Here is a 57671-nt window from a genome sequence, read left to right on the forward strand (position 1 = left end):
CGGCGAGCCGCTGGGCGGCCGAGAGCTCGGCGCGCGCTCCGGCGATCTCGTCGGCGTGTGCCTGCGCCTCCGCGATCTCCGCGGGCGTGGCGGCGGCCGGCGACCGCGGAGTCGTACGGCGGGCGACCCCCACGGCGGCGGTGGCCTGATCCATCGCCGTGTCGATCCGCGTCTGCTGGTCACGCAGCGCCCGGGCATACGTCCGGTACGCCTGCGCCGCCGCGTCGAACGAGTCGACCGTCTGCTGCAGCTTTCGCGGCAGCTTGTCGAGCATGTCGCGGAGCTTCTCCATGGACTCGCCACGTGCCTGCGACAGCGAACCGCCCCGGCCCAGGACCCGTACACCGGTCTGGGCGTCGTCCCGGATCTCCTCGTAGAGGCGCGCCAGTTGGTCGATCTGATCCGGATCTCCCGGGGTGGGGTCCCCGCTCATGCCCAGGATGGCGAACCCGGAGGTGTGCCGTCTGCTCACGCGAGGTCCCCCGCACGGCTCGACGGTGCGGACGGGGACCCCGCCAGCAGGGGTGCCAGTTCGGCGCGCAGCGCCCGGATCGCGTAGTGGGCGCGCGACTTGACGGTTCCGGGCGGGATGCCGATGGACCTGGCCGCCTCGGTCACCGTGCTGCGGCGGTAGTAGAGCTCGAAGATCACATCTCGGTGTTCGGCGGTGAGGCGGCGCAGCGCGGGCATCAGGTAGGCGGTGGCCACGACCGCGTCGGCGTGGTCCCGCACCGGGCTCTGCAGGGCGGCCCACGTCTCGTCGGCCACCGGGTACGCCCGTCGTCCCCGCAGCACGTCGACGGCGACGTTGTGCGCGACCGTGTACAACCAGCCGCGCACCGAGCCCTCCCGCCCGAACAGAACCCGCCGATGCCGCCACGCCCGCAGCAGCGTCTCCTGGTACACGTCGTCGGCGATGCTCCGGTTCCCGGTCAGCCGCGCGACGTACGCCCGGACCGGCTCGCCGTGGCTGGCCACCATGTCCGCATAGTTCTGTTCGGCGGTCCGCGCCGGCTCCGGGACAGGCACTGGCTCCAGGGTCCGGATCTGCCGGTGGGCGCGGGCCGTCGCCGCCGCACGCGGCGAACCGCCGCTACCGTTCCTGACGGACGTCCGGGCACCCTGCGTCAGGGCGCGCGGGAACTGTCCCTGTTGTCCGCCGCCGGGGTCGGTGGCGATGGCCTGGCCCGTAGTCACTGCGGCTGCTTCTCCCTCGGCACGCGGGTCCGCCCGTCCGGACCCGGGCAAAGCCTGCGGGAATCGCCGCGCCGACACTTGGCGGATGTCTGAGGGATTTCTGAGGACGGACGCGCTCACACCATGGCCCGCGCGCGCGGCGTCGAGCGGCAACCGGCCGAACGGGTGTGCGGCGTGGGACGAACCCCGGTTCGTCCCACGCCCTTCGGCGAGGGCGTCCTCCCGGCCGGCGTCGCGCACGCCGGCCGGGAGACCGCCTCAGAAGCCGGTCAGCCCGGCGCCGTACGGGTAGAGCGGGTTGCCGTAGGTGGTCGCCGGTGGCTGGTCGGCGTCGATCGCGGCCCGGATCTGCGACCGTTCGGCCGCGGTCGCGCCCAGGTCGTACGGCAGGTCCCACGCCTCGACGGCGTCGGCCGGGGTGTCGGTGCCGCCCGGGCGCAGCACGTCGGACAGGTTGCGGGGCAACTGCCAGGGCAGCTTGCCGCGCGGCTGGTAGTCCCCGAAGAGCAGGCCGGCCAGGGCCGGACCCATCTCCTCACCGCCCCGGTAGGTGACCACGATCGCGCTTGCCAGGTCCCGCCACTCGGTGATGACGTAGGGCCGCGGCAGGACCAGCGCCACCACCACCGGGATGCCCCGGGCGCGGAACTTCTGGATCACCGCGAGCTGGTCCGGCGGCAGGTAGGGCTGTTCCTTCGCCCAGTTCGTCGCGTGGGTGTAGGACGCTTCGCCGACCGCGACGACCGCCAGCTTGGGGTTCGGGCTGTCGTCCTGGTGAACGGTCACCCCGGCCTGCGCGGCCCGGGCGCGGACCGCGTCCAGGATCGTCTGCGACCCGTACTCGGCGTGGAAGAAGCTCGTCCACACGCAGCAGGAGCCGCCGTCGGCCGCGCGGGGACCGGCTACCACGATGTCATCACCGGCGGTGAGCCGCACCGGTAGCGTGCCGGCGTCGTTCTTCAGCAGCGTCATCGACTCCCGCGCGGCCTGGTTGGCCAGCGCCGCGTACGCCGGCTGGTGGAAGCGGTACGGACCGTTGACCGGATCGCCGTACGGTGCCTCGAAGATGCCGAGTTGGAACTTCACCCGCAGCACCCGCCGGACCGCGTCGTCGATCCGCGACGCCGGCACGTTCGCCACGAAGTCGGCGATCGAGAAGCCGGCCGCGCCCGGGTCGGCGCCACCCATCACGTCGGAGCCGGCCTTCGCCGCGCCGATCCAGGATCCCGAGGGCAGCCAGTCGGTGGTGATCAGGCCCTGGTAGCCGAGATTCTGCCGCAGGTAGGCGAGGATCTTGGCGCTGTCCCCGGCGCCGGGACCGCCCGGGTCGAGCAGCGAGCTGCCCGCGTAACCGGGCATGATGTTGACCGCGCCCGCCTCCATCGCCGCCCGGAACGGGATCATGTGGTATTTGATCGTCACGCTGTCGTAGACGATCAGCGCCTCGCCGCCCGCGCCCTCGCCCGGCCAGTGCTTGACCGTCGCCAGCACGGAGTGCGGGTTCAGCTCCGGGCCGCCCTGCAGGCCGGCCACCAGGGCGCGAACCTGGGCCGCGGCGACCTGCGCGTTCTCACCGTTGCCCTCCTGGATACGCGGGTAGATCACCTTGGTGCCGACCTCGGCCAGCGGACCGAGCACGCCGCGGGTGCCGACCTCCAACTGTTCCCGCCGCTGCACGTCGCCGAGCTGGTAGTCGAGCGGGTAGTTCTTCGCGGCGGCGAGTGCGCTCTGCATCGGGTAGGTCGTCTGGTAGCCGTGGATGGTGTCGCCCGCGGAGACGAACGGGATGCCCAGCCGGGTGCCGGCCGAGGCGAGCAGTTGCTGGTGCAGGTCCGCCGCCTGCGCGGGGCCGAAGTGCCACCCCGACCGGGGGTACGCCTGGGCGTTGTAGAAGAGCTGGTACGCCTTCTCCTCGGGCGTCATCCGCGCCAGCAGGTCGTCCACCCGGGTCTGGACCGGCAGCCGCCAGTTCTCGTACGGCTCGATGGACCCGTTCCGGTTGAGGTCGCGGGCGCCGGCGACGACGCCGATCCCGTCGGCGACGCTTTCCAGGGTGGGCAGGTAGACGCTGAAGCGGCGGATGTTCGAGGTGACCGGGGTGCCGCCGACCGTGGTGACGTACCACTGGTAGGTCCAGCGGTCCGGCAGGTCCCAGGTGGGCGTGTAGGACGTGCCGGTCGGCTCGGCGACCTTCGTGTAGAGGTCGAGCAGGTTGCCGGTGGCGGTGAAGTCGTAGTCGGTGCGGCTGATGTTGATCCACACCTGGTAGCGGGTCGCGCCGGTGACCGCCGTCCAGCTCAGCGTGGGTCGGCGGGTGGTGGTGACCATCGCCGCGTCGGCCGGCGCGGTCAGGGTGAACTGGTTGCGGGTCGCCGGCGGGCGGGTGGGGCCGGAGAGCAGCGGCGCGGTGGTGGCGGTGTCGTCGACGCTGCCGTACGCCTGTAGCTCCCACAACGAGTACCCGTAGCCGGTGGCCCGGGCCGCGCCGTACAGGCGCAGGTAGCGGCCGGTGCCGCTGACGGTGAGTTGTTCGGTGCCACCGCGGCCGGTGGTGGTGGCGTAGATCGTCGTCCAGGTCGACCCGTCGGTCGACGTCTCCAGCCGGTAGCCGGTGGCGTAGGCGGCCTCCCAGGCGAGCACCACCCGGTTGATCGTGGCGACGCCGCCGAAGTCGACGCGGAGCCACTGCGGGTCGCTGCCGAACTGGCTCGACCAGCGGGTGGTGCTGCGGCCGTCGAGCGCGGCGGCGGGGGCGTTGCCGCCCTCCCACGAGGACGCGGCGACCGTCCGGAACTCGGAGATCGGCCGGCCGGTGGGCGGCGGAGTGGTGCCGATGCTGCCGAACACCTTGAACTCCCAGAGCGAGTAGCCGTAGCCGGTGGCCCGGCCCGTGCCGTACATCCGCACGTACCGGCCGGAGCCGGTCACCGCGAGGGTCTGCGTGCCGCCGGCCCCGGCGGTGGTCGAGTAGACGGAGGTCCACGGCCCGGACGGCGCGGGGGCCACCTGGATCTGGAACGCGGTCGCGTAGGCCGCCTCCCAGACGAGCTGCACCTGGTCGACGGTGGCGGTCGCGCCGAGGTCGATCTGGAGCCACTGCGGGTCGGCGAAGGCGCTCGACCACCGGGTGCCGGCGTCACCGTCGGTGGCGGCGGCGGCCGGCGTCGCCGCGCCCTCGGTCGACGAGGCGGTGGTCGGGCGCCCCTGCGAGATCAGCGGCCCGGCCGCGCCGGCGGCCGGGCCGGGCACGACGAGGTAGGTGGCGAGGAGGGCGAGCAGCGCCAGCGCCACGGCGGCCGGGCGGTGCCGGCGGCGCGCGGGTACGGGCAGCGGTGGTGTCGTGGGCATGTGCGGCTCCCGGATGGTGGTGGCGGGATGGTGCGGAGAGAGCGCCCTCGAATCCAGCGTCATCGACGTTCTTCGTTCAAGTCAACGAAGTGGGGAAGGTCCGGAAAAGATCATGGAAAGGGATGTCTCCTTGACAGCGACCGCGATACGGGTCCACCCTCGGTGACCGAGAGAGCGCCCTCCGTCGGATCCACCGAAGGAGGCGTTCATGTCCCCCACCCCACCCGTCCCGCACCGGCTCGCGCCGGGCCGTCCCGTCCACCACCGCCGCCGTCCCGGGCGTCGGTGGCTCGCCGCCGCCGCGACCGCCCTCACCCTGCTCGCCGGCGGCATGCTCGCCGACGCCGCCTCGGCCGGCGCCGACCCGGGGGTCGCCGCCTGCGGCGGCAACGTGGCAGCCGGCCGACAGGCGGTCGCCTCGTCGGTCGAGAGCGCCGCCTTCCCGGCGTCGGCCGCCGTCGACGGCAACACCGGCACCCGCTGGTCGAGCGCCTTCGCCGACCCACAGTGGCTGCGGATCGACCTCGGCGCCACCCAGGACATCTGCCAGGTCACCCTCCGCTGGGAGGCCGCCTACGCCGTCGCCTTCCAACTCCAGACGGCCGCCGCGCCGGACGGGCCGTGGACCACCGTCCACTCCACCACCACCGGCGCCGGCGGCACGCAGACCATCGCGGTCACCGGCACCGGGCGGTACGTGCGGATGTACGGCACCGGACGGGCCACGCCCTACGGCTACTCGCTCTGGGAGGTGGCGGTCGCCACCACCGGCGGCTCGACGCCACCACCGACCACCCCGCCGCCGGCCGGCGGTTTCTGGGGCGACACCACAGGCATCCCGCCGGCCCGCAACGTGCTCACCGTCAAGGTGCTCAACCGGACCAACGGCCGCTACCCCGACAGCCAGGTCTACTGGAGCTTCAACGGTCAGACGCGCTCCATCGCCGAGCAGCCCTACCTGGACATGCCGGTGAACTCGGCGGGCCGGATGTACTTCCGCCTCGGCTCGCCGACCAGCCAGTACAGCGACTTCATCGAGTTCACGGTCGGCGCGAACCAGTTCAACGGCAACACCACCCGGGTCGACGCGTTCGCCCTCAAACTGGCGATGCGGCTGCACGCCCGCGACGGCTACGACGTCGCGGTCGGCGAGAACGAGACGACCTTCGCCGAGGACCGCTCGGCGACCTTCCAGCGTTTCGCCGACGCGGTGCCGGCGGAGTTCAAGCACCTGGCCAGCATCGAGGCGCCCTACCGGATCCCGGCGCCGGGAAGCTCCCCGCAGTTCCGGGCCGGCGGCCAGTACGCCGGCTACTTCACCGCGTACGCCAACTCCGTCGGGCTGCCCGCGGCCACGTCGGACATCTTCGGCTGCGCCGGGCGGTTCGCCGGTGACCCGACCGGCTGCGCGGCGCTGAACCGGCACACCGCGCAGTTGCCCCGGGCACAGTGGGAGGACCCGGCCCGCTTCTACCAGCAGTCGCCGGCCAACTGGTACGCGAAGTTCTGGCACGATCGCGCCCTCGGCGGTCGCGCCTACGGCTTCCCGTACGACGACGTCGCCGACCAGTCGTCGTTCGTCTCCCACGGCGACCCGCAGTGGTTGCTCGTCGCCGTCGGCTGGTGAGCCGGTGACGGTTCCGGAACCGCCCGGCCGGTTCCGGAACCGTCCACGGTCAGGCCGACATCCTGCCTGCCGGCGGCGGGTTTGCCGGGCCGGCGGGGTGGTCCACCCACCCGAGTCCGACCGTTCCGGTGGCGGAAAAACGTCCGCCGCTCGTCCGCGGAACGATCACATCAGGCGGATGACACATTGTTGCCTGTCGTTGCATAATGTGCGCTGCACGCGCGTGATCACACCGTCGGACTCCGACGCCGCGCCGACCGGAGGGAATCAATTCCGTGAAGCAGGACCACTCACCTGTGCTGCCTGGTGACGGCGCCACGGACTATGCGCGCTACATGCGACTGGACACGCTGCTCGACCTGCAACGGCGTCCGGCCGAGATGATCCACCGCGACGAGTTGCTCTTCCAGGTGGTGCACCAGTCCACCGAGTTGTGGCTGAAGCTCGCCGCCGCCGAGTTGACCGAGGCGGTCACCCGGCTGCGTGCCGGCGAACTGGCGGCGACCGAGTCGCTGCTGGCCCGGGCGACGCTCGGAATCCGGCTGGTCACCGACCAGCTGGACATGTTCCGGCACCTGTCCCCGGCCGACTTCCAGGCCATGCAACCGGCTCTGGGCAAGGGATCCGGGGCGGAGTCACCCGGCTGGCGGCAGGTCCAGGCCGCCAGCCGGCAGCTCGGTCGGGTCTTCGCCGAGCACCTCGAAGCCCAGGGCGTCGAGCCGGCCACGCTGGGCCGGCCAGATCCCGCCGACCCCGTCCAGCGGCTCGCCGAGGCGCTCATCGAGTGGGACGAACGGGTGTCGCTGTGGCGGACGCGGCACTATCGGGTCGCCCTGCGCGTCGGGGGCCACGATCCCGGCGGCGCCGAGGCGACGATGCTCGCCAAGCTCGTCGGACACCGCTTCTTCCCGGAACTGTGGCGAGCCCGCCTGAAGCCCGCCGCCGGACCCGAATCACCGGCCGGCCACGGTTGACAATCCTCGTTCACCAGTAATTGTCAATTCCTCCTCGCCCACCTGCGTGGCGACCGAAATGTCGAGGTGCGGCTTCGTGCGTGAACTGACGAGTTGGCTGTCCGGCGGCGGTGCCACCGGCAGTTTTCCGTACTCAGCGGTGCTCGCGGAGTTTCACCGAGCCGGTAAACACTTCGTCGAAAAGGAAGTGCTCGCCCTGCTCGACCAGGCCCGTACCCGGTTCACCGCGCGGGAGCCGCACGCCCGCCTGCTGGGTGACTTCCTCGACGTCGCGCTCGACAAGTGGGACGGCCGGTACGACTACCGCAGCTACCTGGCGCTGCGACTGCTCCGGCTGCCCGGCGGGGACGACGTCACCGGTGGGGCCGACGCCGGCCGGTCCACCGCCCGCCGGGACACCGACCGGCTCCTCGTCCGCCTGGTCGCCGACGCGCTGGCCTTCGAGCTGACCGCCGCCGCCGGCGCCACCGACCTGCTGCCCGAACGGCGCCCGAGCCGGGACGTGGTGGCCAAGCGCTACCGGCTCGGCGTACGGGCCGTCTCGCCCGCCCTCGCCCGGCTGGGCATCGCCGCGACGGTCCCCGGAGGTGCGACGGCGGCGACCCCGGACGAGCTGCGGGCCGTCGCCGCCGACGCCGAACCGGAGGCGGAGCTGATCCTGCGGCTGAGCATGCTGCCGGTGCACGTGTCGCACGACGAATACCTGTTCATCCGGGTGCTCCAGTCGTACGAGTGCCTCTTCGCTCAGATCGCCGAGGAGCTGCGCGCCACCGTCGCCGCCCTGGCCACCGGCCACGCGGGGCGGGCGGCCGATCGGCTGGCGTACGCCCGGGAGTCGCTCACCGCCGCCGGACCGCTCTTCTCGCTGCTGGCCACGATGCAGCCGGAGGCGTTCCGGACGTTCCGGGAATACACCGCCGGAGCCAGCGCCATCCAGTCCCGCTCCTACAAGCTGATGGAGTCGCTGTGCCGCACACCGGAGGGGTCGCGGTTGGACTCGGCCGCGTACCGCCAGGTGCCGGAGGTACGCGACCTGGTGCACGCCGGGCAACCGTCGATCGACGACGCGTACCGCACGGCGGTGCGGAACGGCCTGCTCGCCGCGCCCGACGGCGAACGGGTCGAGCGGGAGATGCGGTCCTTCGCCGCCGCGGTGCTCCAGTGGCGGCGCACGCACCACCGGCTCGCCACCCGGATGCTCGGCCCCCGGCCCGGCACCGGCTACACGGAGGGTACGCCCTATCTGGCCGCCGCCCGGTCCATCCCGGTCTTCACCTCCGTCGCCGGCGAAACCCGAACCCCGTCCCCACACCGAGCCGACCGGAGGCAGCCCCGAGTGAGTGCACCGCACCGGAACCTCGACCCCGACACGCCCGAGTGCCTCGACACCAGCGCGCACGCCGCGCTGCGCGCCGAGTTCCCCCTGCTGAGTACCGGCGTCTACCTGAACAACAACTCGACCGGCGCGGTGCCACGGGGCGCGGAGCGGGTGCTCACCGGCTACTGGCGGACGCTGCGGAGTTGGCGGGACGAGGTATGGCAGGACTGGCACGTCGGCCTCGACCGGTACGCCGACTCCGTCGCCGCGTTCATCGGCGCGCCCGCGGGCAGCGTTGTCACCGACGCGAATCTCAGCACGCTGCTCGCCCGGGTCGCGTCCTGTTTCGACTACCGCCCGCCGCGGAACCGGATCGTCACCACCGACCTGGAGTATCCGACGGTGCCGTTCATCTGGAACGCGTTCCGCCGGTACGGCGCCCGGCTCGACGTGGTCGGCTCCGGCGGCCCGCGGTTCGACGAGGACGCCGTCGAGGCACGGATCGACGAACGGACGCTGCTGGTGTGCGTCCCGCACGCCAGCTTCTCCTCGGGCGCCACCATCGACCTGCCCCGGCTGGTGCGGCGCGCCCACGACGTCGGCGCGCTTGTGGTCGTCGACGCCTTCCAGAGCATCGGGGTCATGCCGCTGGACGTGACCACGCTCGGCGTCGACGTGGTCCTCGGCGGCGCGCACAAGTGGCTCTGCGGCGTCGGCACCGCCTTCTGCTACGTACGCCCGGATCTGGTGCCGGAACTGGAGCCGGCGGCGACCGGCTGGCAGGCCGGGGACCGGGCCTTCACGTTCCAACCGTCGACCGGCTGGGCCGACCGGGCCCGACGGTTCGCCGGTGGGACGCCGTTCCCGCTGACCTCGCTGATCTCCCAGGTCGGCCTGGACCTGCTGGCGAGGGTGGGCGCCGGCGCGATCCGGCGGCACTCGCTCGCCTGCACCGGTCGGATCCTGGAGCGGGCCGCGGCGGCCGGCATAGACGTGGTCAGCCCGACCGAGCCGCACCGGCGCGGCGGCGTCGTGTGCCTGGACGTCGCCGACGGCGAAGCCGTCAAACGACGGCTGGTGGCGCGCGACATGGTCTGTAGCTGGCGGGGCTACCTGCGGGTCGGCCCGCACGTCTACAACACCCTCGACGAGATCGACACGTTCATGGACGCCCTGGAAGAGGAGCTGAAAAGGTGACTGTCACGCTGTCCCCCCGGGCGCTGATGAGTCTGCTCGCCAACGGGCCGAAGGCCATGGACGTGCTGGAGACCGCGCTCGGCACCGGCCTGCTCGACGCCCTCGATCCCGGGCCGGCGCGCCTCGGTGAGCTGGCCGACCGGTTCGCACTGCGCCCCCTGCGGCTCTACAAGTTCCTCGACTGCCTGGAGAGCCTCGGCGTCGTCGAACGCAGTGAGCCGGACGACGACATCACGACGGCCACGTACCGCGCGGTGCCCGGTCTCCGGGACGCCGTCACGGCGGTCGTCGGCCCCGGCGCCGTCGAACGGGACCGGGACCGTTACCCCTGGCGGCTGCTGCACGGGCGGCTGGCCGAGAGCCTGCGCGGCGACGTGAGCATGAGCGACGACGACTTCGCCTGGCCTCCGAAGACCGACGCGCAGACCGCCGACTTCGAGCGCAGCATGGCCGTCGGTCTCGGCCCGGTGATCGAGACGACGCACCGCCACGCCGGCCGGCTGTGGTCGGACCGGTGCCGTCTGCTGGACGTCGGCGGCGGTGACGGCACGCTCGCCGCGCACATCCTCGACGACGCGCCGGGGCTGCGGGTCGACGTGTTCAACCTGCCGGCGGTGGCGCCGCTGGTGCAGGCCACCGGGACCCGCACCGGGCACGACGCCCGGCTGGGCTTCGTCGGCGGTGACTTCCTCGCCGAGCCGCTGCCCACCGGCTACGACGCCATGGCGTTCGTCCGGGTGCTGCACGACTGGCCGAACGACGTCGCCCGCCGGCTGGTCGAGAAGGCGTACGCGGCCCTCGACCCGGGCGGGCTGCTGGTGATCTGCGAGGAGTTCCGCACCCCGGACCGCCTGGCGATGCAGTTCTTCTGGAGCTACTTCCTGATCGGTGTCGACAGTTGCGTCAGCCGACTGCGGGAGGTCGAGTTCTACACCAGCCTGCTCAAGGAGGTCGGCTTCGACCGGGTGGCCGTGCTGCCCGGCGGCTGGGAGCTGGCCTGCGGATACAAGCCGGTGGCCGGAGCGCCGGAGCTACGATGCGCCACCGCACCCTGACCGGCCTGGCCGCGGCTCTCCTGCTCATCTCCGCGTCCGCCGCGGCGCCCGCGCTCGCGGCCGGTCCGGTGCTGACCGCCCGGATCGTGCAGACCTCCGTCTGGAACACCGGATACGGTGCCGAGGTCGTCGTCGCTGCGGGTGGGCAGCAGAGCTTCGGCTTCAACGCCGGTGGCTCCGGGCTGCCGTCCGGCTGCACCGTCGACGGACTGCCGTGTGCCGGCGGTCCCGCGCCCACAAGCCCCATCCCGTCGAGCCCGACGCCGTCGCCCAGCCGGTCGCCCGGTCCGAGCCCTTCACCCACCGAGCCGACCGGGACCGTGGTGGACGTCTCGACCGCCGACCAGCTCGACGCCGCCCTGGTGGAAGCCCTGCCCGGGCAGACGATCCGGCTCGCCGCGGGCGAATACCACGGCCCGTTCCTCATCCGACGCCCCGGCACCGCCGGCAGGCCGATCACGCTGACCGGGCCGCGGACGGCGGTGCTCGTCAACGACGGACCGTCCGGCGCCGCACCCCCGTGCCCCGTGCCGACGACCGGCTGGGACCCGGGGTACGGCCTGTGGGTGTTCGCCGCGCCCTACTGGAACCTGACCGGCTTCACCGTCCGGGACGCCAAGAAGGGCGTCGTGATCGACGGCTCCCCGCACGTCGTCGTCGACGGTCTGCACGTGCACCACACCGACGAGGAGGGCGTGCACTTCCGCCGTTCCTCGGCCGACGGGGTCATCCGTGACTCGATCGTCGAACACACCGGCCTGACGCAACCCGGATACGGCGAAGGTGTCTACATCGGCTCCGCCGGATCGAACTGGGGATGTCACGGCAACTCCGACGGCGTCGACCGCTCCGACCGGGTCCAGGTCATCGGCAACCGGATCGGCCCGTACGTCAGCGCCGAGCACATCGACGTCAAGGAGGGCACGTTCGACGGCGTCATCCGCGCCAACACGTTCGACGGGCGCGGCATCTCCGGCCGGAACTCCGCCGACTCCTGGGTCGACGTCAAGGGCATCGGCTACACCATCGACGACAACACCGGCACGTTCGCCACCCCGGGCACGTTCGCCAACGGGTACGAGACACACAACCCGACCAGCACGCCCGCGTTCGCGAACGGGTGCGGCAACGTGTGGCGGGCCAACACCGCCGACCTCGGTGGAGTGGGCGCCTACGCGATCCGCGTCACGTCGACGTCGAAGTGCGCCGGCAACCCCAACGTCGTGTACGCCTCGAACTCGGTCCGCAACGCCACCGCGGGGTTGACCAACATCGCCGTGACTCCCTGACGCGGGGCGCAGCCAAGGGATCATGACCGGCAGTGAACTCCGACCGAGCGCGCAGGCACTGTCGGTGGTCGATCAGCACGTTGCCCGGACGGGGTTTACCGCACCGCGCACGGCGAGGCGCCGGACACCATCTCGCATGTGCCGGTGGTGGTCACGTCGCTGTTGCCACAGCAACTGAACTACTTGTTGAAGCCGAACACGTCCGGCCCCGCTCCGTCAGTAGGAATGACCAGCACGGACGCATGAATCGGCAGGCACAAGGCCGACCCGATCCGGGGCGGGCCGGCCGCGCGCCGCGAGGTCAGTTGCTGTTCAGGGCGATGGCGTGAACGGAGCCGCCGCTGGCCAGCGGTGGCCGCACCCCGCCCAACCGGTGCCTGCGTGTGATCCTTACCAGGGCGGATTCCGACGTTTGCACGCCGGCAATCGTTGCTGTGACAGTGACCCGCGCATGCCCGGTCCTGGTTGCGGTCAGGACTCCCGCCGAGGTGACGCTCGCCTCGGCGGTGTTGGTGTCCATCGGGGCGATCTGGTAGCTGTACGTCGCTGTCGGGTTCGGCGGGAACACACTCGCGGACAGCTGCGTCCCCAAGCGGGCCTGGTCGAGCTTGACTGCCCGGTCACCGAAGTCGACCAGCGACGTGTAAGCGTTCGGGAACGCCGAGCCGGTGGCGTCCGGTGCGCCGGACGTCACCACGACCGGGAACGTGGTCGACTTGCTCTCCCCGTTGGCGGTGGCCTTGGCCGTGATCAGGACGGTGCCGGTGGACACGGGCGTGACCGAGCCGCGGGCGTCGACCGTCGCGATCGACGGGTCGGAGGAGGTGTACTTCACCTTGAGCGCCCGATCGGACAGATTCCAGAACGTCATGTCGTGCTTGGTGACCGACAGTTGGGCGTTGATCCGGTTGTCGGGAGTGTCCAGGCTCAACTCGGTGGCGTCCGGCTGCGCCGAGACCACCTCGACACCGGCCGTGCGGTGTCCGACCACCCGCACCGTCACCGACTTCAGGTCCGCGTCGGCCGAGCTCGGACCGGCCAGGATGGTCCAGTCGCCCGTGGGGAACACCTTCTTGTGCTTCACGTTGTCCCAGAACCACAGGTCACCGGCGTCAATGGTGACCTGTACCGTCTCGGGGGTCCCGGTGATCAGGCCGCTCTTGACGAAACCCTTCAGCTGCTTGAGCGGACGCTGGTTCCCGTCGGCGCCCTTCGGAGCCTTGGCGTAGACCTCCACGACAGCCTTGCCCGGGCAGTTGGCGACCTGGTTCGACACGGGCACCGAGACCGTCACCGGATCGTCGGGAGTGATCTTCGAGGAGGACAGTCTCGGAGTGCCGTAGACGAACGGCGAGTACGACAGACCTTGACCGAACACGTAGTGGGGCGCCGCGCAACCGGGGCCGACCTGGTAGTAGAGGTACGTCCGGCCGCACCTGGCGCCCTCCGCCCTGGTCATCCGGTAGTCCTCGATCCCGCGGTCCGGCGCGGCCGCCGGTCCAAGTTGTGCGTCGATGTCGGAGTACCAGGTCAGCGGCAGCTTGCCGGAGAAGTTGGCCACCGCGGTACGCCCGTCCTCCAGCGCCACCGCGTCGTTGAACAGCAGCTCGGCCATCGCCCTGCCCTGATACATGCCGTTGAAGGACGACCAGACGATCGCCCCCACGCTCGGCAGGTCCTTGACCGCGCTGACGTCGACCATGGTCTTGGCCTGGATCCACACCGCGATCTTCTTGCCGTACTTCTGGGCGAGCGGGGCGATCGAGTCCCGGATCAGCTCGGCCTGCATGCGCGGCATGACGACCGTTGCGCGATCCGTACCCTCTCCGCCGTCGTTGTTCCGGTGACCGACGACGACCACGACATTGTCGGCCTGTGAGATCTGGTATTCGGCGGTCGCCGCATCCGCGACGGGATCGCAGGGGCTGCTGGCACACAGAGAGGTGGTGATCGCGGTGCCGCTGGCGTCGAGGACGTCGGGGAACACCGCGAGGTGGCTGGACAGGAACGGCGTGCTGGAGCCCGCGGTCACGGCCGAGGTGGCCGACCCCGTCCGTCCGGCCAACGCCTGGGCAAAGGTGGTGTTGACAGCCGTGGGCCCGGAGTAGGAACCCGACTGGAACCTGTTGAGGGCGTCCACATGCCCCAGGGCGACTGTCTTGCCGCTCACAGCGCCCGCGAACGGGAGCGTTCTGGCGTCGTTCTTGAGCAGCACGGGCGCCTCGAGGGCGGACTCGTGCGCGATCGCACGGTGCGCCGGCGAAGCCAGCTTGACGTCGGGATCGCCGGCCTCCGACAGCGAGTAGGACTCGCTGTTCCACGGTACCGAGGCGACGGGATCGAACTCGCCCAACTGGAACCGCGCGGTGAAGGCGCGGACGAGCGCGATGTCGATGTCGGCCTCGCCGACAAAGCCTTGGCTCTGAGCCGCCGGGAGTCCGCTCGCCGTCGGGTAGTCACCGCCCGAGCAGTCAAGGTCCGTGCCGGCCTTGAGCGCCCAGGCGTTACCGAGGGTCTTGCTGATCTGCGTCGCCCCGCCGAGCTGCACGGGCCGCCACGAGTGGCCCGACGTTCCGGTTCCGTGCACGCGGGTGATCGCGTCGCAGTCGGAGACGATGAAGCCGTCGAAGCCGTACGACCTGCGCAGCATGGTCTCGATGGCGTACCGGCTCGCCGCAGCCGGCGTACCGGGAGTACCGCCGGGGGTGGCATCGTCGCGCGGGCTCCACAGGGTCGGGTAGCTCGATGCGGACGGGTAGTCCGTGGTGTAGTCCTCCACCACGGAGAAGGCGTTGTAAGCGGCCATCAGCGACCGCGCGCCCGCCTCGCCGGCCGAGGCCGCGAAGGGCGGCAGGAAATACTCGTGCATCGAACGCTCGGTGATGTTCGACGTGCCGAAGTCACGGTTCGCCTCGGAGTTGTTCGCCAGATAGTGCTTCGGCGTGGCGACCGCCTGAATGTAGTCGGCCGCCCCGGTGGGTACCGTGTCGGGCCGCGATGCGGTGTCGCCCTGCAGACCGGTCACAAAGGCGCCGGCCACCTGGCCTGCCAGGAACGGATCCTCGGTGTAGGACTCGTCCGCCCGCCCCCAGCGGGGATCGCGGTTGAGGTTCTGGTTCGGCGACCAATAGGTCAAGCCGTGACAGGCACCACCGGCGGGGTTGGGGTTCGCCACACCCGGCGGGCAGGACGTGTTGTAGGTCACGCGGGCCTCGTCAGCGATACCGCCGGCGATCTCCTGGGTGATATCTGAATTCCACGTCGATGCGATCGAGGTGCTCTGCGGATATTGGGTGTAGTTGCCGTTGCCGGGGACGGTCGGGAAGTAGATCCCGTGGTTCGCCTCTCCCCAGTACCCGTACGACCTCACGCCGAGCCGGTCGATCGCCTTCGGCTTCGCACGCCAGGTGGCATGCGGCTGCATCGCTATGAGCTGGTCGTACTTCTCTTCCAGCGTCATGCGCGAAACCAAGTCCGCCGCACGGACGCTGAATGGCAGCGAGGTGTTCCGGTACGCCGGCGTGTCCTCGGCGGAGGCCGACGTCGGCCGCGCGAACGCGGCGAGCCCGCTCGCTGCCACAGCCCACGCCAGCCCGAGCGCCAAGGACCTACGTCCTGGACTCCTGGCGCCTCCGCCGTGCCCCCTTGCTCGCGGGGGCGCGAAACCGGTCTTCACCATTGACGGTCTCCTTCTCCTCTTCACGCTGCAGAGCTCTCGATGGTGCTGCCTTTCGCTGCACGGCGAGCCGAAGCTCGTCATCCTCGAACTGCCTTCCGTGCCGGTCGACACGGACGGTCGGATTAGGCTGCAGCACGGCGCGATCCGGCTGCTCAACCGTCATGGTGGGGGTGACGGGATCCGAACCTCTCAGCGTCGGGCTGCCGGTCCGACGACGAGCAGAGCGATACCGGCGCCCGCAGCGACGACCGTGCCAGGAATTCCCACGTTGTTGGTGGGCGTTCCTGGTTGGGTGGATCCCGGTGAGCCGGGCAGCCCTCGATCTACCGGCAGGTCCATCGTACACCGGTATAGATGACGGTCAATGCAATTCCGGCGATTGCGCAAAACGGTGTGGCACCGGCCTCAGCGCAGCGTCGACTGCCTCTGGATCAGCTCGAAGTCGACGACCATCCTCCGGGGCGCCGGCTGTTCCTCTCGCGGCACACCGTCCAATTGGAGCTGGATCCGCTCTTCCAACAGGGCGACCGCCTGGTGTGCGATCACGTCGCGTCCGGGGTCGATGGTGCTCAGCGGAGGCCGGGAGTAGTTCGCTTCGTCGATGTTGTCGAAACCGATCAGCAGGATGTCCTCGGGAACCCGGAGGCCGCGGTCCTGAAAGGCGGCGAGCGCACCCAGCGCGAGTGTGTCGGCGAACGCCACCACCGCGTCGGGCTTGACGCCGCTGTCAAGGATGCGAGCGATCGTCGTGGCGCCGGTGGAGTGGAAATAGTCGGGTACCCCGATGATCGCGCGTGGGTCGACGGCGAACCCTCGTGACCGCAGGGCGTCCCGGAAGCCCTGGAACCGCAGGGTTCCGCTGCTCGGCGTTGGATCGTCCTTGACTCCCAGGGGAACGACCGTGGTCGCGCCCCGGCCGAGGACGTGCTCGGTCGCCGCACGTGCTCCCTCGACGTTGCTCATCGTGACGTGGTCGAGGCCGCCATCGAACACCCGCTCGCCCAGGAGCACGAGGGGGAAGTCGACGTCGAACAGCGGGAGGTCCTGCTGGCCCAGCGCGAGCGGAGAGTACAGCACGCCGTCGAAGCGTGACCGGTAGCTGCCGTCAAGTACCCGCAGCTCGCGGTCGCGCTCAGCGTTGGTCTGCTCGATGAAGACGGTCAGGCCGCGCCTGGATGCCTCTCGCATGACGGCGTCCGCAAGTTCGGCGAAGTACACGACGCGCAGCGACGGCAGCACCAGGGCGATCGCCCCGGTCCGGCCCCGGCTCAGGTTCCGGGCCGACACATTCACGTGGTAGCCCAGCTCACGGATCGCGTCGTCCACCCGCTCGCGGGTTTCCGGACGCACGTACTGATAGCCGTTGAGGATGTTGGACACCGTCTTGATCGACACCCCGGCGAGTCGGGCGACGTCGCGCATCGTCGCCGACCTGTTGGTCTTGCGTGCCACGGGCCCCTCCCGCCGCTCCTCGATTCGTCGGCCAGCGTATAAGACCGCACCATTCACCACCCCAGGACGCAGCGGCCGGCCCGCCCGATCCAGGGCGGGCCGGCCGCGTGACGCGAGGTCAGTTGATGGTCAGGGCGACGGTGTGAACGGGGCCGCGGACCGGGTCGATCTGCAACTCGTAGGCGCCCGGGGCGAGCCCGGTGGTGTCCCAGTGGAAGATGTACTGCTTTCGTGCGGCGCTGTAGCGTGCGGTGTTGTCCGCCCGCTTCTGGACAGGTGCGGCCGGAACGCGGTGGCCGGCCACACCGTCGGTCTTCTTCACGAGATAGAGGCGCGGTCGCGCGTCGGTGACCGGCTCGCCGTCCGCGTCGGTCACGGTGAACCTGACCGGCACGGGGCGTCCGGCGTTGACGATGTCGGAGCCGTCGCCGGCCAGCGGTGGCCGCACCGCGCCGAGCCGGTACTCGGGCGCGAAGATCCGCGGCACGAAGTCGATCAGATCCGCCATCCAGGTGTCGAAGCCATGCGGTCCGACCCAGGTGCCGGCGTACTCGTATTCGATGCCCTGGGCGGCCAGCCACTGCATCGCGTTCTGGGTCAACGTGTACGTGAAGTCGACGTCACCGGAGTACAACCGTGCCAGCTTGGTGCTTTCGTTGACCGCCTGGACGTCGACGGCGGTGGGGTAGGAGAGCAGGCCCCCCGAGAAGGCGCCGATGTAGGCGAACTCGCCCGGGTGGCCGAGCCAGGTGCCGAGGGTGTTCATGGCTCCCCACGACAGACCGGCGAGCGCCTGCTCGTTCGGATCAGTCGAGATGTGGTACTTCTCCGCCGCGGTTGGCATCACGTGCTGGCTGAGGTCGGTCCAGAAGTCGACGCCGTTCTGGTCGGGCATGACCACCACCATCGGCACCATGGTCCCGTTGCGGTAGCTGTTATCGAGGATCTGCTTGGCACGCCCGGTTTCGAGCCAGCTACCGTAGTTCTGGCCCCCGCCGTGGTACAGGTACAGCACGGGATAGGCCGCTGCGCGGTCGGCATCGTAGCCCGGCGGCGTCCAGACGTACGCGTAGCGCTCCGCGCCCTGGCCTCCGTCGTAGGTCATCAGCGAGACCGTGCCGCCCCTGCCTTCGGGGACATCGGCGAGCATCGCGTCGGACGTGCCCGGCACGAAGAGCTGCGACTCCATCACGTGGGTGTTGACGGTGTCGGCCGGGTCCTTCATGTCGACGCCGTCGACCACGTACCGGTAGTAGTAGTAGCCGTCGAGCGGTCCGATCGTCGTTCGCCAGCGGCCGTCGGGCTGCTTGTTCATCGGGATCCGGAACCATTGGCCGTTCGGCGCCCAGTTGCCCCAGATCGTGACGTCCTTGGCACCGGCCCACTGGGTGCCGGTCTCGAAGGTGACGATGCCGTGCGGGTCGATGTGCGGGGTCGTGATCGACCCGGCCGCAGGGGGCGCGTACGGCCGGGTCAGCGCGCGGTGTCCCGTGCTGGCGCCGTGGCGGACGACCTTCTGTCCGAAGAGCCGAGCGGCGAAGTCCCGCAGGTTCTCCCGCCACGCGTCCCAGGTGGCGCCGTCGTCCGGATTGACGCCGTCGAACTCGACCTTCACGCCGGACTTCTTCAGGTCCACCAGCATGTCGTAGTTGTCGTTGTAGGACGGATCGAGCGTGTTGCCGACGTATACCCGGAGCAGTTCGGTGCCCTTGTTGATCGCCTTGGCCTCCGCCCTAGTGATCGGGCCGTCGACGGAGCCGGAGAAGGAGCCGACGTAGGCGAATGCGCCGGGATCGCTGCGGAGGATGCTCATCGCCTGCTCGGCACCCGTGGCGACACCGGCCAGCGCCTGGTTCTTGGGCCGAGACGAGATGTGGTAGCCGGCCCGTGCTGCGGGGACGATGGCGTTGAGCAGCTCGGCGCGGGGGTCGGCGGAAGTGGCGTCAGCCATGACGACCACCATCGGCTTGGCGTCCCCGCCGGCGACCAGGTTGTCGAGGATCTGCTTCGCCCGGCCGAGTTCCAGCCACTCACGAGCGGTCTGCCCCTCGCTGCTCAGCAGGTACAGGACCGGGTACGCCTCGGCCCGGGCGGAGTCGTAGCCGGGCGGCGTCCACACCAGGGCCGTGCGGTCCTCCGCCGCCGCTGCGCTCGGGTAGGACAGTTCCTCCACCGTCCCGCCCGCAGCGACGTCGTCCATCCACGCGACCGACTCACCCGGCACGAAGAAGGTGTTCCAGTTCGGCTTCGACGTCACCGCCACCGGGCTGCCGGGCTGGCGGAAGGACACCTTCGACCTGTCCGGCATGGTCGCGGTGTACTGGTAGTAGTACAGCCCGGGATCGAGCGGACCGACGTTCGCGGCGTAGTCCGAGCCGCTCGGGTCGAGCGCGAGCGCCGACCAGGTGCCGCTCGGGCCGATGTTCGCCTCCAGTTCGAGCGTTGCCGGCGTTCCGCCGACGATGCTGCTGGCCTGCGACTGCGGCACCTTGAAGTAGTGATAGACGTCGTCGTTCGAATGCCACGTGTCGGTCGCGGCAGCCGCCGGGGCCGCGGCGATGACCGACACCACCGCCAAAGCCGCGGCGGCGACAAGGCTGGTCCTTCGGGGGCCACTGGTGTGTGACATCGCGTTGCTGCTCCTCTCAGAGCGTCAAGGCCTTCCGCGTCGAAGGCACTCGCCTCGCCATCGAGATCGGCCACCAAAACGTTCCGGCAGCCGCGACAGCCCACATTCACGCCAGCGCACTTCATTTCCTACACCGGTGTAGAGCGAATGACAAGGGCTCCAGGTCAGCATTTATCTATTGAGGAGCGTTGATGCCAATTCGGCGCCACGCCTGCAATTCCCACCGGACCGGCGGGCGGTGGTCAGTCGGGCGGGGTCATCCGGCGACGCAGTTCCCGCTTGAGCACCTTGTGGCTCGGCCCAAGCGGCAGGTCGTCGACGTACCGGACCTGCCGCGGGTACTTGTGCCGGCCCAGACGCTCCCGCGACCAGTCGATCATCTCCTGCTCGTCGGGCAGACCCGGGCCGGCCGGGTCCGCCACCACCACCGCGCAGACCTCCTCGCCGTGGCGCGGGTCGGGCACCCCGATCACCGCCACCTGGCCGACCGCCGGGTGCCCGGCAAGAACCTCCTCCACCTCGCGTGGGTAGACGTTGAACCCACCCCGGATGATCATGTCCTTCTTCCGGTCGATGATGGTGATGAACCCGTCGGCGTCCTTGCGTCCCAGGTCACCGCTACGGAACCAGCCGTCCACCACCGCCTCCGCGGTCGCCTCGGGCCGCCCCAGGTAACCGGCGAAGACGTTGTGCCCCCGGATGACGATCTCGCCGAGCTCTCCGGTCGGCAGCAGCTCGACCCGCTCGTCCACCTCCGCGCGGGCGATCTCCACCTCCACGCCCCAGACCGGGTGCCCGATGGTCCCGGCGCGGTTGCCGAAGTGCGGCTGGTTGGTGGTGGCGGTGGGTGAGGTCTCGGAGAGCCCGTACCCTTCGAAGACCGTCGTCCGGAAGGCGGCGTGGAACCGTTCCAGCACGGCCACCGGCAGCGACGCCCCGCCGGAGACGCAGAGCCGCAGCCGCGGCAGGTCGTCCCGGTCCCCGGCGGCGTCGAGCAGCGCCACGTACATGGTGGGCACGCCGTGGAAGACGTCCACCCCCTCGCGCAGCATCAGGTCGATGGCGGCCGGCCCGGTGAACCGGCTCAGCAGCACCAGCGTCGCGCCGATCCGGAAGGTGCCGTTCATCGCCACCGTCTGGCCGAAGCTGTGGAACAGCGGCAGGCAGCCGAGCACGACGTCCGTGCTGCGCACGTCGTTGGCGTCGAAGACGTTCACGGTGGCGTTCAGGACCAGGTTGAGGTGGGTGAGCAGGGCGCCCTTGGGCACCCCGGTGGTGCCGCTGGTGTAGAGCACCACCGCCGGATCCTCCGCCGACCGGGTGACGTACGACGGCAGCGGTGGCAGCGGGTGGCTCAGGTCCTCCAGGCGGGGCGCGACCGCGCCGGCGCCCGCCGGCCCGACGGTCACCAGCGGCACGCCGGCCGCCGCCGCGGCGGCGGCGCCCAGGGCGAGCTGGGAGCTGTGGCACACCAGCAGCTTCGTGCCGCTGTCGGTAAGCACGTGCGTCGCCTCGTCCACGGTCAGCAGCAGGTGCACCGGGACGAGCACCGCGCCGGCGGCGAGGCCCCCGTAGTAGACCCGGGGGAAGTCCACCACGTTCGGGGCCAGCAGGGCCACCTTGTCGCCGGGGCCGACCCCCAGCTCCCGCAGCCCGGCGGCGTAGCTGCGCGCCTCCAGCCACAGCTCGGCGTACGTCACCCGGGTGTCGCCGTCGACCACGGCGACGGTGTCGGCGTGCCGGCGGGCGGACTCGGCCAGCACCATGGCCAGCGACAGCGCGGTCATCGGGCCACGTCCCGCACCAGGCGGCTGACCGTCTCGGCGACGCAGACCGGCTGGCCGCCGGCGTCGCGCTCCACGGTGACCGCGGTGACCACCTGCACGCCGTCGTCCACGGGTGACACGTCGGCCAACTCCTCGATGGACGCGAAGACCCTCATGCCAGGTGCCCTCCCAGCTTCGTGTAGCCGCGCAGCAGATCGCGGGAGATGATCAGTCGCTGCATCTCGTCGGTGCCCTCGAAGATCCGGTACAGCCGGACCTGCCGGTACCAGCGCTCGATCGGCAGCTCGCGGGTGTAGCCCATGCCGCCGTGGATCTGCAGGACGCGGTCGACCACCCGGTTGACCATGCCCGCGCCGTAGAGCTTCGCCATCGAGGAGGCGTGCCGCGGGTCCATGCCCTGGTCGACGGCCCAGGCGGCGCGCAGGATGAGCCAGCGGGCCGCCTCCAGCTCGGTCTCCGAGTCGGCGATCATCCACTGGATGGCCTGGTTGGTGCCGATCTTCGCGCCGAAGGTCTCCCGGGTGTTGGCGTAGTCGATGGCCATCGACAACGCCCGCTCGGCGATGCCGACGGCGTGCGACGGGATGGTGTAGCGACCCTTGCCGATCCACTCCATGCCGAGGCTGAAGCCCTGCCCGGGCTCGCCGAGGATGTTGCGCCCGGGCACCCGGACGTCGTCGAAGACCAGCGAGGCGGGGCCACCCTCGCCCATCGTCTGGATGAACTCCGAGCGCCAGCCCATCGACCGGTCCACCAGGAACGCGGTGGCGCCGCCGTGGCGGGCGCCCTTCTCCCGGTCGGTCACCGCGATCACGATGGCGAAGTCGGCATCGTGACCGCCGGTGATGAAGGTCTTCTCGCCGTTGAGGATCCAGTCGTCGCCGTCGCGGCGGGCACTGAGCTTGATGTTGGCCGCGTCGGAGCCGGCGCCGGGCTCGGTGATCGCGAAGCAGCTCCGCCGCTCCCCCTCGATGGTCGGGACCAGGTACTCGCGCTTCTGCTCGTCGTTGGCGTGGAACAGGATGTTGTCGGCCTCACCGCCGAACCGGAACGGCACGAACGAGCGGCCGAGTTCGGTCCAGATCAGGGACTGGGTGACGGCCGGCAGGTCCATGCCGCCGTACTCCTCCGGGGTGGCCAGCCCCCAGAAGCCGAACTTGCGCGCCTTGAGCTGCAACTCGCGCAGCTCGCTGTGCTCCAGTCCGGGCCGGTGCGCCCGCTCCCGCCGCAGCAGTTCCTGCTCCAGCGGCATGACCTCCCTGGCGATGAAGTCGCGGGCGGTCTCGCGGATCGCCCGCTCGGTGTCGGAAAGCGCGAAGTCCATGTTTCCTCCGGGTGCTGGTCCGCCGGCGCGCCTCAGCGCGCGCCGCCATTGACGTACAGGGTCTGGCCGCTGACGTACGACGCGTCGTCGCTGGACAGGAAGGCGATCACCGAAGCGATCTCGGTCGGCTGGGCGACCCGGCGCAGCGGGGTGTGCTCGGCGACCATTGCCTGATGCTCCTCCGGGCTGCTGCCGACCCGCTGCGCGGTGGCGGCGGTCATCGCGGTGGCCACGTAGCCCGGGGCGACGGCGTTGACCGTGATGTTGTACGGGCCGAGCTCGATGGCGAGGGTGGCCGTCAGGCCCTGCACCCCCGCCTTCGCCGCGGCGTAGTTGACCTGGCCCCGGTTACCGAGGGCAGAGCGGCTGCTGAGGTTGACGATCCGGCCGTAGCGGGCCGCGACCATGTGCTGTTGGGCAGCCTGGCAGCAGAGGAACATGCTTGTCAGGTTGGTGGTCAGCACCGCCTCCCAGTGTGGCAGGGGCATCTTGAACAGCAGGTCGTCACGGGTGATGCCGGCATTGTTCACCAGCACGTGCAACCCGCCGTACGCCTGCGCCACCCGATCGGTCATCGCGGCCACCGCCGCGGGATCGGTCACGTCGCAGCCGATGCCGACGGCCCGGCCGCCGGCAGCGGCGATCTCGTCGGCGACCGCCCGGCTGCGCTCCTCGTCGAGGTCGACCACGGCGACGGCGGCGCCCTCGGCGGCCAGCCGGTGCGCGGTCGCCGCGCCGATGCCCTGCCCGGCACCGGTGACGACGGCCACCCGGTCGGCGAATCTGGTCACGGGTTCTCCCCTTTGCTAGAAGGCGTTGACGCCGGTGAGCGCGCGCCCGATGAGCAGTTGCTGGATCTGGCTGGTGCCCTCGTAGAGGGTGGCGACCCGGGCATCGCGCAGGTACTTGCCGACCGGGTACTCGTCGATGTAGCCGTACCCGCCGAAGACCTGGACGGCGTTGTTGGCCGCCCGGACCGCGGCCTCGCTGGCGAAGAGCTTGGCCATCGAGGCCTCGGTGGCGAACGCCTCGCCCCGGTCCACGAGGTCGGCCACCCGCCACACCAGCAGCCGAGCGGCGGCGGTGTCCACGGCGATGGCGGCGAGCAACTGCTGCACCAGTTGGTGCCCGGCGATCGGCTTGCCGAACTGGGTGCGCTGCCCGGCGTAGCCGACCGCCGCGTCGAGGCAACCCTGGGCGATGCCGACGCAGCCGGCGGCCACCGACATCCGGCCCTTGGCCAGGGTGGCCAGGGCCAGCCGGAACCCGCCGCCGGCCGGGCCGAGGCGCGCCGAGTCGGGCACCCGGACGGCGTCGAAGCGCAGCTCACCGGTGGCCTGCCCGCGCAGCCCGAGCTTGCCGCGGATCTCTTTCCGGGTGAGCCCGGCGACGTTTGTGGGCACCAGGAACGCGGTGATGCCCCGGTGTCCGGGCCCGCCGGTGCGGGCGAAGAGCAGGACCACGTCGGCCGACGTGCCGTTGGTGATGAACGTCTTCGCGCCGGTGATCAGCCAGTCGCCGCCGTCGCGGGTCGCCCGGGTGGTCAGCGCCGCCGCGTCCGAGCCGCTGTCCGGTTCGGTCAGGGCGAAGCAGCCGAGCGCGGTGCCGGCGCAGAGCCGGGGCAGCCACTCGGCCCGCTGCGCGGCGGACCCGTGCGCGGCGACGGCCTTGGCGACCAGCCCGAGCGACACCGAGACGATGCCCCGGACGGCGGAGTCGCCCCGGCCCAGCTCCTCCAGCACCAGGCAGTAGGAGAGGTGGTCGCCGCCGGACCCGCCGTCCTCCTCGGGGATGGTCAGCCCGAGGAAGCCCAGCCGGCCGAGCTTGTCCACGATCTCCGGGTCGACGGACTCGCGCCGGTCCCAGGCCGTGGCGTGCGGGACCACCTCGCGGTCGACGAACTCGGCGGCGAGCTGACGAACCGCCGCCTGCTCCGCGGAGAGCTGAAGGTCCATGAGGCATAAACTAGCGCTGCAAGTTTAATTCCGTCCAGACCCCGTTGTGGCAGAGTTGCGGCGAACCCACGGGCGAACGAGGGAGGCGCGGATGCCCCGGCCGAGGCAGGCGCTGCTCAGCCGGCAGCGGATCGTCGATGCCGCAGCGGCGCTGATCGACGCGGACGGCCTGGAGGGGTTCTCCACCCGCCGGCTCGCGGCCGAACTCGGGGTGCGCGGGCCCTCGCTCTACAATCACTTCGCCACCAAGGACGAGATCCTCGACGCGGTGGCCGACAGCGTCACGGCGCAGGTCGACGTCTCCTTCTTCGGGAAGATCGACTGGCGCGAGGCGCTGCGCCGGTGGGGCCACTCGTACCGGGCGGCACTGGCCGCGCACCCGAACATCGTGCCGTACCTCGCCCGTGGGCCGGGTCGGCGGCCGGCGGCGCTGGCGATGGCCGACGCGGTCTACGGCGGACTCGTCGCCGCCGGCTGGCCGCCCGCGCGCGCGACGCACATCGGCGCGCTGATGCGCTACTTCGTGGCGGGCTCCGCGCTCGGGTCGTTCGCCCGTGGCTTCGTCGAGGACCCGGGGTTGTACGGCGAGCGGTATCCGCACCTGACCCAGGCGCACCGGCTCGCCGAGCATCAGCAGCAGGTGGACGAGGGTGCCTTCGCGCTCGGCCTCGACGCGCTCATCCACGGGCTCTCCCGCACCTACCAGGAGCACGTCGGGCCGCTACCACCCCTCCCACCGGCCGACCCGGGGAGCTAGAGTCAAAACTTCCGGCGCTAGTTTTCGACCACGGTGAGGGGCGCGATGGATCTCGCACGAACCGACATCTATCTCGACGGAGCCTGGGTCGCCCCCTCCTCCGGGCACACCATCGCGGTGCACAACCCGGCGACCGAGGAGCTCCTGGCCCGGGTGCCGGCTGGCACGGCCGCCGACGTCGACCGGGCCGTCGCGGCTGCCCGGGCCGCCTTCCCCGGCTGGGCCGCCGCCACCCCGGCGCAGCGGTCCGCCGCCCTGGACCGCCTGCACGCGGCGCTGGCCAACCGGGCCGCGATCGCCGCCGAGACGATCGCGCTGGAGCTGGGCACCCCGCTCCGGGTCGCCACCCGGGTACAGGTCGGCCTGCCGCTGACCGTCCTGCGCAGCTACGTCGACCTGGCCGCCCGGCCGCCCGCCGAGGAGACCGTCGGCAACTCGCTCGTGGTCCGCGAGCCGGTCGGCGTGGTCGGGGCGATCACCCCGTGGAACTACCCGCTGCACCAGGTGATGGCGAAGGTGGCGCCCGCGCTTGCCGCCGGGTGCACGGTGGTGCTCAAGCCCAGCGAGCTGACCCCGCTGACCGCGTACCTGCTCTTCGACGCGATCCACGAGGCCGGCTTCCCGCCGGGGGTGGTCAACCTGGTGCCCGGCACCGGCGTCGAGGTGGGCGAGGCCGTCGCCGCCCACCCGGACGTCGACATGGTCTCCTTCACCGGCTCGACCGCCACCGGCCGGCGGATCTCGCACCTGGCCGCCGACCGGATCGCCCGGGTGGCGCTGGAGCTCGGCGGCAAGTCCGCCAACGTGATCCTCGACGACGCCGACCTGGCCACCGCGGTGAAGGTCGGCGTGGGCAACGCCTTCCTCAACTCCGGCCAGACCTGCACCGCCTGGACCCGGATGCTGGTGCACCGGGACCGCTACGACGAGGCGGTGAACCTGGTCGCCAAGGCCGCCGACGGCTACCGGACCGGCGACCCGTTCGCGCCGGACACCCGGCTCGGCCCGCTGGTCTCCGCGGCCCAGCGGGACCGGGTGACCGGCCACGTGGCCCGGGCGCTCGCCGACGGCGGCCGGCTGATCGCCGGCGGCCCGGACGCGGTGCTGCCCGAGCGGGGCTGGTTCGTCGCCCCGACCGTGCTCGCCGACGTCGACCCGGGCAGCGCGCTGGCCCAGGAGGAGGTCTTCGGACCGGTGCTCGCCGTCATCCCGGTCGACGACGAGGAGGCGGCGGTGGCCGTCGCGAACGACTCCCGGTACGGCCTGGCCGGCGCCGTCTGGTCCGCCGACGAGGAGCGGGCGGTGCGGGTCGCCCGGCGGATCCGCACCGGAGCCGTCGACATCAACGGCGCGCCGTTCAACCCGCTCGCCCCGTTCGGCGGCTACAAGCAGTCCGGCCTCGGCCGGGAACTGGGTCGCTACGGGCTCGACGAGTTCCTCCAGACGAAGGCGATCCAGCGGTGAGGGCGCTGCTCGCCCGCGGCGTGAACCAGCCGCTGACGGTGGAGGAGGTGGAGCTGCCGGCACCCGGGCCGGGCGAGGTACGGGTGCGGGTACGGGCCGCCGGGGTCTGCCACTCGGACCTGTCCATGGTCAACGGCACGGTCGCGCCGCCGTACCCGCTGGTGCTCGGGCACGAGGCGGCGGGCGAGGTGGTCGAGGTCGGCCCCGGCGTCGACCGGGTCCGGCCCGGCGCGCACGTGGTGCTGAACTGGGCGCCGCCCTGCCGGAGGTGCTGGTACTGCGGTCGCGGCGAGCCGTGGTTCTGCGAGCGGACGGGCTCCCCCGCGACCGCCCGGGGCCGGACCTCGGCCGGTGCGCCGCTGCACGTCGCCCTCGGCCTCGGCGCGCTGGCCGAGGAGGTGGTGGTGCCGCAGGAGGCGGTGATCGACGTTCCGGCGCAGCTACCGTTCGCCACCGCGGCCCTGCTGGGCTGCGCCGTGCTCACCGGGGTAGGCGCGGTACGCCGGACCGCCCGGGTGGCGCCCGGCGAGTCGGTGGCGGTGATCGGTCTCGGCGGGGTGGGCCTGTCGGTGGTCTCCGCCGCCCGGGCCGCCGGCGCCGACCCGGTCCTCGCCGTCGACGTGTCGCCCGCCAAGGCCGAACTGGCCGCCGCCGCCGGGGCCACCGACTTCCTCGTCGCCGACGACGCGCTGAGCCGGGCGGTCCGGGAACGCACCCACGGGCGTGGCGTCGACCACGCCCTGGAGTGCGTCGGCCGCGGCGTGACCATCCGCGCCGCCTGGCGGGCCACCCGGCGCGGCGGCCAGGTCACCGTCGTGGGCATGGGCGCGCGGGACGACCTGGTCAGCCTGAGCGCGCTGGACATCTTCCACTCCGGGCGGACACTGCGTTCCTCGGTGTACGGCTCGTCCGACCCGGACCGGGACGTGCCCGAGCTGGCCCGCGCCGTGCTCGACGGCACCCTGGACCCGGCCGCCCTGATCACCGACCGGACCGGCCTGGACGGCGCCGCGGCGGCGTTCGACCGGATGGCCCGCGGCGAGGGCGCCCGTACCGTCGTGCTGCCCTGACCGTCGCCGCGCCGGTTTCAGTGCAGCGCGCGGGCGAGTTCGGTACGGGACCGGATGCCGAGCCGGTGGAAGATGTTGCGCAGGTGGTGGTCGACGGTCCGGGTGGAGAGGAACATCCGGGTGGCGATCTCGCGGTTGGTGGCTCCCTCGGCGACCAACTGCGCGATCCGTAGCTGCTGCCCGGTGAGCAGCCGGGCGGCCGGCAGCTCCGGCGTGCCGACCGACTCGCCGGCCGCCCGCAGCTCGGTGGTGGCCTGCTCGGCCCAGACGGTCAGCCCGAGCAGGCCGAAGGTCTCCCGGGCCGCGTGCAGGTGCTCCCGGGCGTCCCGGGGGCGGCGGCTGCGGCGCAGTTCCCGGCCGAGGAGCAGCTCGGTGCGGGCCCGTTCGAACGCCCCCGCTTCCGCCGGGTGCAGCCGCAGCGCGGTGCGGAAGCCGCGTTCGGCGTCGACGCTGCCGCGCGCGGCCAGCAGCGCGTGGCAGCGCGCGGAGAGCGCCCGCCGGGACGGGCTGGCGGTGCTGCTGGCCCACCTGTCGAAGACGGCGAGCGCGGCGGTGGCGGCCGGTCGCCGGCCCGCGCCGGCGGCGGCCTCGACCAGGTACGGGGTGGCCATCACCTGGATCAGCACCTGCCCTCGGCCGGTGCCGGGGCGGGCCAGCGCGGCCAGTCGGGCGGCGGACGCCTCGTGCCGCCCGTCGACCAGGTCGAGCACCGCGAGCGCCCACTGGGCGAGCGCGCGCGGACGGCTGTACGGGGCGGACGCCTCGCCGATCTCGCGGATCCGGCACAGGCTGGTTTCCCGGTCGGCCCGGACCGCCGCCAGCACCGCCAGCATGCCCAGGTGCACCCCGGCGGAGTTGACCTGGCCGGTGTCCCGGGCGACCCGCAACCCCTCCCGGGAGGTGTCCGCCGCCGCCTCGTGCCGGCCCAGCCAGTACTCCGCGATCGCGCGCAGCTCCAGCGCCCGGGGCAGCGCGGACACCTCGCCGCGGGCACGCGCCAGCTCGACGGCCCGCTCGGCGAGCCGGTGGGCGGCGCTGTCGACCGCGACCAGCAGGCCCGCGACCGCCGCGCCGGTCAGCGCGGCGGGGGTGAGCGCCGGCCCGGTCAGCCGGTTGCCGAGCACGACCGCCCGGCGCAGGGCCGGGCCGCCCCGCTCGTGGTCACCGCGCAGCGTCGCCGCCACCCCGGCGGCCAGCGCGGTCAGCAACTCCGCGTCGGGCGGGTCCTCGGGCCGACGCAGGGCCGCCACTCGGCGCGCCACCTCGGCGTAGCGGAACTGGTCGCCGGTGTGGCAGACCGCCTCACCGGCCCGGACAAGCGCGCCGAGGGCGGCGACGCGGTCGACCCCGGACACCGCCCGGGCGGCGGCGAGCAGGGTGGTCGAGGCCGTCGACGGCGAGCCGCAGCGCAGTTCCAGCTCGCCGCGGAGCAGCTCGGCCCGGCCGGCCGCGACCGGGTCGACCGGTCCGACCGCGGCGGCCTCGGCCAGCAGCCGCCCGGCACGTCGGGGCTGCCCCGCCGCCCAGGCGCGACCGGCGGCGGCGACCAGCCGGGCGGTGGCCTGCCGCGGCTCGTCGCTGAGTTCGGCGGCCCGGTGCAGGGCGGCCACCCCGTCGTCCCCGCCGGCCCCACCGGCCACGGCCTCCAGTTCCGCCGCCAGCACCGGGTCCGGGCCCTCCGCCGCGGCGGCGCGGTGCAGCGTCCGGCGCAGGTGCTGTCCGGGGCCGTCGAGCACGCCGGCGAGCAGCAGGTGGGCGGCGCGCCGCTCGGCCAGCGGCGCGTCCGCCGCGACGACGGCCCGGGCCAGCGGTTGCGCCAGGGCCACCCGCTCCGGGCCGGCCCGGACCAGCCCGGCTGCCTCGGCCGGGGCGAGCGCCTCGATCGCCGTGCCGCCGGCGCGGGCGGCCCGGACCAGGGTGGCCGGATCGCCGTCGGAGTCGAGCGCGGCGAGCAGCAGCACGCGCCGGGTGTCGGCGGGCAGCCCGGCCAGCCGGCCCCGGTACCCGCGACCCAGCGCGCCGTCGAGGGGCGGCCCGTCGGGCAGCGGCTCCTCACCGCGGCACTGGCCCGGGGTGAGCACCTCGGCGAGGTCGACCAGGGCCTGCGGGTTGCCGCCGGCGACCGCGGTCAGTTCCCGGGCCACCCGGGGGGCCAGCCCGGGCAGCCGTTCAGTGAGCAGCGCAGCGCCGGCCCGGTCGTCGAGGGGTCGCAGCCGGTGCCGGGGCACGCCGGCGGCGACCGCGTCGGTGCCGGCGGTGAGCAGCATGGCAACCGGCAGGTGACGCAGCCGGCGGGCCACGAAGCCGAGCACCTCCGCGGTCGGCGGGTCGCCGCGATCGACGTCGTCGACCGTGCAGAGCAGCGGGCGCTCCCGGGCGGCGGCGGCGAGCAGTCCCCGCACGGCCATCGACAGGGCGAGCCGGTGGTCGGCCGGGCAGCCCGCGCCGGCCAGCGTCCGCCGCAGCACCCCGCGCTGCGGCTCGGGCAGGGCGTCGGCCCGGTCGAGCAGCGGGTCGAGCAGGCGTTGCAGCCCCGCGTACGGCAGCGCGGCCTCGTCCGCCAGGCCGGCGCCGGCCAGCCGGTGACAGCGGGTGGCGTACCGGTGGGCGTAGCCGACCAGGACGCTACGGCCGGCGCCCGGTTCGCCCCACACCAGCAGCGCTCCCCCGGCGTCCGGCAGGCCGTCGGCCAGCCGCCGGACGGCCGCGCACTCGGTGTCCCGACCCGGCAGCCCAGTTATTTGCACTGACGATGCAGCTACCATGCATCGAGTGTTACCTATCGGAAACGGGATGGAAAGAGTTCGGACCGCTCAGCCGGGAGCGTCGGCCAGCAGGGCGGCGACCGTCCGGGCCATCACCGCCCGCGCCTGGTCCACGCCCAGCCCCAGCCCGTCGCGCAGCATCGACCAGGCCGGCCACATGCTCGCCGCGACCACCGCGTGCAGCACCTGCTCCCGACCGGACCCGGCCCGTGCCAGCTCGGCCGCGAAGAGCTGCTCGACCTCCTCGATGACCCGCGAGATGTGCACCAGCCGGTTACGGTGCAGTTGGTCGGAGACCGGCTCCCGCATCTGCGCCGCCCGCGCGGAGGGCGCGATGAGCTGCAGCAGCCGCGCCCGCTGCCGGCAGTACGCGTCGACCCGCTTGGCCAACGGCAGCGTCGGCGAGATCGGCCGGTGCGCGGCGTCCTGCTGGCGGAGCACCTCCGCCCCACTGGCCTCGAAGAGCGTCTCCATGTCCTTGAAGTTCGTCCAGAGCGTGCGCAGCGAGATGCCGGCCCGCTCCGCGATGCGCTCGCCGGTCGGCCGCAGGTCCCCCTCGGAGATGAGCGCGAGGTGGGCCTCGACGATCGCCGCCCGGGTCCGCGCGGCCCGGGCCGTCCGCCCGTCCACCCGGCCGGGTGCCTGCACCCCACCCATCCGCGCTGCCCTCCTCGACGCCGTCACGCCTCACTGCCCGCCGAGTCTAGACGCGCGCCGACGGCGCGTCGGAGCGGTGTCGGCGCAGCTCGCGACGGGCCAGCGACTGCCGGTGCGCCTCGTTGGGTGAGCCCGCGGGTCCGCGCCGGAGCGGTCATCCGGTGGCCCGGCCGGCCAGGGTGACCCCACCGTCGAGGACGAGGACCCGCCCGGTGATCCAGGCCGCGTCGGGGCCGGCGAGGAAGGCGACCGCGCCAGCGACGTCCTCGGGTACGCCGAGGCGCCCCAGCGGGTACGCCCGGGCGGCCTCCTCCTCCCGGCCCTCGTGCAGCGCGGCGGCGAAGCGGGTCTTCACCACCCCCGGGGCGACCGCGTTCACCCGGATGCCGGGCGCCAACTCCACGGCCAGGCAGGCGGTGAGGTGGTCGACGGCGGCCTTGCTCACCCCGTAGAACGCGATCCCCGGGGACGGGGCCCGGCCGGCGATCGAGGTGACGTTGACGATGCAGCCGCCCCGCACGGCCATGCCCGCCGCACAGACCTCCTGCACCCAGCCGAGGGTGCCGAGCAGGTTGACGTCGAGGAGCTTGCGGGCGGCGGCCAGGTCCAGGTCGAGCAGCGACCCGTGGACCGGGTTGATGCCGACGTTGTTGACCAGGATGTCCACCGGGCCGAAAGCGTCGGCGACCCGGCGCACCGCCGCCCGACGGTGCGCGGCGTCGTCGGCCCGGCCGGGCACCGCCACGGCGCGGGTGGGACCACCCAGCTCGGCCACCGCCTCGGCGAGCGCTTCCGGGCGACGGGCGGTCAGCCCGACCGTCGCCCCCTCGGCGACCAGTCGGCGGGCCACCGCCAGGCCGATCCCGCGGCTGGCGCCGGTCACGAGGGCGACCCGGCCGTCGAGCCGTCCTGAATCTGCATTCACGATGCAAACAGTATGAGCCCCTTCGGGGAACGTCAACGACGGATCTCGTCCAGAATCTCACATTCCGTTGACACGGCTCGCTCATAACCGCACCGTCAGTGCAAATACAATTTGCACTCCGGAGAGGACACCGTCATGCCGGAAGCCGTCATCGTCGCCGCCGCGCGATCCCCGATCGGCCGCGCCAACAAGGGTTCCCTGCGCGATCTACGCGCGGACGACCTGGCCGCCACCATCGTCCGGACCGCCCTCGACCAGGTGCCGCAGCTCGACCCCCGGGAACTCGACGACCTGATGCTCGGCTGCGGCCAGCCCGCCGGCGAGCAGGGCCACAACCTCGCCCGGGTGGTGGCGGTCCTGCTCGGACTGGACCACCTGCCCGGCACCACCGTGAACCGGTACTGCTCGTCGTCCCTGCAGACCACCCGGATGGCGCTGCACGCCATCCGGGCCGGCGAGGGCCATGCCTTCGTCTCCGCCGGGGTCGAGTGCGTCTCCCGGTACGACCGGGGCCGCAGCGACGGGCACCCGGGCAGCGCCAACCCGCGGTTCGCCGACGCGGTGGCCCGGACCGCCGACCGGGCCACCGGTGGGGCGGCCCGCTGGCACGACCCCCGCGACGACGGCCGACTGCCGGACGTCTACGTCGCCATGGGACACACCGCGGAGAACGTGGCCCAGCTCCGCGGGATCTCCCGCGACAGCCAGGACGAGTTCGCCGTACGGTCGCAGCACCTCGCCGAGAAGGCCATCGCCAACGGCTTCTGGGCCGGGGAGATCACCCCGGTCACCGTGCCCGGCGGCGGCGTGGTCACCGCCGACGACGGGCCACGTCCCGGGGTGACCCTGGCGGCGGTGAGCGCGCTGGCACCGGTGTTCCGGCCGGACGGCACGGTGACCGCGGGAAACTGCTGCCCGCTCAACGACGGGGCCGCCGCGCTGGTGGTGATGTCCGACGTCCGGGCCCGGGAACTCGGGGTCACCCCGCTGGCCCGGATCGTGGCCACCGGGCTGAGCGCGCTCTCCCCCGAGGTGATGGGGCTCGGCCCGGTCGAGGCGTCCCGGCAGGCGCTGCGCCGCGCCGGGATGTCCGTCGCCGACGTCGACCTGGTCGAGATCAACGAGGCGTTCGCCGCGCAGGTGGTGCCCAGCGCGCACGAGCTGGGCATCGACTGGGACCGGCTCAACGTCAACGGCGGCGCGATCGCGATCGGCCACCCGTTCGGGATGACCGGCGCCCGGATCACCACCACGTTGCTCAACTCGCTGCGCTGGCACGACCGGCAGGTCGGGCTGGCGACCATGTGCGTCGGCGGCGGCCAGGGGATGGCGATGATCGTCGAGCGGCTGAGCTGACCGGACCGCCCGGCCGGCGCGGCCACGGCACCGGCCGGGCGGGGCCGTGGGAAACCCCGCCCGGCGCGGTGGCTCAGGACGCGGTCGGGATCCCGTCGGCCGGCGGGGTCACCGGCTGGGCGGTGTACTCACGCACCGGCCCGTCGCGCTCGTCCGTCTCGTACGTCGGCCCGAAGTAGGCCTGCACGCCCCCGCCGACCCGGGTCAGCCGCTCCCCGCCGTAGCCGGAGTGGTCGCTGTCGGAGTAGCGCAACGGCGCCAGCCCGGGGCCCTGGAAGCCGCCCTTGGCCACCGCCTTGAGCAGGGACTCCCGGGTGAGGTCCTGGCCGGCGGCCTGGAGCGCCTGCACGAAGAGGTAGCCGACCGACATCCCGTAGACGGTGTTGCCGTCGAACGGCGCGTCCCCGTTGTGCTCCTTGTTCACCTTGGTGAAGAGCTGGATCCACGGGTTGGCCGCGTCGTTCTGCATCGGCAGGTAGTTGGCGCCGACCATGCCCTCCAGCAGGCCGGCCGCCGCGCCGAGCTGTTTGGCAAGCGTGGGGTGGTCGGCGCCCACGTTGGAGACCAGCCACTGCGGCTTGAAGCCGAGCCGGGCGGCGGTGCCGATCGACAGCGCGGTGAAGCCGGGCACGGTGGCCAGGACGACCACCTGGCAGTTGGCCGCCTTGAACGCGCCGATCTGCGGCGCCACGTTCGTGTTGCTGGTGACGTACGTCTGCTTGACCGCCACCGCGCCCGCGCCGAGCACCTGTTCCACCCCGGCCAGGCTGTCCCGGCCGAAGTCGTCGTCCTGGCCGAGGAAGCAGACCTTCTGGCCGGGCAGCGCGGTCTTCACGTGGTTGGCCAGGATCTTGCCCTCCACGGTGTAGTCGGGGTTGAAGCCGAACGAGCCCGGATACTTGTCCGGCTGGTCCCAGCTGCGGCTGCCGGAGGCAATGAAGAGGTCCGGGACCCGGTTGCTCTTGAGAAAGTCGAGCACGCCGGTGTGGGTCGGCGTGCCGAGCCCGTTGAGCACGGCGAAGACCTTGTCCTGCAACACCAGTTGGCGGACCACCTGCTGGGTGTTCGCCGGGTTGTAGCCGTCGTCCATGATCTTGTAGGTGATCTTCCGGCCGTGCACCCCGCCGTTGGCGTTGACGTAGTCGAAGTACGCCTTGGTGGCTGGGGCGATCTTCGAGTAACCGGCCGAGGCCGGTCCGGTCAGCGGCATGTGGGTGCCGACCACGATCTCGGTGTCGGTGACGCCGGGCACCGCCCCGCGCCCGGCACCGTCCGGGCCCTCGTCGCCACCGCACCCCGCGGCGGCGACGAGCAGGGCGATGGTGCTGACGACCGCGAGACCACGTCGTGTCGTACGGTGCATGTGGAACACCGACCTTTCTTCGGTCCGGTTCTCCTGAATCGGGTGGTGGGTGGGGTGCCGGCGACCGCGCCGCCGGCGCTTGCTAGGACCGCCGCCCCGGCCACCGGGCCAGTAGCTCCCGGCCGAGCCGGGACAGCAGTCCCTGTATGCCGCCGGGCGCGGCGATCATGACGACGACCAGGGTGATCCCGAAGATCGCCAACGGCAGGTTGCCCTCCAGCCGCTGCGCCACCGCGGGTGAGACGGTGAACAGGTCGGTCACGGAGTGCGTCAGGTCGGGCAGGGCGACCAGCAGGACCGCTCCCCAGAGCGCCCCGGCGAGGCGGCCGAGACCGCCGATCACCACGGCCATGAGCAGGAAGAGCGACAGGGTCAGCGAGAACGCCCCGGGCGAGACGCTCTGCGCGAGCACCGCGAGCAGCGCGCCGCCGAGCCCGGCGCCGGCCGCGCTGACCACGAAGGCGAGCACCTGGGTACGGGCCACGTGGATGCCGGCGAGGCGGGCCGCCACCTCGTCGTCCCGGACCGCCCGGAAGGTGCGGCCGTACCGGCTGCGGACCAGGTTGGCCAGCAGCACCAGGGCGACCAGGGTGGCCGCCGTGGCGATCCAGAGCTGCCACCGCTCGTACGGGAAGTAGGCGCCGAGCGCCAGCGGCGGTGGCTCGACCGGCACGGAGAGCCCCTGGTCGCCGTTGAAGACGTCGTCGAAGGTGACCGTGAGGGCGGGCACCACGACCGCGACGGCCAGCGTCACGCCGGCGAGGTACGGACCGCGCAGGCGGGCGGCGGCTGCCCCGACCACGGCACCGACGCCCACCGTGACCAGGACCGCCGCGACCAGCGACAGCGGGAGCAGCCAGCCGCCGGTCATCCCGTGGTCGGCGAACGCGCCCTGGCAGAGCGCCACCGAGTAGGCGCCGACCGCCATCAGCGCGCCGTGCCCGAGCGAGAGCTGACCGTTGAGTCCGGTCAGGACGGTCAGTCCGGCGGTCGCGCAGAGGTAGGCGGCCACCGTGGCGAGCTGGAAGTTGCGGAACGGCGCCAGGCCGTAGCTCGCCGCCAGCACCAGCAGCGCCGCGACGGCCGCCACCGCCAGGTGCCGCAGCAGAGTCGACCCGCGGCGGCCGTCGACGCGCGGGCCGGTGGCCGCCCGCTGCGGCGGCACCGCCGCCCGGGTGGCGCTCACACCCGCCTCGCGGCGACCGGAGCGAACAGCCCACCGGGCCGGACCAGCAGCACGGCCAGCAGCAGGACCAGCACCGCGAGCGGGGTGACGTCGCTGCCGGCGTACCCGCTGACGTAGGAGAGCAGCAGGCCCACCACCAGTCCACCGACCACCGCCCCCGGCGGGCTGTCCAGTCCGCCGACCACCGCCGCGGTGAACGCCGAGACGAAGACCAGGTCCATGGCGTTCGGGTGCAGGCCCAGTTCGGTGGGGATCACCAGCATGGCGGCCAGGGCACCCACCCCCGAGGCGAGCGCCCAGCCGAGGGCGAGCATGCCGCCCACGTTGACCCCGAGCAGGCGGGAGACCTCCGGAGCGAAGGCCGCCGCGCGCATCCGCAGGCCGACCGGGGTACGCGCGAAGATCCAGGCGAGCGCGACCATGACCACCCCCACCGTGGCGAAGACGAACAGGTCGTACGGTGAGCCGACGGCGAACCCGCCGACGGTGAGCGCGGCGCGGCTGAACGGCGTCCCGGCGGGACGGAACTCGTTGCCGTAGATCATGCCGAGGACGGCCTGGATCAGCAGGACCAGCCCGAGCGCGACGATCACCGGGTTGAGCGGTGAGGCGTGGTCGACGAAGCGCATCACCGCCCGGTCCACGACCGCGCCGAACAGCAGACCGGCGGCGAGCGCGGCCAGGAAGCCCAGCCAGTAGGAGCCGGTCGACGCGGACACACTGTAGGCGACGTACGCCGCCGCGACGGCCATCGCGCCCTGGGCGAAGTTGACGATCCGCGCGGCCCGCCAGATGAGCACCAGTGCCAGCGCGAACGCCGCGTAGACGGCACCCCGGGAGAGGCCGTCGAAGGTGAGGAAGACGAAGCGCTCCACAGTCCTCCTTCGGAGGGGACGAGGGTTCAGAATCCGAGATACGCGTGCCGCAGGTCGACGTCGTCGCGCAGCCGCTGCGCCGGGGCGGCGCGGACCACCCGGCCGAGGGACATCACGATCCCCTGGTCGGCGACGGAGAGCGCGCTGCGGACGTTCTGCTCGACCAGCAGCACGGTCAGCCCGGTGCCGTCGCGCAGTTGGCGCAGCAGGGCCATGATCTGGGCGACCACCCGCGGCGCCAGGCCGAGCGACGGCTCGTCGAGCAGCAGCAGGCGCGGCCGGCCGACCAGGGCCCGGCCGAGTGCGAGCATCTGCCGTTCGCCGCCGGAGAGCTGGTGGCCGAGGTGGCCACGGCGCCGGGCCAGCGGCTCGAAGAGCTGGTACACCTCGTCCCGGGCGCGGGCGGAGTCGGCCTTGTCGCGGCGCCACAGCCCGCCCAGCCGCAGGTTCTCGTCCACGGTGAGCTCGCCGATCACCCCGCGCCCCTCGGGGACGTGCGCCATCCCCCGGCGCACCAGTTGCTCCACCGAAGTGCCACGCAGGTCCTCCCCGGCGAGCACGACCTGGCCGGCCAGCGGGCGCAGCATGCCGGACAGGGCGCGCAGCAGGGTGGTCTTGCCGGCGCCGTTCGCCCCGACCACCGCCGCGATGGTGCCGGCGGGGACGGCGAGGTCGACCTCGTGCAGCACCGGCGCGGCGCCGTAGCCGGCCACCAGCCCCCGCACGGTGAGCAGGTCGCCGCCGCTCGCGCCACCGCCGTGCGGGGCCGGCGCGTCGAGCCGGCTGATTCGCCCGTTCATGCGGCGGCCTCGTCCACGGCCGCGCCCAGGTAGGCGTCGGCGACCGCCGGGTCGTCGCGCACCTCGTCCGGCGTGCCGGCGGCGATCACCCGCCCGAAGTCGAGCACCACGATGTCGTCGCAGACGGACATCACCAGATCCATGTGATGCTCGACGAGCAGCACCGCGCAGGGGTCCGGGTCACGACCGGGCAGCTCGCGGATCAGCGCCGCGAGCTCGGCGATGTCCTCGGCGCCGAGGCCGCCGGCGGGCTCGTCGAGCAGGAGCAGGCGGGGCCGGGCCACCAGGGCGCGGGCCAGGGCGGCCCGCTGCCGTACGGCGAAGGGCAGCGTGCCCGGCGCGGCGGCGGCGTACCCGGCGATGCCCAGCCGGTCGAGCACGTCGAGGGCGTCCCGGCGCAGCCGGTGCTCGTCGCGGTCGCTGGCGGGCAGGCCGAGCAGCGCCGGCAGGAAACCGGCACGGGCGGTGTGGGTGGCGCCGGCCATCACGTTCTCCAGCACGGTGAGCCCGGCGAAGAGCCCGGTGCCCTGCAACGTCCGGGCGATGCCCAGCCGGGTCAGCCGGTGCGGCCGGGGCCGCAGTGGGCGGCCGTCGAGGGTGAGGGTGCCCGCGTCCGGGGCGACGAAGCCGCAGATGACGTTGAACAGCGTGGTCTTCCCCGCCCCGTTGGGGCCGATCACGCCGACCACCCGGCCGGCGGGCACCCGCAGCGAGACGTCGTCGAGGGCGGTGAGACCACCGAAGCGCACCCCGATGCGGTGCAGCGCGAGCCCTTGCTCCATTGGCCCATCCCTCGGTCCGGCGGGGCGCGATATTTACACTGGGAGTGTACGTTTCTCGCCTCCGGCGTCAATACCTCCGCCCGGCGCCCGCGCCGGCGGCGACCCCGGACCCACCGGGCACGGCGCGCCGGGGACCGGACGGCAGCCGGCCCGCCGTCGCGCGGGCGACGGCGGGCCGGCCGGCGAGGTCAGGCGCTCGGGCAGGTGTTGCGGTACTCCTCGATCGCCAGACCTGTCGGTCCCGGGCAGAGGAACTGCTCGTACCGGGTGTCGTTGTCGACGAACCGCTTCAGCCAGGCCACCATCTGCCGGGCGGTGGGCGTGTTCACCGTCTGCGGGAAGAAGTGGCTGGCCCCGTTCAACTCCAGATACGCCTTCTCGGCCGAGCTCGGGATGCTGTTGTAGAAGGGCTCGGAGTGCGTCGCGACCGGGGCGATGATGTCCGCCTCGCCACCGACGATCAGGGTCGGCACCTGGACCCCGAACCACGTCTTGTCCAGGTTCCACGGCGCCAGCGGCACGGCGGCCCGCAGCGACGGGCGCGACGCGGCGGCCTCCAGCGTCCCGCCGCCGCCCATCGAGTGGCCGGCGACCGCGAGCCGGGTGGCGTCGATCCGGCCACGCACCGAACTGCGCTGGGTCAGGTAGTCCAGCGCCGCCAGCAACTGCCGGCCCCGGCTGTCCGGCTGGTCCAGACGGGTGATCGTCTCGATGCCGATCACCACGAAGCCGTGTGAGGCGATCCGGGGCCCCAGCCAGTCGATGCTGGACCAGGCGGCGGTGTAGCCGGGCGAGATGGCGATGGCGCCGAAGGTGCCCGCGCTCGTGCTGGTCGGATAGTAGATGACTCCCCCGCCGAAACCGATGACGCCGAGCGCGGAGACGTTCTGCGTGGCGACGGCGAACGGGCCGCGGCTGGCCTCCAGGATCGCCACGGTGGGGTCGGGGCCGCGCTCGTACGGGTTTTCCGCGGCCTGCGCGGCGCCGGACGACGCGCCGAGCACGCCGCCGGTGGCCAGGACGGCGGCCAGCGCCATCCCGACGGCACGAACAACGAGGGAACGGGGACGGGTGGTGGTCGGTGATGACATGCCGGGCACTCCCTACGGGTGGGGTTACATCGACAGATGTCATCCTTTGCCCTGCCCGCCCTCGTCCGCATCGGCAAAATCGCCGGTGCCGCCGCTGGTGCCGCTGGCACTGGTCACCGTGGAAGGAATCAACCGGGCGCCGCACCCCGAGATGCCCACGGCCACCGGCGGCGCTGCGCGCGGCGGAGGAGTCGACGCTGGCACTGCCGCCGGCGGGGTGGGCGACAACGTCCACCTGCGGTGGACCACCAACGGGCTCCCCGGCTGATCAACGGCTGTCCGGTTTCGAGCCTGCCAGCAGGCACGGACCGCGCCGCCGCGCCGAGGCACGGGTGTGACGCTCGAGGCAGGCCCGGTTGCGGGGTCGGTGACAGCGGCTCCGGCGACAGCGACCGCGAGCAGCAGCACGATCCGGGTCGGGACGGCGCCGACGTCGCGCGGTTCGGGTCAGGTGGTGCCGCGGACGACGAGCGTCGTCGGCAACACGGTCGGCTTCGGCGGGTCGTCGCCGCCGTGCAGCATGGCGACCAGCGCCTCGGCGGCGGCCGTGCCGAAGCCGGGCTTGTTCTGGGCGACGGTGCTGAGCCCGGGCGGGATCAGCGCGGCCACCTCGATGTCGTCGAAGCCGACAATCGCAATGTCGTCGGGGATCCGTAGGCCGGCCGCCTGGGCCGCCCGCATCGCGCCGACGGCCATCTCGTCACCGGCGACGAACACTGCGGTAGGGCGGTCGTCGAGGGCGAGCAGCCGGTCCATCGCGGCGTGACCGCCGTCGAGATAGAAGTCTCCCTCGACGACGTGGCCGTCGGCGAGCGGCAGGCCGGCCCCGGCCAGCGCGGCCCGGAAGCCGACGAGCCGTTCGGCTCCCGGCCAGGTTCGCAGCGGGCCGGTGATGGTGGCGATGCGCCGGTGGCCGCGTTCGACGAGGTGACGCACGGCGAGCGCCGCGCCGCCGGCATTGTCCGAGGTGATGTAGGTCGACGTCGGGCCGTCGACCCGCAGGTCGAGGGCGACGCACGGCACCTGGGCTTCGACGAGGGCGAGCACGGCCGGGTCCCGGGTGCCGTTGTCGATGATGACCGCGCCGTCGAGGTTGTGCTGGCGGACGGCGCGCACGTATCGCTGCCCGTCGTCGGGCCCCGCCGCGTCGTGGCCGGCGAGCATGAGCAGGTTCAGCCCGTGCGCGCTGAGCGCCGTCTTGAGCGCGACGAGGATCTCCTGCAGGAATGGGTGGCGCCATCCAGGGCGGCGATGGTCGGTGTCCCACACCAGGCCCACCATGTTGGATTTCTTCGTGGCGAGCGTCCGGGCCGACCCGTTCGGCAGGTAGCCGATCTCGGCGGCCAGATCGAGGATGCGCTGGCGGGTGTGCTGGCTGACGACCTCGGGGGTGTTGAAGACGCGGGACACGGTGGCGACGGACACGCCGGAGCGGCGTGCCAACTCCCTAATAGTGGTCAATGTGGCGCCTTCTCTGTAACCGGTTTCACGACCGTAGCGCCAACGATGTCCGCCGGTCAACCCGCATCGACCGTTATCGTTTCGTAACTTGACACCCCCTAACCAAACCCGTTCACACTTCCCAGGAAAGGCACTCGCCGGCGGTCACCCGCAACTCGGCCGGCATCCGATCTTCATCCAACTCCACCCACCCCCACCACCATCGCTTCGCCGACAATGTAACCGGTTTCAGGTAACCGGTTACATCGCACGAAAGGGTTCCCTGGCATGCACCCAAACCGACTGTTGCGACTGGCGGCGGCCACCCTGGCCGCCGGAGTACTGCTGACCGCGTGTGGCACCGGCACCGAGGGAGGCTCCGGCGGCGGCAACGAAAAGATCACCCTGAACGTCAACCTGTTCGGCAACTTCGGGTACCAGGACCTGTACGCCGAGTACCAGAAGTCGCACCCGAACATCACGATCCAGGAGCGCACGGCCGCCTACAACGACCATCATCGCGACCTGATCACCCACCTGGCCACCGGCTCCGGCGCGGGCGACATCGAGGGCGTCGACACGGGCTTCATCGCGCAGATGCGCGAGCGGGGCAACCTCTTCGTCGACCTGGGCAAGGACCGCCAGTCCGAGTACCTCGGCTGGAAGTGGGCGGCGTCGCTGGCCAAGGACGGCAAGCAGATCGGGTACGGCACCGACGTCGGCGGCCTGGCCATCTGCTATCGGCGTGACCTGTTCGAGAAGGCCGGCGTGCCGTTCGACCGCGACCAGGTGTCGGCCGCCTGGGGCAGCGGCTGGGACCAGTACATCGAGTTCGGCAAGCGGTACGCGGCGAAGGCCCCGGCCGGCAGCGCCTTCTTCGATGGCGGAGGCCAACTGTTCAACGCCATCATCGGCCAGGCCCCGGTCGGGTACTACAACGAGGACAACGCCATCGTCGTGGGCACCAACCCCGATGTCCGAAAGGCCTGGGACCTGACGGTGAAGGCGATCCAGAGCAACCTGTCGGCCAAGCTGATCGGCAGCTCGCAGGAGTGGAACAACGGCTTCGCGAAGGACCAGTTCGCCACCATCGCGTGTCCGGCCTGGATGATGACCAAGATCAAGGACCAGGCGAAGCACGCCGCCGGCAAGTGGGACGTGGCGAGCGTCCCGGGCGGCGGCGGCAACTGGGGCGGCTCGTACCTCACCGTTCCCAAGCAGGGCAAGCACGTCGAGGAGGCCAAGAAGCTCGCGGCGTGGCTGACCGCCCCGGAACAGCAGGCCAAGGTGTTCACCGCGCGGGGCAACCTGCCGTCCATCCCGGCTCTGTACGACAAGCCCGACATTGCCCAGTACAAGGACGCCTTCTTCAACAACGCACCGGTGGGCCAGCTCTTCACCACTGCGGCGAAGCAGCTCAAGCCCCAGTACCAGGGCCCGCGAGCCGGAGACGTGCAGACCACCATCCGCGACGCCCTCGTCCGCATCGAACAGGGCAAGCAAAGCTCCGACGAGTCCTGGAAGCAGATGGTCAGCGACGTCGAGCGCCTCGCCAAGTAACTCGACCCGCGCCGCCGGCGGTCGCCCCTGACCGCCGGCGGCGCCCGGCGATGAAGGATCGACGATGGCCACCTACCTCCACCAGGCCCGGCGGGCCGGCCTGAGCCGGCTCGACACCAAGGGCTCGCCCTACCTCTACATCCTGCCGTTCTTCCTGCTGTTCGGCGCGTTCGGGCTGTTCCCGCTGCTGTACACGGCGTACGTCTCGTTCAATGACTGGGACCTGCTCGACTCCGGGTCGCACCGCTGGGTCGGCCTCGCGAACTACCGCGAGATGCTGCAGGACGCGTACTTCTGGAACGCCCTGGGCAACACACTCAGCATCTGGGTGCTGTCCACCGTGCCGCAACTGCTCGCCGCGCTCTGGATCGCCCACCTGCTCAACCACCGGCTGCGGGCCCGCACCGCGCTACGGATGGGCGTGCTGCTGCCCAACGTCACCTCGATCGTGGCGGTGACGATCGTCTTCACCCAGCTTTTCGGCCGCGACTTCGGCATGGTCAACTGGGCGCTCGGCCTCGTCGGCATCGGCCCGATCGACTGGCAGGCCAACACCTGGAGCTCCCACCTGGCCATCTCCTTCATCGTCGCCTGGCGGTGGACCGGCTACAACGCCCTCATCTACCTCGCCTCGATGCAGGCGATTCCGCACCACCTGTACGAGGCCGCCGACCTCGACGGCGCGTCGCAGGCTCAGCAGTTCAGGCGGATCACCGTCCCGATGCTGCGGCCGACGATCATCTTCACCACGGTGATCTCGACGATCGGCGGCCTGCAGATCATGGCCGAACCCCTGCTGTTCGCCAGCTCCCAGACGCCCACCGGCGGCTCCGACCGGCAGTTCCAGACCGTCGCCCTGTTCATGTACGAGCAGGGGTTCCGGGAGTTCCGCTTCGGCTACGCCTCGGCGGTCGCCTGGACGCTCTGTCTGGTCATCGCCATCTTCGCGATCATCAACTTCCTGCTCACCCGGCGCATCGCCAAGGACGAGGACTGAGGAGAACGCCGTGACCACCCTCGCGGACCCCATTCAGACCGGCACCACACCCTCGCCGCCGCCACGCCGGTCCCACCGGCGCCGGAGCTTCGGGTACCCACGCAAGGGCTCGGTCTGGAGCTACGGCGCCCTGCTGGCGGTCGTGGCCGGGTCGGTCTTCCCGCTCTACTGGTCCATCGTCGTGTCCTCGCAGACCAGCGACGCCGTCACGAAGGTGCCGCCGGCCCTGGTGCCCGGCGGGCACCTCTTCGACAACATCGCGCGCGTGTTCGACACGACCGACTTCGGCCGAGCCCTGGTGAACTCCTTCATCGTCAGCGGCTCGATCACCGTCTCCGTGGTGTTCTTCTCGACCCTGGCCGGGTTCGCCTTCGCCAAACTGCGGTTCCGAGGCCGAAAGGCGCTTCTCGTCGTGGCCATCGCGACCTCGATGGTGCCGCACCAGCTCGGCATCATCCCGCTGTACATCCTGATGGCCGACCTCGGCTGGACCGGACGCCTCACCGCCGTGATCGTGCCCGGGCTGGTAACCGCGTTCGGCGTCTTCTTCATGACCCAGTACCTCGGCCGCGCCGTACCCGACGAACTGCTGGAGGCCGGCCGCGTCGACGGGTCCAGCACGTTCGGCCTGTACTGGCACATCGTCCTGCCGGCGGCCCGCCCCGCCGCGGCGGTGCTCGGGCTGTTCACCTTCATGCAGGCGTGGAACGACTTCTTCTGGCCGCTGGTCGTGCTACAGAACAACGCGACCGTGCAGGTGGCGCTCTCCGCACTGGCCAGCGGCTACACCACCGACTACACCCTGACGCTGACCGGCACGTTGCTCGCCACGCTGCCGATCCTCGTCGTCTTCATGCTCCTCGGCCGGCATCTCGTCGACGGCATCATGCAGGGGGCGGTGAAGGGATGACCACCACATCCGAAGGCGCCGCCGCGGCCGCAACCCGGCCGGACCTGCCCGAGCTGCCGGACCTGCCGGCCGGCTTCATCTGGGGCGCGGCCACCGCGGCGTACCAGATCGAGGGGGCGGTCGACGAGGACGGCCGCGGGCCGTCGATCTGGGACACCTTCTGCCGCCGCCCCGGTGCCGTCGACGACGGCACCTCCGGCGCGGTCGCCTGTGACAGCTACCACCGCTGGCGGGAGGACGTGGACCTGCTGGCCGGCCTCGGCGTGGACGCCTACCGTTTCTCGGTCGCCTGGCCACGGGTCATGCCGGCCGGGCGGGGCGCGGTGAACCGGCGAGGCCTCGACTACTACGACCGGCTCGTCGACGCCCTGTGCGGGCACGGCATCCGGCCGTTCGTCACGCTGTACCACTGGGATCTGCCCCAGGCGCTCGAGGACGAGGGTGGCTGGCGGGTACGGGACACCGCCGAGTGGTTCGCCGAGTACGCCGCCGCGGTGGCGGGCGTCCTCGGCGACCGGGCCCAGGACTGGATCACGCTGAACGAGCCGTACTGCTCGTCGATGGTCGGCTACGCGGAGGGCCGGCACGCGCCCGGCGGCGCCGAAGGACACGGTGCCCTGGCCGCCGCCCACCACCTGCTGCTCGGGCACGGCAGGGCGGTCGCCGCAGTCCGGTCCGCCGCCGGCCCGCGGTCGCGCGTCGGCATCACGCTCAACCTCTCCCCCGCCGTGCCGGCCAGCGATACCGAGGCCGACCGGGCGGCGGCGGATCGGCAGGACCTCATGCTCAACCGGCAGTTCACGGATCCGGTGCTGGGCGGCGCGTACCCGCCCGGGTTCGAGCGGCTCTACGCCGGGGTGAGCGATCTGTCGTTCCGCCGGGACGGTGACCTGGCGGTGATCTCCACGCCGCTGGACTTCCTCGGTGTCAACTACTACTACCGGGTGCACGTCGCCGACGCCCCGTACGAGCAGCCCGACCCGGCGCTGCGCAGCGCGTTCGACATCGGGGTCCGGCAGCTACGGCCGGACGGGTTGCCCACCACCGACCTGGGCTGGCCGGTGGAGCCGCAAGGGTTGTTCGACACCCTGACCGGGCTCGCGGACCGTTACCCGGGCCTGCCTGCCGTGTACGTGACGGAGAACGGCTGCGCCGACCTGCGGGACGGACCCGAGCCGGACCCGGAACGGATCTCGTTCGTGGCCGGGCACCTGGCGACGGCAGCCCGTGCGGCCGCCGTCGACGACCGGCTCGATCTGCGGGGGTACTTCTACTGGTCGCTCATCGACAACTTCGAGTGGGCCCGCGGGTACGGGCCGCGCTTCGGTCTGACCCACGTCGACTACGGCACCGGATCCCGTACGCCCAAGGCCAGCTACCACTGGCTGCGTGACCGCTTGACGGCGTGGCGGGAACGCACCTCCACCTGAAGCGCCGCCCGCGGCTCGTGGCGGCAACGGTATGCGCGGTCACCCGGCAACGAACCGCCCCGGCTTCGGTGGAGTCGGTTTGGCGCGCCCCGCGAGTTCGATCATGAAGGCGGGGCGTGAGCGCCGGGCTCGCCTGGCGGGGCGTCGAGGGCCAGCCTCAGCGCCGCCTCGACCGGATAGACCGGGCAGTACAGCGGAGTGGCTGTGGCCGGCGGGGCCGCGTCCTTCGCCTCGAACGCCTTGCGGGCCCGGCCGAGGTCCGCGAGCAGGTCGGCCACTGACGGTTCCTTCTTCGGCTCCGGGGGCGCCGCCTCGACGGGTGCCTCCGTCTTCGGCGCCGTGATCGAGACGCCGAGCGCCGCCGCAGCGGCGTTGAGCCCGTCCTTCGGCATCGCGGCGGCCAGCGCCGAGAGGCGGCCGACGGCCTGGTCGGCGTACGCGGCGTCGACCGGCACCGCCGGCAGCTCGAACCGGGTTCCGGTCTGAGCGCCGAACGGGGCGTCGCGGAACACCCGGTCGCGGTTCTCGGCGTCGACGAGCACGTGGCGGCCGTCGTGGAGGTCGGCGTACAGGTTGGCGGCGAGCACGTTCCCGTCGAGCAGCAGGTTCTGGTCGGGCACGGTCGCGCGGACGGCGATGCTGTCGGCGAAGGCGAGCACGTTGGCCTCGACCCGCATGACACCCCGGCCGGAGATGTCCAGCAGGCAACCGGTCGTGGACTGCCCGGTCGAGGCCCGGCCGGTGGGGTCGGCGGCGAACAGGACCGTGTTGCCGCGGATGGTCCAGGGGCCCGCGCCGGGTGCCTGGATACGGACGGCGGTGCCACTCGTGTTGACGACCACGTTGTTCTCGAACGTTCCGTACGCCGCACTGAGCTGCACGGCGCAGTACGCCGCGTTGGCGAAGACGCAGTTGCGCACGGTGATGCCGCCGCTGCCGCCGCGCAGGTCGAGCAGCGCCGCCGACTGGGAATGGCCCGCGTCGAGGGCGCCGCTGTCGGCGTACGCGTTGTAGGTCGCCCCGTCGAACATGAACCCGTCAAGGATGAGGCCCTCCCCCGAGTCCTCGCCGGTGAGCACCGGATCGCCGAAGATGCCCTTCGCCTTGGTCTCCGGAGTGAGCACGAAGCGCACGGGGTGGCGCCAGGGGTGGCGCGCGGCGAACTCGGCGTCCCACCCGCCCAGCAGCGTCAGGTTGCGTACGGGGATGCGCCACGTGCCCGACCGCAGGCGGCCCGTGTACTCACCTGCGGCGACGAGGATGCGGTCGCCCTCGGCGGCCTTTTCGAGGGCCTGGAACGGGTCGCGGAACGGCGCCTCCCGGCTGCCGTCCCCGCCGGAGGATCCGGCCCGCACGAACCAGTCGCGGCCGGCCGGCCGGGGCGGCTCGGGGGCCGTGACGTCGAGCACGGCCGCGAGGGAGTCGAGGACGATGGTGGCGCTCTGACGCCCGCCGGGCGGCGTGAGGCGGTACGTGCCGCGGAGCAGGTACGTGGACTCGACGTCGAGGCCGCGCGAATACCGTACGGCCTCCTCAGTCTGGTGATGGACGAGGCCGTAGCGCGGGGCGAGCGCCCACCACGGGCTGTTGTCGGTGCCGGGCTCGTAGACGGCGACGCCGATGTGCGTCTCCGCGAGCTCGGGGAGGATCTGCGTGTTCTGGTCGAAGCCGACCCCGGCCCGCACCTGCACCGGGGCTCCGGCGAGCGCCGGGTCGGCCTCGTAGAGCCGCGCCCAGTCGACGGCCTGGTACGCCGGACCGGCCGGGAGCTCGGTGAACGGCTCCGGCGCCGCCAGGTCGGCGGGGTGCGCGCCCGGCGCCGCGCCGACCGCGAGGGCGAGCACCTCGGCCGGGGCGAGCCGGCGCATGACGGGCCGCTGAACATCATGGTCTGATGTGGACGGCAGCTCGCCGAGGCCGGCCGATTTCCGCAGCGCGTTGAGGGCGGCGATCGGCGGACGCTCATACGTGACGGCGACGTCCACCGTGTACGCGTCGAGCCACGCCGCCGGGAGCCCGGTCAGCTGCGGGTCGCCGACGGTGTTGCCGGCTGCCGAGCGCAGGCCGACATCTTCGAGCTCCGCGGCGTACTCCTCGGTGAGCTCGGCCTGCGCCCCCGACACCCGGCTGCGCACGATGTCGCGCGGTGTGGCGAAGAACAGGTTGCGGTCGATGGCGATCTGCCCGACGTCGCGCAGGCAGGCGACGGCCGCGTTGCCGCAGCCGACGAACACGTTGTCGGCGATCGCGGCAGCGCCGTCGACCCGTACGCCGACGGCCCGGTCGGCGCCGGAGCCGCGCGGCGGGTCGGAGTCGTCGTGGGCGAAGGCGAAGGTGTTGCGGTTGACCGCGGCCGGGGTCTCGGGGGCGCCGTCGCGGACGGTGAGCAGGCTGAGGCCGACGCAGTTGACGACGATGTTGTTCTCGAAGACCACGGCGTCGCCGCCGAGCTCGACGGCGCCGGAGCTGCCGTTGGCGAAGCAGCAGTCGCGGACGGTGATGCGCTCGCCGCGCAGGCTCACCAGCGGGCCGTCCCCGTAGGAGGCGCGCTGCAGGCCGCCCTGCTCGTCGTAGTCGTCGCGCCCGGCCCCGTCGAAGAACAGCCCGTCCAGGACGAGGCCGTCGTGGCCGCCGATGCCCTGGAGCATGTTCGGCTCGTTCGGGACGCGCAGGCCGGTCTTTGCCGCGAAGACCGTCGGTGTCTGCCAGGGGGTGCGGCGGGCGAAGTCGGGGCCGTATCCGCCGAGCAGGGTCAGCTCGGGGGTGTCGACGACCCACGAGGAGCGCTCGCCGCGCCCGGTATAGGTGCCCGCCGCGATGTGGATGCGGTCGCCGGGCGCAGCCTGCCGCAGCGCGAGCCACGGGTCGTGGAACGGCCGGGCCCTGGTGCCGTCGCCGACCGGGCCGCCCGCCGCGACGAAGAGGTCGGTCATGACTTCTTCACCTCGTCGTCGGCTTCCTCCGTCTTGTCCGCGAGCAGCTTGAAGCCCACCTTGACCGCGTCTCTGACCTGTGCGAACGCGGCGAGGCCCGTCTGCTTGTAGGGTCCCTCGGCCAGGTCCTTGACGTATTCCTCCTCGGTAGCCAGCAGCGACTCCAGGGATTCCGAGGCCTTCTCCAGCTCCTCGTTGAACTTCGCCAGCGTGCCCGGATCATCGGTCAGCTGGGCGAAGGCGTTGGTGCTCTCCTCCACGAGCGTGGGGAAGAGCTCGTCGTAGAGCTTGCTGGACTGCTCCTTGGCCGCCTCGGCCCGCGCGTCAAGCCCTCGGTCGAGGACGTTCTCCTTCATCCAGTCCCAGTCGGTGGCCCGGTAGTCGCCGGACGCGCCGATGCCGCGCCAGTTCCCCGCCGCCTCGGCGCCGCGGGCGAAAAGCTTGTCGATCCAGTCCTCGTCGAGCTGTTCGCGGGCCGCGGTCAGCAGCTTGATGTTGTCGACCACCGTCTGCTTCGCGGCACGCTTCTGCTTCGCCGCCATGAGGTTCTCCGCGGTGAGCTTCTCGAAGTTCTTGATCGCCTCGTTGGCGGCATCCTTGGACGACGGGTCCTTCATGAAGAGGACGATCAGGCGGGCGCCCGAGGTCGGGAGGTATTTGACGAGCAGGCTCTTGACCGTGTCCTGGATCGAGCCGAAGTTCTTGAGGAGCAACTGCTCGACGATCGCGTCGTTGCTGCGCGCGTTCTTGAGGTCCTCCTCGCACTTCTTGATGAGCGCGAGGTCGGCCTCCAGGACCTTGCTCATCAGCGTGGCGACCTCGGGGACGTCGAGCCGGGCGACCTGCGCCCAGATCTTGCGCTCCCCGGCGAGGAAGTCACGCGGGCCGACCGCGGTCCACCGTTCGTCGACGGACATCGCGTTGGCCTGGCTGTCCTCCAGCACCGACCGGATGTCCGATTCGAGGCGCTCCATCAGCGCCTCGGCCTGCTCGCAGTTGGTCTCCCACCGGTCGGTCAGGCCGTCATAGCCTGGTTGCTCCAGCTTGGAGAGCATCTCCTCGAACAGCTTCTCCCGATCGGTGTCGAAGCGTTCCAGCAGATCCAAGACCTTGTCGAGGATGTCCTCCTCGAACCCGGTGGCGCGCATCCGCTGCTCAACGAGCTCGCGGGCGTCATCGACATCTTCCACAAATTTCAGCGTAGGAGCCCTCGGTCACCCGAGGCAGTCGTGAACCCGATCCCTGCCAGATCAAGGATCCGACCTATGCCGCCGCTCGGTGAAGACTCACTCCGGAAGTCGTCGACTCTTCGGGAGTGCACCAGGTCATCCCTGTTCAGCGGACCGCAACCCCGCACCCCGCATCAGCCGGGCCACCCGCTTGCCGCAGTGCCGCCGCGTCGACCCGGACGCGGCGTCGATGCTGCTGGCGCAGTACGGCGAGAGCGTGATGCGCCTGGCGTTGCGCGGCCTGGAGGGCAAGACGCTCGATCCGTACCTGGCGGGATGGCGTCGGCGGGTGGTACCGACGCTCGGCCACCTGCCGGTCCGGCTCATCACCAACGGCGCGGTGGACCGGGCCGCGCACGGCTGGATCGCCGAGGGCTGCGGGCGGTCGACGGTGAAGAACAGCCTCGCCGTCCTGGTGCGGGTCCTGGAGCAGGCGGTGCGCGACGGTCTGATCGACCGCAACCCGGCGCGGCTGACCGGGTGGCAGCGGGAGTACCAGCGGGCCGAGGACGAGTTGGACAACCCGCGTTCCCTGGCGCCGCCGGACTGGACCGCGCTGTCCACCCTGGCTACGGCGCTGGTCGAGCGCTCGCACGGCCGCTACCTCGGCTGGGGTGAGGTGGTGAGGTTCGCGGCCGGCACGGCGGCCCGCATTGGCGAGGTGTCCGGCGTGCGCAAAGGCGACATCGACCGGGACACGTGGCTGTGGACGGTGCGCCGGCAGACCACCACCGGGCCGGGCGGCCTAGTCGACAAGGGCACCAAGGGCAAGCGGGCGCGGCAGGTGCCCATCATCGAGGAGTTGCGGCCGATGGTGGCCGCGAAACTCGATCGGATCGCCGAGGATGACGGCCGGCTGTTCGTCGGCCCGCGTGGCGGCCGGATCAGCACGGCGGTGCTGCGCGACGCGACGCACTGGGACGAGGTGGTCGGCTCGCTGGGCTTCGAGTACCTGAGGCGGCACGACCTGCGGCACACCGGGCTGACCTGGATGGCGGATGCCGGCGTGCCGGTGCACGTCCTACGGAAGATCGCCGGTCACGGCTCGCTGATGACAACTCAGCGGTATCTGCATCCGGATCGGCAGTCGATCCGGGCCGCCGGTGAGGCGCTGTCTTCGCATCTCACCGGCCTGCGGTCCCCAAATGGTCCCCAGCGGGGCATCGCATGATCGCGCGAAATGCCCTTCTACCTGCGTCGGGACGGCCGGATTCGAACCGACGACCCCTTGTTACCGAACGTAACCAAATCGAACTTGTCGTTGATTGTCGAAAATTGACGTTGAGCTGCACAGACACGATCAAACACTGGTCGCTTCTTGTTACTTGTTGTCATCGGTAGATGAGGGTTTTCGGGGGGAAAACGGGGGGCGGCCGACGTGGCAGCGCTGGTCCCCACCACGCCCCACTCCCCCACCATGGGTGACGTGTGTCGTCACCAGGGAACAGCGTGCGCCCGCCCATCACGACTCACCTACCGTCCGCAAGGGGTTCGTGTCGGTGGATCGACACGAACCGATGCCCAGATCGGGCTGCGCATCGTCGGCGTCATCCCAGTCGTTGGGTAGCAACCCTACCCGCGCTACGGGCCCGGGCTGACGGCCCGGGCCTGCTCCGTCTGGAATGTAGCGAGTGTTGTCAGCTCGAATCGGGAAGCGGCTGGCGGCTTTCGTGGGCCTTCCCCTCGGATGAGGGTGGCCAGGTGTTGTCCTGCTTCGATGGCGTTGATGGGTTGTCCGGCGAGGCGGCCGAGAAGGGTGTCGAGCGGGTAGTGGGCGAGCACGTGGTAGCGGGCGAGGTACATGGCGGCTGCGGTGACCGGATAGCCACAGACGGGTGCGAGCAGGGCGTAGGCCAGGACCTGGTCGATCAGGGCTTGGAGGTGATGAGTGTCGTCGAGGTTGCCCGTTTTGAGTTCGACGATCGTGGTGCCTGCGAGGAAGTCGGCGATACGGAGTCCCTCCAGCAGGTTCAGGGGCGCGGTGACGGGTCCATAGCCGCGTAACGTGTTGCGGAATCCGCTGGTGTAGCTGGCCCAGAAGGCGGCGAAGGCGGGACGCGCCGCGTGCGTCGTTCTCGCGTACACGGTGATGGTGCGTCGGTCGCGCAGCGCGGCGTGGATTGCCTGGGCCTCGTCGGGTTTCGCCGGTCGGAGCGCGTGCACTGCCCGGTCGAGGTCAGGTAGCAGGCTGCCCACAGTGAACAGTCGAGCCGCAGGGATGCGGTCGGAGGTCTTGCGCCACGGCCCGTCGGATGCGCCGGGGGTGGGTGCGTATCCGGCGGTGGTGAGCAGGTGCCGTTTCCCGGGCTCGGGAAGGCTGGCGATGAGGCGCGGGTACGGCGGCTCGTCGCACAGGTCGAGGGCGAGGGTCCGTTCCATCGCCCGACCGAAGCGGTCGGGGTTGGGCGCGTAGGCGCTGATGGGGGCAGGGGCGCGGTCGATACGTTGTTGCAGGTCGGCGATGAGCCAGGCCCGGTGGGGGAACTGTTGGGCGAGCCATTGCTTCGACGCCGCCGGCTCGGTGCTGGCACGGATCACGTATGACGTCATCAGGAGCCGATCCTCTTCAGGTCGGGGGCGTGCAGACACGCCGCGCCGCATCTTTCGGTGTGAAACGGCGTGACGGGCCGGGCAGAGCGCCCGTAAACGGATGGGGGACAGCCAGCAGCCTGTCGACGACTGCGAGGAAACGGTCACGGAGCAGGCCGCAGGCGGGGTCTAAGCCCGTCGGCATCAGTGACCGACTCCTTGGGCTCCGCATCACAGAGCGGCACAGCAGCAGCTTCATCGGCCAGACAGGGCCAACTACACGGTGACCGAACCGTACGCGGTGTTCCTGCTGATCGACAAGTAGGCGGGCGAGCTGATCCGGTGGAGACAGGTGCTGGCGCCCGCCGGGCCTGTCGGCATCGGCATGGCATGGCATTGAACTCAATCACTCAATGACTTAGGGTATCGAACTAATTCCATTGAGCTATCTCCTCGATTGAGCTATCTCCTCGACGGTGCCGTGACCAGGTCGATCGGATGAGCGAGGTGCCCTCGACATGGACACCGGCAGACACAACCCCAGCTGCGCGACAGCTCGAGGACATCGGTGCCTGTGCACCGAGTGCGGCGGCTCCCAGCATGGCGTGCAGGGCTGGCTCGACCACGTCGGCCACGATCACTCGATCCGTCGCAGGAGACGGAAGGACTTCGAGGACAGACTGACCTGGACGAAGCATCGACCGCTGCGCCTGGAGAGAACCCGCGCGAACAGGGAGGTCACCACCGACCTTGCGCGCGTGGACATAGCGGACTGGCTTTCCACCCCGTCACCTACTTCGGCTCCCGAAGACGGCGAGCCCTACCCATCACCCGCCGAGCAGGTGACAGCACTTGCCGAGGAGATGACACGCGGAGCCTGGCGGGAGATCGCCACGGAACTCGACTGTGCCACTCCGGACGCCACCAGAGTCCGGAAGGACCTCACCCATCACGGCTGGTGCGACCTGTTCATCGCTCTGGTCCAGGTGATCGAGGTGACCCGGCGCGGCTTCGACAGCATCCCCCTCAGGGTCAAAGAGATGATTCTCCGGTCGCCGCTGCAAGCCGAGCGCCCGCACGTCACCGAGGCCGTTGTCGCCCTGATCGTCGACAAGGCGTGGCAGGGGTTCCAGGCCGCAGCGTTCGCGGGCGCTCCGCTGCTCGACCTCATCTCCCACGAAGAAGCTCTCCGCGCGCTACGAATACTGGCCCTGTTCATCTGTCCCGCACCAGCACAACACCCCGCAGTACGGCAACACGCCCTGAAACCACTCGGAGAAGACGCCACTAAGATCCTCACCGACCAGACCAAGACCCGGCTCGCCGACCTGTTCACCGACTGGCGATCCGACCGCGCCGCCCCGCCCGGCGAATAGCTGCAGCAAGCCCTACCCCAGCCCTCGGTGGAACTCGTCGAAAGGCCGTCCCACTCCCCCACGGCGATCGACAGCACCGAGGGTGGGACCAAAGCGACCTGGCCGATCGGAATATCGGGTGGAGCCCGCCGTCGTCCCTCCGGCACGATGCCCGGATGATGCTGCTGGTGCCCGCGAACCCGCTACGGCCGCGCCTGCCCGACGACCACTTCGCGCCCGAGGCCAACGCCGCCCGCGAAGCCGGGATCGACGTCGCCGTGGTCGACCACGACGCGCTGACCCGCGACGACCCGCACCGCGCCGTCGCAGCCGTGCCCACCGGCGGCGTCGCGGTCTACCGCGGATGGATGTTCCACAGCGACCAGTACGCCGCCTTCGCCGACGCCCTCACCGCCCGAGGCGTGACCCTGCGCACCAGCAGCGACCAGTACCGCCGCGCCCACGAACTTCCCGGCTGGTACCACTCACTCGCCCCGGTCACACCGACCTCCACCTGGACCACCAGCGCGCAGCGACCTGCCTTCGACCACGCCCGGACACAACTCGGCACCGGCGCCGCCGTCCTGCGCGACTACACCAAATCGATGAAACACCACTGGCACGAGGCCGCCTTCATCCCCGACCTCGGTGACTCAGCCGCCGCCTGGCAGATTGCCGCCCGCTTCCTTGAACTACGCGCCGATGACTTCACCGGCGGATTCGTCCTGCGCGCCTTCGAACACTTCACCAGCGCCGAAGTACGCACCTGGTGGATCAACGGTGCCTGCGCACTCACCGGCGCTCACCCCGACACCCCCGACGAGCTCCCGCCCACCGACCTCGACCCCGCCACACTCACACCGCTGATCGCCGCCCTCGACCTGCCCTTCGTCACTGTTGACCTCGCCCGCCGCGACGACGGCGTCTGGCGCGTCGTCGAACTCGGCGACGGCCAGGTCAGTGACCGCCCCACCACTGTCAGCCCGCACGACTTCGCCACGGCGCTGCTGACGGACGTCATGGCGCACCGGTAGCGCCAGCCAGTCGGCTGCCGAAACGCGCGTCCATCCGTGAGCCTTTCCAAGCTGATCTTGCAGCTCAGGGCGGGTGTGGCAGGCCCAGTGATCGATGGGTGCGAGCCTCCAGGTAGGACAGCTGTCGACCAAGACTCGAAGCCCCGACCGGAACCTCGCCATGCTGTCCCACCCCGCCACGATTCCGTTGTCCAGCCGCACCCTGAACCACCTCGCCGAACGCATCCACGGCCACCGCAAGCAGCGCCGCTCCCGATGGCGACGCCTCGATCCCGGCCGGCAGGCGCTGCTGGCTCTGGCCCATCTGCACAACGGCGACACCTACGCGCGACTCGCGGCCGGCTTCAAGATCGGTATCACCCCCGCCTGGCACTACGTGCAGGAGGTGATAGCCCTGCTCAGCTCGGTAGCCGACGGTCTGGCCACCGCCGTGGAACGAATTTGCCGAGCGACGGGAGCGGTGGGCGACGCTGGCGTCCGATCCCCGATCGGCCGCCCGAGCCATGTACGAACAAGCAGGGTGGAAGAGGGTAGCGACGTCAGCACTGCCGTGGGGGCCGCCTATGGATCTTCTGGTCCTGCCACTGCCGATCACTCAGGCATAGTGAATCTGTATAGCCCTCTCCAGCGCGTGGGACTCTCGTCCGAACAATTTTTCGACTTGATCTCTCGCTTACTCTTCGCCTTCCGTTGAACGCCGGACGTATCGCAGTGGCATGCCCAATCTCTCCCAAATTGATACGAGATGGTCACCCTCCATCAGTATGGGAAGCAGCCGCTCGGATGTCCACAGCACAAGCCTCCGCCCATCCATCGACTGGCGGAGTGGGTAAAATTCCGCGACGCATTTTTCGACCCTGAGGCGAAGTTCGGGGGGAAATCGATCGAAGATCTTGCGCACTTGTGTGAGCTCGTCATCCCAGACCAGCATCCCAGCAATGAGGGGGGCAACAAAAGTGCTATCGGCGCAGCTATTCCTGAGGTGGTCGCTGAGCTCTCTATCGCTCACCAGATAAAGGTACTGCCCTAGCAAGAGCGAGTATGGCCACGAATCATCATGAACCCGATCCCGAACACTTGCGGCGTCCAGCAACGATCGAATATCGGCTCCAGTAAAGCCTTCTGGGTTCCGGGCGACATACTCCATCAGAAGGGAGGGCCTGAGGACTCGACTTTCAGAGTTCTTCAATCCTCGAATAATTTCTATCGCGGCTGCGGTAGCGGTCGAGACGTGGGCGGATTCAGTCAACGCTCGCGCCGCACTCCCCGCGAAGGCCACATCAAGATCATCACTGTCGATGGCGAAGCGGTTCCCTGCAACTCCAAAACCTGCGTTAATGATCGATGCTGCCGTGCTCTGGAACATCAGCGAATGTTTATGCACGAGGGGCTGAGCAGGGTCGTTTTCAGAAGAGCGCATAATAGCAGTCTCCGAGAAAACGGGTTTGATCTCGGAGAGATCCAAGTCTGGGACGCATCCCTGCCATATGTGGACCATCTTAGACCACCATTCGATTGGATCCACATCTGACGGCGCAATCGAGTCGATCTTTACAGCCCTGTCCTCTACCCCCAGGACTAACATGATCAGATTAGCCGTATAGAGAGCAAAACGTTGAAGCGATGACTCCCCTGAGGGAGAGTATGCAGCGAAGCGCCCACTTTCCCACCTACCCTCAGCCTGCCTGAGAAGAGTTCGAAGGATCTGCCGGATACCCTGACCTGCCGAGCCAGGCAAGGCACCATGCAATTGCGCCACGAACGGCAGAATCGCTGCCCCTCCGATGCTAAGCAATTGATGAGACAGTAGCGCATAGAGGCGATCGTCGTCCCAATTCTGCGACGATGGTCGATCCACTGATTCCCATAGATCAGTTAGCTCGTCCAGCGTCAGTCGCGCGATCAGATACTCGCTAAAAGTAGCGTGTAGAAACTCGTAGCTTCGACCCTCGAAGCCCTCATCTGCTTCCGCGGCGTGTATGAAAAAAAACTTCCCTAACAACTGTCGCGCCGCCGTTAAAGCTGCGCCTCGTCTTTGCATCCGCCGCTGACGCATCGGTTGATCAAGAGCATCAAGGTCCGCCTGAAGCAAGTGTTCCTCGACGTAGTGTCGCCCACGATTGAACATGCCGAAGGCGGCAATCCCCAGGCGCCAGAGCTCGGCTCGCACCTGCTCCTCGCGCAGATCCGCTGGATCGAGATCCGGCACCTTCTGCAACTCGCGTTGTATGAACCGGCGGAGAATATCGCCGTAAATTTGTGCCGGCGTCGAGTTCTCCCCTACAGCGGGGAGATGGTTGGTTGCGCCATAAAGAATCAAAAGCAGCAGAAG

Annotated in this window: 40 protein-coding genes and 3 pseudogenes (2 of these 43 running past the window's edge); 18 read left to right on the plus strand and 25 right to left on the minus strand. The window is 71.1% G+C overall.

The annotated features are described in order from the left end of the window. The 3 genes from O7602_RS16730 to O7602_RS16740 form a co-directional block, all read right to left on the minus strand. Nucleotides 1-472: the 5' portion of a hypothetical protein gene (locus O7602_RS16730; RefSeq protein ID WP_281583579.1), read on the minus strand. The gene continues 1847 nt to the left of window position 1, outside the view; 472 of the gene's 2319 nt are visible here — the first part of the coding sequence; it begins with the start codon at nucleotides 470-472; its stop codon lies off the left edge, out of view. After that, nucleotides 469-1029, minus strand: a complete 561-nt coding sequence (locus tag O7602_RS16735) for a sigma-70 family RNA polymerase sigma factor (protein WP_281583580.1) — start codon at nucleotides 1027-1029, stop codon at nucleotides 469-471. Before O7602_RS16735 ends, O7602_RS16730 begins: the two co-directional genes overlap by 4 nt. A 426-nt stretch (nucleotides 1030-1455) precedes the next feature. Further along, nucleotides 1456-4545 carry a discoidin domain-containing protein gene (locus O7602_RS16740; RefSeq protein ID WP_281583581.1) on the minus strand — a complete coding sequence of 1030 codons (3090 nt, stop codon included), beginning with the start codon at nucleotides 4543-4545 and terminating at the stop codon, nucleotides 1456-1458. A 208-nt stretch (nucleotides 4546-4753) separates the two neighbouring features. Here O7602_RS16740 and O7602_RS16745 point away from each other — a divergent pair, with 208 nt between their 5' ends. From O7602_RS16745 to O7602_RS16765, 6 genes and pseudogenes are all read left to right on the plus strand, one after another. Continuing rightward, a complete protein-coding gene (locus tag O7602_RS16745; protein WP_281583582.1) occupies nucleotides 4754-6172 on the plus strand; it encodes a beta-1,3-glucanase family protein in 1419 nt (472 codons plus the stop codon). 275 nt (nucleotides 6173-6447) lie between these two features. Next, nucleotides 6448-7146 (plus strand): tryptophan 2,3-dioxygenase family protein, encoded by a 699-nt coding sequence (locus tag O7602_RS16750; RefSeq protein ID WP_281583583.1) that lies wholly within the window; start codon nucleotides 6448-6450, stop codon nucleotides 7144-7146. 58 nt (nucleotides 7147-7204) lie between these two features. Beyond that, nucleotides 7205-8419, plus strand: a pseudogene (locus O7602_RS30965) (tryptophan 2,3-dioxygenase family protein); the annotation flags it as partial. Further along, nucleotides 8408-9661 (plus strand): aminotransferase class V-fold PLP-dependent enzyme, encoded by a 1254-nt coding sequence (locus O7602_RS30970; RefSeq protein WP_348651333.1) that lies wholly within the window; start codon nucleotides 8408-8410, stop codon nucleotides 9659-9661. The pseudogene O7602_RS30965 and the gene O7602_RS30970, both read left to right, overlap by 12 nt. Beyond that, entirely contained in the window at nucleotides 9658-10716 is a 1059-nt protein-coding gene (locus O7602_RS16760; protein ID WP_281583585.1) for a methyltransferase, read from the plus strand. Before O7602_RS30970 ends, O7602_RS16760 begins: the two co-directional genes overlap by 4 nt. Next, nucleotides 10698-12005: a hemagglutinin protein gene (locus O7602_RS16765; RefSeq protein ID WP_281583586.1), complete on the plus strand. Its 1308-nt coding sequence runs from the start codon at nucleotides 10698-10700 to the stop codon at nucleotides 12003-12005. Before O7602_RS16760 ends, O7602_RS16765 begins: the two co-directional genes overlap by 19 nt. A gap of 301 nt (nucleotides 12006-12306) precedes the next feature. Here O7602_RS16765 and O7602_RS16770 read toward each other — a convergent pair whose 3' ends face one another. The 8 genes from O7602_RS16770 to O7602_RS16805 form a co-directional block, all read right to left on the minus strand. Next, nucleotides 12307-15609 carry a glycoside hydrolase family 3 N-terminal domain-containing protein gene (locus O7602_RS16770; RefSeq protein WP_281583587.1) on the minus strand — a complete coding sequence of 1101 codons (3303 nt, stop codon included), beginning with the start codon at nucleotides 15607-15609 and terminating at the stop codon, nucleotides 12307-12309. A gap of 480 nt (nucleotides 15610-16089) precedes the next feature. Continuing rightward, complete coding sequence (locus O7602_RS16775) at nucleotides 16090-17136, minus strand: LacI family DNA-binding transcriptional regulator (RefSeq protein ID WP_281583588.1); 1047 nt, start codon at nucleotides 17134-17136, stop codon at nucleotides 16090-16092. Between the two features lie 118 nt (nucleotides 17137-17254). Continuing rightward, nucleotides 17255-19765, minus strand: coding sequence for an alpha/beta hydrolase-fold protein (locus O7602_RS16780; RefSeq protein WP_281583589.1), 2511 nt, complete (start codon nucleotides 19763-19765; stop codon nucleotides 17255-17257). A 242-nt stretch (nucleotides 19766-20007) separates the two neighbouring features. Further along, entirely contained in the window at nucleotides 20008-21552 is a 1545-nt protein-coding gene (locus O7602_RS16785; protein WP_281583590.1) for a long-chain fatty acid--CoA ligase, read from the minus strand. Further along, on the minus strand, nucleotides 21549-21707 hold the full coding sequence (locus tag O7602_RS16790; protein WP_281583591.1) for a hypothetical protein: 159 nt from the start codon (nucleotides 21705-21707) through the stop codon (nucleotides 21549-21551). Before O7602_RS16790 ends, O7602_RS16785 begins: the two co-directional genes overlap by 4 nt. Next, nucleotides 21704-22876 (minus strand): acyl-CoA dehydrogenase family protein, encoded by a 1173-nt coding sequence (locus O7602_RS16795; RefSeq protein WP_281583592.1) that lies wholly within the window; start codon nucleotides 22874-22876, stop codon nucleotides 21704-21706. The genes O7602_RS16790 and O7602_RS16795 overlap by 4 nt, the downstream gene beginning before the upstream one ends. Before the next feature lie 32 nt (nucleotides 22877-22908). Next, nucleotides 22909-23667 carry a 3-oxoacyl-ACP reductase FabG gene (fabG, locus tag O7602_RS16800; RefSeq protein ID WP_281583593.1) on the minus strand — a complete coding sequence of 253 codons (759 nt, stop codon included), beginning with the start codon at nucleotides 23665-23667 and terminating at the stop codon, nucleotides 22909-22911. 15 nt (nucleotides 23668-23682) lie between these two features. Further along, a complete protein-coding gene (locus O7602_RS16805; protein ID WP_281583594.1) occupies nucleotides 23683-24831 on the minus strand; it encodes an acyl-CoA dehydrogenase family protein in 1149 nt (382 codons plus the stop codon). Between the two features lie 91 nt (nucleotides 24832-24922). Between O7602_RS16805 and O7602_RS16810 the strand changes: the two genes are divergently transcribed. The 3 genes from O7602_RS16810 to O7602_RS16820 are packed head-to-tail and all read left to right on the plus strand — an operon-like array spanning nucleotide 24923 to nucleotide 28122. Continuing rightward, nucleotides 24923-25588: a TetR/AcrR family transcriptional regulator gene (locus O7602_RS16810; RefSeq protein WP_281583595.1), complete on the plus strand. Its 666-nt coding sequence runs from the start codon at nucleotides 24923-24925 to the stop codon at nucleotides 25586-25588. Between the two features lie 45 nt (nucleotides 25589-25633). Beyond that, nucleotides 25634-27052 (plus strand): aldehyde dehydrogenase family protein, encoded by a 1419-nt coding sequence (locus O7602_RS16815; protein WP_281583596.1) that lies wholly within the window; start codon nucleotides 25634-25636, stop codon nucleotides 27050-27052. After that, a complete protein-coding gene (locus O7602_RS16820; protein WP_281583597.1) occupies nucleotides 27049-28122 on the plus strand; it encodes an alcohol dehydrogenase catalytic domain-containing protein in 1074 nt (357 codons plus the stop codon). Before O7602_RS16815 ends, O7602_RS16820 begins: the two co-directional genes overlap by 4 nt. 17 nt (nucleotides 28123-28139) lie before the next feature. On the opposite strand, the gene O7602_RS16825 is transcribed toward O7602_RS16820, so the two are convergent. The 3 genes from O7602_RS16825 to O7602_RS16835 all read right to left on the minus strand — a co-directional run bounded on the left by O7602_RS16825 (nucleotide 28140) and on the right by O7602_RS16835 (nucleotide 32469). After that, nucleotides 28140-30869 (minus strand): LuxR family transcriptional regulator, encoded by a 2730-nt coding sequence (locus O7602_RS16825; RefSeq protein WP_281583598.1) that lies wholly within the window; start codon nucleotides 30867-30869, stop codon nucleotides 28140-28142. A gap of 66 nt (nucleotides 30870-30935) precedes the next feature. Next, nucleotides 30936-31544: a TetR/AcrR family transcriptional regulator gene (locus O7602_RS16830; protein ID WP_281583599.1), complete on the minus strand. Its 609-nt coding sequence runs from the start codon at nucleotides 31542-31544 to the stop codon at nucleotides 30936-30938. 154 nt (nucleotides 31545-31698) lie between these two features. Further along, nucleotides 31699-32469: an SDR family oxidoreductase gene (locus O7602_RS16835; RefSeq protein ID WP_281583600.1), complete on the minus strand. Its 771-nt coding sequence runs from the start codon at nucleotides 32467-32469 to the stop codon at nucleotides 31699-31701. Between the two features lie 135 nt (nucleotides 32470-32604). Between O7602_RS16835 and O7602_RS16840 the strand changes: the two genes are divergently transcribed. Beyond that, a complete protein-coding gene (locus O7602_RS16840) occupies nucleotides 32605-33825 on the plus strand; it encodes an acetyl-CoA C-acetyltransferase (RefSeq protein WP_281583601.1) in 1221 nt (406 codons plus the stop codon). Nucleotides 33826-33898: 73 nt separating this feature from the next. Here O7602_RS16840 and O7602_RS16845 read toward each other — a convergent pair whose 3' ends face one another. From O7602_RS16845 to O7602_RS16875, 7 genes are all read right to left on the minus strand, one after another. Then, nucleotides 33899-35188, minus strand: a complete 1290-nt coding sequence (locus O7602_RS16845) for an ABC transporter substrate-binding protein (protein WP_281583602.1) — start codon at nucleotides 35186-35188, stop codon at nucleotides 33899-33901. Between the two features lie 82 nt (nucleotides 35189-35270). Further along, nucleotides 35271-36374: a branched-chain amino acid ABC transporter permease gene (locus tag O7602_RS16850; RefSeq protein ID WP_281583603.1), complete on the minus strand. Its 1104-nt coding sequence runs from the start codon at nucleotides 36372-36374 to the stop codon at nucleotides 35271-35273. Continuing rightward, the gene (locus O7602_RS16855; protein WP_281583604.1) at nucleotides 36371-37249 is read right to left on the minus strand and encodes a branched-chain amino acid ABC transporter permease; all 879 of its coding nucleotides are present in this window, start codon (nucleotides 37247-37249) and stop codon (nucleotides 36371-36373) included. Before O7602_RS16855 ends, O7602_RS16850 begins: the two co-directional genes overlap by 4 nt. A 26-nt stretch (nucleotides 37250-37275) precedes the next feature. Next, the gene (locus O7602_RS16860; protein WP_281583605.1) at nucleotides 37276-38049 is read right to left on the minus strand and encodes an ABC transporter ATP-binding protein; all 774 of its coding nucleotides are present in this window, start codon (nucleotides 38047-38049) and stop codon (nucleotides 37276-37278) included. Next, nucleotides 38046-38831, minus strand: coding sequence for an ABC transporter ATP-binding protein (locus O7602_RS16865; RefSeq protein WP_281583606.1), 786 nt, complete (start codon nucleotides 38829-38831; stop codon nucleotides 38046-38048). Before O7602_RS16865 ends, O7602_RS16860 begins: the two co-directional genes overlap by 4 nt. A 188-nt stretch (nucleotides 38832-39019) precedes the next feature. After that, the gene (locus tag O7602_RS16870; RefSeq protein WP_281583607.1) at nucleotides 39020-39922 is read right to left on the minus strand and encodes an alpha/beta hydrolase; all 903 of its coding nucleotides are present in this window, start codon (nucleotides 39920-39922) and stop codon (nucleotides 39020-39022) included. 447 nt (nucleotides 39923-40369) lie between these two features. After that, on the minus strand, nucleotides 40370-41365 hold the full coding sequence (locus O7602_RS16875; RefSeq protein ID WP_281583608.1) for a LacI family DNA-binding transcriptional regulator: 996 nt from the start codon (nucleotides 41363-41365) through the stop codon (nucleotides 40370-40372). 285 nt (nucleotides 41366-41650) lie between these two features. Here O7602_RS16875 and O7602_RS16880 point away from each other — a divergent pair, with 285 nt between their 5' ends. The 4 genes from O7602_RS16880 (at nucleotide 41651) to O7602_RS16895 (ending at nucleotide 46259) form a co-directional block, all read left to right on the plus strand. Beyond that, the gene (locus O7602_RS16880; RefSeq protein ID WP_281583609.1) at nucleotides 41651-42922 is read left to right on the plus strand and encodes an ABC transporter substrate-binding protein; all 1272 of its coding nucleotides are present in this window, start codon (nucleotides 41651-41653) and stop codon (nucleotides 42920-42922) included. Nucleotides 42923-42986: 64 nt separating this feature from the next. Beyond that, entirely contained in the window at nucleotides 42987-43919 is a 933-nt protein-coding gene (locus tag O7602_RS16885; RefSeq protein ID WP_030500465.1) for a sugar ABC transporter permease, read from the plus strand. Between the two features lie 130 nt (nucleotides 43920-44049). Continuing rightward, nucleotides 44050-44829: a carbohydrate ABC transporter permease gene (locus O7602_RS16890; protein WP_198039696.1), complete on the plus strand. Its 780-nt coding sequence runs from the start codon at nucleotides 44050-44052 to the stop codon at nucleotides 44827-44829. Further along, a complete protein-coding gene (locus O7602_RS16895) occupies nucleotides 44826-46259 on the plus strand; it encodes a GH1 family beta-glucosidase (RefSeq protein ID WP_281583610.1) in 1434 nt (477 codons plus the stop codon). Before O7602_RS16890 ends, O7602_RS16895 begins: the two co-directional genes overlap by 4 nt. A gap of 101 nt (nucleotides 46260-46360) precedes the next feature. Here the strand turns inward: O7602_RS16895 and O7602_RS16900 are convergent, their stop codons facing one another. Further along, complete coding sequence (locus O7602_RS16900) at nucleotides 46361-49192, minus strand: right-handed parallel beta-helix repeat-containing protein (RefSeq protein WP_281583611.1); 2832 nt, start codon at nucleotides 49190-49192, stop codon at nucleotides 46361-46363. After that, nucleotides 49189-50382: a hypothetical protein gene (locus O7602_RS16905; protein WP_281583612.1), complete on the minus strand. Its 1194-nt coding sequence runs from the start codon at nucleotides 50380-50382 to the stop codon at nucleotides 49189-49191. The genes O7602_RS16900 and O7602_RS16905 overlap by 4 nt, the downstream gene beginning before the upstream one ends. A 137-nt stretch (nucleotides 50383-50519) precedes the next feature. Here O7602_RS16905 and O7602_RS16910 point away from each other — a divergent pair. Further along, a pseudogene (locus O7602_RS16910) lies at nucleotides 50520-51592 on the plus strand (site-specific integrase). A gap of 410 nt (nucleotides 51593-52002) precedes the next feature. Here O7602_RS16910 and O7602_RS16915 read toward each other — a convergent pair. Then, nucleotides 52003-52971 (minus strand): hypothetical protein, encoded by a 969-nt coding sequence (locus O7602_RS16915; RefSeq protein ID WP_281583614.1) that lies wholly within the window; start codon nucleotides 52969-52971, stop codon nucleotides 52003-52005. A gap of 584 nt (nucleotides 52972-53555) precedes the next feature. Here O7602_RS16915 and O7602_RS16920 point away from each other — a divergent pair. The 3 genes and pseudogenes from O7602_RS16920 to O7602_RS16930 form a co-directional block, all read left to right on the plus strand. Then, on the plus strand, nucleotides 53556-54326 hold the full coding sequence (locus O7602_RS16920) for a hypothetical protein (protein ID WP_281583615.1): 771 nt from the start codon (nucleotides 53556-53558) through the stop codon (nucleotides 54324-54326). Between the two features lie 155 nt (nucleotides 54327-54481). Further along, the gene (locus tag O7602_RS16925) at nucleotides 54482-55339 is read left to right on the plus strand and encodes an ATP-grasp domain-containing protein (RefSeq protein WP_281583616.1); all 858 of its coding nucleotides are present in this window, start codon (nucleotides 54482-54484) and stop codon (nucleotides 55337-55339) included. 160 nt (nucleotides 55340-55499) lie between these two features. After that, nucleotides 55500-55787: pseudogene (locus O7602_RS16930) on the plus strand (transposase family protein); the annotation flags it as partial. A gap of 225 nt (nucleotides 55788-56012) precedes the next feature. Here O7602_RS16930 and O7602_RS16935 read toward each other — a convergent pair. Further along, nucleotides 56013-57671: the 3' portion of a hypothetical protein gene (locus O7602_RS16935; protein ID WP_281583617.1), read on the minus strand. 1581 nt of this gene lie beyond the right edge of the window; only the last 1659 of its 3240 coding nucleotides appear in the window; its start codon lies beyond the right edge, outside the window — the gene reads right to left on this strand; its stop codon occupies nucleotides 56013-56015.

The sequence above is a fragment of the Micromonospora sp. WMMD1128 genome, from assembly GCF_027497235.1.
Classification (GTDB): domain Bacteria; phylum Actinomycetota; class Actinomycetes; order Mycobacteriales; family Micromonosporaceae; genus Micromonospora.

What these genes read in the sequence shown, in the direction of transcription:
- O7602_RS16900 (WP_281583611.1), bottom strand. Translation starts at nt 49,192, where the DNA reads ATGACCGACCTCTTCGTCGCGGCGGGCGGCCCGGTCGGCGACGGCACC.
- O7602_RS16815 (WP_281583596.1), top strand. Translation starts at nt 25,634, where the DNA reads ATGGATCTCGCACGAACCGACATCTATCTCGACGGAGCCTGGGTCGCC.
- O7602_RS16790 (WP_281583591.1), bottom strand. Translation starts at nt 21,707, where the DNA reads ATGAGGGTCTTCGCGTCCATCGAGGAGTTGGCCGACGTGTCACCCGTG.
- O7602_RS16795 (WP_281583592.1), bottom strand. Translation starts at nt 22,876, where the DNA reads ATGGACTTCGCGCTTTCCGACACCGAGCGGGCGATCCGCGAGACCGCC.
- O7602_RS16810 (WP_281583595.1), top strand. Translation starts at nt 24,923, where the DNA reads ATGCCCCGGCCGAGGCAGGCGCTGCTCAGCCGGCAGCGGATCGTCGAT.
- O7602_RS16740 (WP_281583581.1), bottom strand. Translation starts at nt 4,545, where the DNA reads ATGCCCACGACACCACCGCTGCCCGTACCCGCGCGCCGCCGGCACCGC.
- O7602_RS16765 (WP_281583586.1), top strand. Translation starts at nt 10,698, where the DNA reads ATGCGCCACCGCACCCTGACCGGCCTGGCCGCGGCTCTCCTGCTCATC.
- O7602_RS16895 (WP_281583610.1), top strand. Translation starts at nt 44,826, where the DNA reads ATGACCACCACATCCGAAGGCGCCGCCGCGGCCGCAACCCGGCCGGAC.
- O7602_RS16885 (WP_030500465.1), top strand. Translation starts at nt 42,987, where the DNA reads ATGGCCACCTACCTCCACCAGGCCCGGCGGGCCGGCCTGAGCCGGCTC.
- O7602_RS16840 (WP_281583601.1), top strand. Translation starts at nt 32,605, where the DNA reads ATGCCGGAAGCCGTCATCGTCGCCGCCGCGCGATCCCCGATCGGCCGC.
- O7602_RS16865 (WP_281583606.1), bottom strand. Translation starts at nt 38,831, where the DNA reads ATGGAGCAAGGGCTCGCGCTGCACCGCATCGGGGTGCGCTTCGGTGGT.
- O7602_RS16745 (WP_281583582.1), top strand. Translation starts at nt 4,754, where the DNA reads ATGTCCCCCACCCCACCCGTCCCGCACCGGCTCGCGCCGGGCCGTCCC.
- O7602_RS16805 (WP_281583594.1), bottom strand. Translation starts at nt 24,831, where the DNA reads ATGGACCTTCAGCTCTCCGCGGAGCAGGCGGCGGTTCGTCAGCTCGCC.
- O7602_RS16785 (WP_281583590.1), bottom strand. Translation starts at nt 21,552, where the DNA reads ATGACCGCGCTGTCGCTGGCCATGGTGCTGGCCGAGTCCGCCCGCCGG.
- O7602_RS16880 (WP_281583609.1), top strand. Translation starts at nt 41,651, where the DNA reads ATGCACCCAAACCGACTGTTGCGACTGGCGGCGGCCACCCTGGCCGCC.
- O7602_RS16915 (WP_281583614.1), bottom strand. Translation starts at nt 52,971, where the DNA reads ATGACGTCATACGTGATCCGTGCCAGCACCGAGCCGGCGGCGTCGAAG.
- O7602_RS16845 (WP_281583602.1), bottom strand. Translation starts at nt 35,188, where the DNA reads ATGCACCGTACGACACGACGTGGTCTCGCGGTCGTCAGCACCATCGCC.
- O7602_RS16925 (WP_281583616.1), top strand. Translation starts at nt 54,482, where the DNA reads ATGATGCTGCTGGTGCCCGCGAACCCGCTACGGCCGCGCCTGCCCGAC.
- O7602_RS16780 (WP_281583589.1), bottom strand. Translation starts at nt 19,765, where the DNA reads ATGTCACACACCAGTGGCCCCCGAAGGACCAGCCTTGTCGCCGCCGCG.
- O7602_RS16860 (WP_281583605.1), bottom strand. Translation starts at nt 38,049, where the DNA reads ATGAACGGGCGAATCAGCCGGCTCGACGCGCCGGCCCCGCACGGCGGT.
- O7602_RS16830 (WP_281583599.1), bottom strand. Translation starts at nt 31,544, where the DNA reads ATGGGTGGGGTGCAGGCACCCGGCCGGGTGGACGGGCGGACGGCCCGG.
- O7602_RS16870 (WP_281583607.1), bottom strand. Translation starts at nt 39,922, where the DNA reads ATGTCATCACCGACCACCACCCGTCCCCGTTCCCTCGTTGTTCGTGCC.